The following is a 42,793-nucleotide window of genomic DNA, read 5'->3' as shown; positions in this document are numbered from 1 at the left end:
GTGACGGGCATTAATGATAAGCCTGTGGCATTGCCTGCCGACGAAATGACGGATGAAGATACGTCGATTTCACGTAGCGTGCCTGACGCGTCTGACGTGGATGGCGTGATCGCGTCTTACGCACTGCAAGACGATGTCCCAGCAGACAAAGGTAGCCTAACGTTTAACTCGGATGGCTCATACAGTTTCGATCCGGGTGAAGATTTCCAAGGGCTCAGCAATGGTGAATCGGAAAATGTCACCTTCACTTACATCGCCTTGGACGATGAAGGCTTAGCGAGCGCGCCTCAAACCATCACCATCACGGTGACCGGCATTAATGACAAGCCCGTCGCGTTGCCTGCCGATGAGGTAACTGATGAAGACACCTCGATTTCACGTAGCGTGCCTGACGCGTCTGATGTGGATGGGGTGATCGCCTCTTACGCATTGCAAGACGATGTCCCAGCAGACAAAGGCAGCCTAACGTTTAACTCGGATGGCTCATACAGTTTCGATCCGGGTGAAGATTTCCAAGGCTTAACTAGCGGTGAGTCAGAAGTTGTAGAATTTACTTACTATGCGGTTGATAACGAAGGGAGCCAAAGTGAGCCAAAAACGATATCTATAACTGTTCATGGCTTGAACGATGATCCAGAATCTGAAGATTTCGCCATTACTGTGACTAATGGTGCGGCAACCCCTGTTTATTTTGATACTGGGGAAGGTTCGATAGAAGGCGCTGGATCGGATCATATCTCTGATATCGAAGATGATCGCAGTACTGCGGATGACAAAACACTGTCGGTTGTGATCACCGAGCTTCCTGTCGGTGGTACTTTGCTCTACAACGATGGGGGTAGTGTACGGGAAATTGTCGAGGCTGATCTTCATATTGAGGGCTCAGTGGAAGGAACGGCCTTTGATCCAAACAATATTTCATACCTTCCTGATGAGAACGCTCAAGGATTTATTCTAGGGATCAAAACCCCTCAAGGGTTGGTGGAAGAAGAGAGTAGTCAAAGTGATTTCTTGAACTGGGGTGAACCTGGCAATTCTTCATCGGAACGCGTGCTGACTGTAGGTAATGACACCATTACGATCACTAGTTCTGGGGGGAATTTAACGCAATATCGAGGGGATCCTGATACGAATCATGTTGGCTTTGGATTGGGTGTTGGCGGTGGCAAAGGCATCAACCAAGGGGAAACTATCACCATAGATTTTTCAGATCGCCCTGCAAGCTCTATCGCTCTGGGGCTTGATGGTTTAGGTGGTTTCTTTGATGAGAACTTAAACAACAGCAATGAATCTTCCGCGCTCATTTCGGTTACTTTGAGTGATGGGTCCATTGTTGAACTTGACCCTTACCAGAAAAGCTCGTCAGGGAATGCGGATTTAGACGTTGATTTGAACATTTCTATTGCAGATATCCCAGGGGCTGAAGGCTTATTAATTGAAGCTGTTACCGTTGGTACTGAGGGGAATGGTAATTGGGAACTGCGCTATTTAGAAACAAATCTAGAAGATTCGTTTGATTATAAAGCGTTGGATTCTGATGGTGCTTACAGCCAAGAGTCGACGGTAACGATTACCGATCAAAACATGAATGCGAACCCTGATGCGGTTGATGATCCGGAAAGCTACACCCTAATTCAAGGGGATATGGGGGGCGGCGATCAAGGCTGGAGTGACGTTGAAAGTATTGTTGCTCAGTATGATGGTGAAACGGTTAGCTACAAGATTGATGGTTCTGATCGAATTGGTATTCCTGATGGGACCGTTAATGCGGGTCCTGAATCTCAAATTCAATATAATCGAGATGAAGGCGAGTCTGAACAGCTGGTTATTACGCTAAAAGAGCCAGCGGTTGATGGGGCTTTTTCTGTCACCAATCTTTTTGCTAACGAAGGAGGCTCTGGTAATCATGAACAAGGCAAATGGTCGGCATATTTAGGGAATACCCTTGTCGCAAGTGATCATTTTAATAATGACTCTGGTCATAAGGGCAGTTTCGAGATAGAAACCAATGGCGCAGCCTTTGATCGTCTTGTTTTTGAGTCGGTTGATTTTACCGACGGTCCCGCTCGAGGTAACGATTCTTCCGATTACTTTTTGCAAGGTATTCAAGTTGTTGGGGCGGGGGCTTATGTATTTGAACATGATGAGCCCGTCGTTATCCCATTATCTGAAATTCTAGCGAATGATAGTGACATCAATGGTGACGATGTACGTATTACGTATGTCTTTGGTGAGACGGAAGGGGACGCTCGAATTGAAGGTGGCAATGTTATCTTCGATCTCCCAGAAGACTTTTCTGGACGCACTGAATTCCAATATCAAATTACCGATGACAAAGGTGGCTTTGATAGCGCAACGGTCAACGTACTGGTTAACCCTGCGCCTGTGAATCTTAGCAGCGTTGCGTTTAGTCTTGGGGATGATAGCGCTTTGGAAGGCGAAAGTTTGTCGTATTTGGTTACTTTAGATGGAACCACTAACGTTAAAACGTTCTTTGACGTTGAGTTTGGTACTAATGGTGACACCGCTTCTGTAAACGATGTTGACCTTTCTACTATGACTTTCAGCGATGGAGTGAGTTATAACGCAATCTCGGGCGAGCTTGAAGTGCCAGAGGGAGTCAGTGAATTTAGTATTTCACTGCCTACGATTGACGATGATCGCTATGAAGGCGATGAAAGCTTTACTCTACTTATTGATGGTCAAGCCGCGACGGGCAGTATCATTGATAATGACCCAATTTCGTTGTCTTTATCTGGTGGTGGTGAAGTCAGTGAAGATGCGGGTAGTATCGGGTTCGAACTTGAATTGAGCCACGCTTCAGATGTGCCGTTAACGGTGGCGCTTACGCGTGTTGATACCGATACTGACAGCGATGACTTTAGTAGCACAACGGCCAGTTATAACAATGGTAGTACCGATGTACCCCTTACCATTGTTAACGGTGAAATCGACATCCCTGTAGGCGTAACAAACATTGATATTCATGTTGGTATTTTCGATGATGAACACTACGAGCAAGATGAAGACTTTACACTGAAAATCACCGAGCCAGCAGGGCTGACTACCAATGGTGTAATTGGCGTGACCGCTGATGCTACGATTTCTGATGATGGTGAAATTGATGGTGGGCCAAGTGGAGATAATGATAATAATGCACCAATCTTAGATTTAGATGGCAGCGAAAATGGCTCTGGGTATAGTGCTAGCTTTATCGAAGGAGATGCGCCAATTATGGTCGTTGATAGCGATATGGTTATCACTGACGATATTGATGTCATCAGCAAAGCTGAAATTAGACTTACAAACCCACAAACCAATGATTCGTTATCGTTAAATGGTGTGTTACCAGCAGGGCTTAGCCTAACAACCAGTACAGTTGGTGGGGCATTACTACTGACTATCACTGGTGAAGCGAGTGCGGATGTGTATGAGGCTGCGCTTAAACAGCTCGAATTTCAAAATGACAGTCAAGACCCAAATACAGAGTCTCGCGAGATTAAAGTGACAGTGTTTGATGATCAAGATTTAGCCTCTAATGTTGCGACCTCAACGATTGATGTTATCTCCGTCAACTCGCCTCCAGAATCGGAAGATTTTAGCTTTAGCATTTCTGGTAACGAGTCCGTAGCGGTGAGCTTTGATACAGGGACAGGCTCGATTGATGGAGAGGGTAGCGATCATATTTCAGATATTGAAGACGACATCAACGACGAGCAAGTTGCTGTCAAAATTACCGAACTTCCTATCGGTGGTACGCTTTTCCATGACGGGGTAGAGATCACTCAAGCCCAAGTAAACAACGGTGACACTTTTGATCCGACAAAGATTACTTACCAAGCAAGTGAAAATGCACAAGGGTTTGTTTTAGGTACTAAAGCTATTCCGACAGACAGTGATTTAGAGAGTACTCAAGAGGCGTTTTATAACTGGGGCGATGAGGTAGACGGCAAAAACCGCGCCCTCGAGTTAGAAAATGGTGATGCGGTTACTATTAGCAGCAATCGCGGTACCCTCACGCAATATCGAGGTGACGTGCAAGATAGTCATGTGGGTCACGGGATTGGTATCGGTGGTGGTCAGGGCATTAATGAGGGTGAGCAGCTTTCTATCGGCTTCGCTGACCGACCTGCGACTCATGTTGATCTTGGCTTGGATGGTATGGGCGGCTATTTTTATAGTGGTCTTGGCAATAGCAATGAATCAGCAGTAACGATCAAAGTGATGCTGAGTGATGGCTCTACCGTGGACTATACGCCTGATGTACAAAAAGACACATCAGGTAATAATGAGTTATTTCATGAGTTGAGTTTTTCTGTCGATAATTTGGACGTTGAAGATGGCGTGCTAATCACTGGTGTCAGTTTAGGGACGGATGGTCCAGGTAACTGGGAGCTAAGATATTTAGAAACCGCTTTGAACGACAGTTTCACTTATCAAGCGGTAGATTCTGATGGTGGGTTAAGCGAACAATCTGTTGTTACCATAGTCGATGAGCGTGTTAATAACGCAGCACCGACGCTAGATCTTGATGCCAGTGAAGCAGGAACGAGCTTTGCTTCTTTGTTTACTGAGGGAGACAGCGCTATTGGCGTGGTTGATAGCGATGTTGATGTTTTTGACGAAAATAACATCATATCCATGGCGGAGGTAACCCTAACTAACCCTCAGACAGCGGATAGCTTTAGTGTAGCAGCGCTAGGCAATCCATTGCTAAGCGGCATTGCTTATTCTAGCGAAACATTAAACTCTGGCGCGATTAAAATATCTTTGTATGGCAATGCAAGCGCTGATGATTATGAAGCTGCGCTAAAACTCATACAATTTGAGAATGACAGTCAAACCCCTGATCTAACGAGTAGAGTTATTGAGATCACGACGTTTGATGAACTCAGTCAACCGTCTAATACCGCTACTTCAACCATTGAAATGGCGAGTGTATTGGATCTGTTGGTCGAGCCTGCTAGTGGCGATGAAGACAATCAGATCCCGTTGACAATTGATCTACCTGCCGCCAGCGATGCAACTAAAGTAGAGATTAGTAGTATTCCGAATGGAGCGAAAATTTACGTTGGTGTAAATGAGGTCGCCGTTGTAGATAATGCGGTCACACTCAATGAACTTCAGCTAGCGCAGTTATCCATTCAACCGGAACCAAATAGTGATGTTGACTTTACCCTTCAGGTCAACGCGCTTGATTCTAGCGATCAGTTGATCGAACAAACGGCATTAGAAGTGACGGTGAGACCCGTCTCCGATACCCCAGTGTTGAGTGTATCCGGTGACGTGATGTTAGCCTCAATCGATTTTGAAAATGTCCATTTAGGCGGACAGTCGTGGCGTGGAAATGTCTCCGATGCTGAGCTAAACAATAATGGCTCAACTGGCATTTGGGGAACAGAGAATTCAAGCTCTGTAAGTGAGGTTGGACGAGAGGGGGTGTATCTAGGCAACCAGTCACAAGATAAAGACAATCAGATTTTTGAAATTGAAGGTCGACGAAATACAGATGACTCGCTGTTCACGGATTTTGAAGGCCAAGCCGGCGCATTTTATAACCTAACTTTTGATATTGCAGCAAGGCGAGTCAATGGTTCACCGGTGAAAGTTTTCTTGGTGGATGAGCAAAATGTCCGCAGTGAGTTGTACGAATTTGATGATAGCGTTGATAGAGCCTGGAATTCAGAAAGTATTGTGTTTCAGACACCAGAATCGGGTAGTTATCGCCTGTTATTTGAATCCGACCAGGTTGATAGTTACGGGGCATTATTAGACAACATCTCCCTTAGTACTCGAACCAACTATGGCTACGAAGATAGCTATATTGATCTCAGCGACATCACAGCTTTTTTGACTGACTTAGATGGTTCAGAGTCATTAAACTTGGTATTAAAAGGGCTACCAGAAGGCTCTATTGTGACCAACGGTATTCAAACACTAGAGGTGGGATCATCACTCGAAGCCGATGTTACCTTATGGCAAAACTTGGAGGCTCTGCAGGTCTTAGTTAATGATGCAGACGTGTATACGGTTACCATTGAAGCGACATCGTCAGAGAATGACAACACTCACCCCGCGACGGATTTCACGGTGTCAGAAGTCATTAACCTGACTGTTGTACCGAACCCGAATGCCGTTCCTAATACAGAGCCCACAGTGACAGACGTAGAGTTTTTCGCTGCAGATGACACGATCCCACTCAATTTTTCAGAGTTGGTGACAGACCTTGAAGATGATGCGAGCGACAACAAGCAAACCTTCGTTAAGATTGAAGGTGAACCGGAATTTGGACAGCTTTATTTCTTGAGTGGTTCTGGCGATCGTTTCGATTTAGATAACGGGGATTTGGTGGAAGACAGCATCGATGTGTACTACGACATTGATGTCGGTTTTGACGCGACGACAGCGCAATATGAATCAGATTTGAATGTGTTGCTTGAACAAGGTCTAGCGATTAGTGGTGGTACTTATGGGGGGGCACAACCTCATGTAAATAGTGAACTTGAAAGCATCGCATTTGATGGTGCTGGCGCTGCTAAGCAGCGAGGTTACTACACCAAGCGTGCTGACGAAAATGGTCAAGGAAAAGAAACGGAAGCGCAGGCTAAAGAGTACATGTCGATCAAGTTTACTGCAGGTTTAATGACTCGAACCTTGGTGGGTGTAGGTAGTCTCACGGGGCAATTTAGTGCCAGCGCGAATGGGGGAGGGCAATCGAATATATTTGTCTACCTTTATGCAGGAGGCGATTTAATCAGCAATACTCCTGTGCAGTTGAACAATGATACGATAGTCGATCATCAAGCTACGATTTCAGTGTCTTCAGAGCAAGGTTTTGATGAAATGCGAATTGTTGCCGTTGACGATAACGGTAAAAAAGCGGGGTTTGTATTGCAGTCTATTGACGTCGTGGATGCCGAAATTACCGACCAATTTGAATACAGTGCGGTTGATTCCCAAGGTTTAGCAAGCGTAGAAACCGCTACCGTTAATGTCAACATTGTTCCAAACGGTAATGCTTCCGATGCTGAAAGCGTCGATTATGCCGTACAAGGAGGCAGTGGGGTGACAGTGATTACTGGCACTGACGGTGATGATCTGATTATCGGAGGTCAGGGTTCAAATGTGCTAACAGGTGGTTTAGGTGATGATACTTTCAAATGGACGGAGTCTGATTTAGACGGCAGCCATGACGTGATTACTGACTTCTCGCAAGACGATGGAAATCGCGATGTCATTGACTTTATCGACTTGTTTGATGATGACGATACACTACAAAGTCTGCTTGATAATAACACCATCGCGGTGACGGAAGAGGACGGCAATACCTTGATTAATATTGATAAAGGTAATGGAAAAACCGTCACTATCGAGCTTGAAGGCGTGACGGGAGTAGATAACAGTATCTTGAGTAATATTGTGATTATCCACGACACTTAACGCAGACATTTTAGTCATGATAACGGTTTTATTTAGCTCGATATAAGCGCAAGTAAAAGCCGCAGTAAATAAAAAGCCCCCCAATAGTTGGACACCAATTATTGGGGGGCTTTTTATGTCCAAATCGGACCCGCTACTTAACTTGCTGCTTTGACCTTGCCCTGCCTCAAATCGTTGAGGACTTGTGCTTTTGGTCCATCAGCAATAATGGCGCCTTTTTCCATAACAATGACTCGATCAACGACATCAAGCATTGACGTTTTATGAGTAATCAGCACGAGAGTTTCTGTGGGTTTTAGCTGTTTTAGTTGCGTTTTAATATGCAGTTCAGAACGGTTATCCATCGCACTGGTAGGTTCATCCATAATCAAAATAGGAGGACGAGCAAGGAACGCGCGTGAAATGGCGACGGCTTGTCGTTGTCCTCCAGACAGCAATAGACCGCCTTCGCCAACTTGGCGTTCTAAGCCAGCAGGGTCTTGCTGAGTGAATACGGTGACACCCGCTCGGTTTGCGGCGTCCATCACGTCTCTGTCGTCCACCAGCGGACGCCCTAGAGTGATATTGTCACGAATAGAACCAAAGAATAAATTACAGTCTTGAGGGACACAGCCAATATTGCGCCTCACGTCCACATGGTGAAGCTGAGCGATGTCTGTATCATCAATTCGTACATGCCCCTCTGTTGGCTGATATAGCCCCATAATCAAGCGTTCAAGCGTTGTTTTACCTGAACCAATACGACCAATGATTGCCACTTTTTCGCCAGGCTCTATTGTGAGGCTTAAATCTCGAATAGACGCCATAGGTGAGTCAGGGTAGTGGAATGTCACTCTATCTAGCTCGATTTTTCCATGAATAATTGGGCGGTGGATATAGCGCTTGCCTTCTTCTTGTTCATCGGGCATTGCCATGACTTGCTCAATGATGGTCATTGAAGACTTCGCTTGATTGTAGCGAGTAGAAAGCAATGAAAGCTGAACCAAAGGACCGATGGCACGGCTACTCAGCATGGTGGCAGCGATTAGGCCCCCCATCGTGAGCTCGCCATCTGAAATAAGGTAGACACCAAGAATGACCATACCAACGTTGCTCGACTGCTGCACAAACCCTGCGGTATTTTGAATACCATCAGTGATACGTTTACTTTTAATATTCCAGTTGGCCATGTGCGCGACGGCTTCTTCCCAGCGGTATTGATACTGGCTTTGAGCGCCAAAAATTTTCACGGTTTCTAAGCCTGCTAAGCTTTCAATAAGGTTAGCGTATTTTTGCGAAGCAAGGCGTGAGCCTTCTTCAATCGCTCGTCGCAGAGGCGCTTGAATAAGCAAAGAGTAAATAATCAAAATGACGACGCCAATGATGGGAATGATCACCAAGTTGCCAGCCATTAACCAAATGAGGACTAAAAACAGCAGCGCAAAGGGCAGATCAATCAGAGATGCGATGGTTGCTGAGGTGAAGAACTCTCGGATGGATTCGAATTCTTGTAGATGACGAGCAAAAGCCCCAACAGATGGCGGTCGCGACTCCATTCGTATTCCCATCACCTTGCTAAAGAGCTTTGACGAAATAAGAATGTCGGATTTTTTCCCTGCGACATCAATAAAATAGCTGCGCATTAGTTTGAGTACAAGATCAAAACCAAAGACGATAAAAATCCCGGCTGCGAGTACCCACAAGGTTTCAAAAGCAAGGTTAGGCACAACTTTGTCATAAACTAGACGGGTAAAAAGAGGCGCGGCAACCGCAAATATGTTGATAACGAGTGATGCCAGTAAGACATCTCGATAGATATGTTTTGATTCCCAAATCGTGCCCCAGAACCAGTGTCCTTCGCGGGTTTTGAGTACTTCTGGCGAGCGTTCGTCGTAGCGAAACTGTTTTTTTACCAGAAAGTATCGACCGATAAATTGTTCAATAAGATCGTCCAAAGGGACAGATATTGGTACTAACCCTGATTCGAGCGTGATCACTTCTGCTTCGTTGTTCTCAGAATCGATGCTGTTTAAGACGCAGGCATCACCGCCTTTCAGTAATAGAATGACGGGAAAGACAATGGACGGAATACCGTCGAGTGTTGATCGATTTTCCTTCGCGACTAGCCCTGCTCGCTCGGCGGCTCTAGGAAGTAGGAATGGCGTTAATTTACCTTCTGACAGTGGTAAGCCATTCACCAGCGCTTCGGGAGAGTTGGCAAGCCCATAGTATCGGCTGATGTAGATCAGCGAATTCAGTATTGGGTCTTTCATGCTATCGGCACCTTGTTATTTATCGACGATAAAGCCTTGGAATACATCCACAAAATGCTCAGATAGGAAATCTAACTGAGTCTGTGTTTCCACTCGAGAGGCGATAGTTTTTATACCTAAATTGTGTGCGGTTCGAGAAATTGACGTGAGCGTGAATTTCTGTTTTTCGTCATCCAATTGATGTGTATAGAGGTAGTCTAGTTTGACGTAATCAGGTCTAAACTCACTGATATATTCTAATGAATGGAAATTTCGACCATAGTTATCGACACCAAATTTAGCCCCTTCATTACGTAGCGCATTACAGAATAACGCGGTGTGATGTGGGTTATTGATGAAACACGTTTCTGGGATTTCAAAATGCAGCTTTTCATTAATGTCACGATGCTTAGCAAGCGTTTGAGATATCCAACGTATAAAGCTAGGCTCGGCAATACTGGTTGGGGCGATGTTGATGGCGATAGGATCCGACATCTCTTGTTTCTCTAACTTCTCGATGACCGAAATAATGACATGTTCATCAAAAATGTAGCTGGCATTCAATTGTTCTAGAGCAAGTAGGTATTGATTTGCTGTATATCGCTCGCCATCTTTTTCAATCGCAGAAAAGACTTCTCTATGATAGGTCTCACCCCAGCTACTATTTGCAGCCTGAAAACGGAATGTGACCCAGTCGTTGCTGATGGCTTCTTCAACCATATTGCGCCATTGCTGCTTACCTAGAATCGTCCCCGTTGTTTCATTGGTGACATAGCCATAATCTAAAGCTGGGTCGGCTTTGGCTTTTGTTAACGCATTGTCTAATACGGACAGCAATTGTGTTGAATTTTTACGTTCTTCGTTAAAGACAACGCCCAGTGCTGATTTTGCTTTACTCAGCCCGGTAGGATCTGAGTTCAAGTCTTGAACGCAACTTATAATGTTACTGGCGACTAATTGGAGCTCACTCTCATCAATATTTGGGAAGACAAAACCAAATTCATCAGTAGATATCCGCGCGATCACGGCGTTGGGAATATTAATACTCAGAGATAATAAATCGGCAAGTTCTTTTACTTGGCCATCACCTGCTTCATAGCCTTCCGCTTTATAGGTTCGTTTAATAAACTCCGCGTGCAGAATCGCAACGCCACCGAGAGAAGATTCAGAGAGCCACTGGTTAAGCTGGCCCATATAAAAAGCTCGGTTGCCTAACTGTGATACCGGGTCCATATAGGCGCGCTCTCGGAGTTTTTGCGCTTCTTTGGCTTGCTGTTTAAATGATTCTTCTACGTGCGCTGACATACTGTTAATGCCATCGACTACAGCAATTAGGTCCTTGGTGCGAGGACGCTTCAAAGGGTCACCAAATTGTTTGTGGGCAACTTGCTCCATTTTTTGAATAATCGCCCTTAAAGGTGTTAGCGCTCGTCGCAAGATGAAGGCGATCGTCATAATACCTAAGACAAAAATAACAATGAAAGCAATGACGAGGTGTTTTAGCGCCCCCCAAAGTTCGGCGTAGGCGTTACCGGGATGACTGATTATTTCCACTTCTGCGAGTTGCAACCAGCCGCTTGTGACAACTCTAGAATCATCAATGGGCTTAAATATCCCTAAATTTGTAAACCATTCGGGGACATTGTTGGGTTTAACTGGGTAGCTGCGAACGATTTCTTGCTCATTTTCTAAGAAAACTAAACGAACGGTCGAGTAGGTACTGCCATCAAATAGGGCGTTGATTACGGACTCGACGGCAACAGTATCTTGCGATTTCAAATACGGAGCCAGTGCTAAGCCAACGGTATTGATAGTATTGTGTACTTCTGAACGTTGCTGCTGCTCAAGGAAGTTTTTTGTGGTGTTAAACTCGATGATAAACACCGACGTTAAGAGCAGAATAAATACCGCTATCATGCTAACCACTAGCTGTCTGTATAGTGTCATAATTGTTTACTCGTCGTAATTTACCTTGGGTTTCCTTAACTTCAATGAGCGCTCCCTAGAGCGCAAATCATTCCATAATTTCAGTCTCGACGACTTGCCAGCCAATTTCCCTTGTGTGGTTTTCATCACCCAAAGATTTCGACCGTTAAAGCTGTATATCGGAAGCAGATCATTTCGTTTTGAGGCGGGCTTAATCTCACCAATTAAATTGTCTAAAATTAATGGTTGAGAGCGCGGCGTTTCATAGTAGGCAAGAACCATATGGAACTGATTTAGCTCAATGGCTTTAACATAAACCAGTCGGAGCTTTTTGTCGGAAATACCGAGCTCCAATAATGAAAAATACTTTGCAATGGTAAAGTCTTCACAATCACCAGCATTGCTCCCTAAAAACTCCAAAGGTGTCGCCCAATAGTCCTTTTTTCCCCATAAATGAATGTCGTCAACAAAATTCAATTGATTGAAAAACTGATTAATTCCCGCCAACTGCTTTTGCTCGGATTGTCCTTGTAACTGAGCAAGGGTTTTTCGCCATGTTTCGACACGTTTGCCAGCTCTTTCGCCATAGATGCTTGACACCGTGTTGATCCAAGTTTGTTCTTGTTTGGTATAGGCATCGGAATGACCGGTAAGTAATAGCCCCGTTGCCACTGCGATACTGAGAAGGCAGTGCTTGATTTTGATTGGCAGACGTCCTGTCCGCTTATCCAATAACACCGTCCGCTTTACTCTTTAAGTGCGTTGTTCTGGGCACTGATTAACGGTTTTAATAAATAATCGAGAACCGTTCGTTTCCCTGTAATAATGTCAACAGATGCCGTCATCCCCGGAATAATAGGTAGCTCTTCACCTTGCCCAAAATTTGTGATTTCGGTTCTTACTCTAACAATATAGAAACTGTTCCCTTCTTCATCTTGTGTGGTGTCAGCACTAATGTGTTCAAGTACCCCATCGAGACCGCCATACTTGGTAAAGTCATAAGCGCTGAATTTTACAACGGCATGCAAATCGGGACGTAAAAATGCTATGTCCTGAGGCGCGATTTTCGCCTCAACCAATAGGGTGTCTTCGGTCGGGACGATTTCAACCAAATCCATACCGGGTTGAATGACTCCACCAACGGTATTGACATTAAGCGTCTTAACGGTGCCGTTGACCGGAGAAACAACATTGGTACGGTTTACTCTATCTTCTAGGCCAACCGCCGATTCGGTCATTGATGAGAGCTTATCTTGCGCTTGATTGAGCTTTTCTTGCTGTTCAGAACGAAACTGTTGAGCGATGTCGATTCGGCTGAGCATAGACTCTTGAATTGCGGATTTGAGGGCGGGTACTTTGAGTTCTGTCGAGGTCAGTTCTCGTCGCGTATCGTTCACTTGACGTTGTAATTTGAGTAACTCAATTTTAGGAACGACCCCTTCATCAGCTAAAGGTTTAGTAATGTTTAGTTCATCCCTTGCGAGATTGTAGCCTTGCCTGAGGTTACGAACTCGAGCTTGTATTTCGACCAAGTCTTGTTGTTTTTGGCGAACCTGGTAGTCAAGAACGGAAAGTTGGTTGCGCAATTCATTGAGATCTTGTCGGTATTCCGCTCGCTGACGACTGGCAAGTTGAGGGTAGTCGGCTTCGAAAGTCTGTGGGAACGCCAGTTTATCTGTTTCTAACGTGACAGATTGCTGCCAGTTTTTGTTATCGACGTCTTCGTTGATGACGACACTGGTTAATGAGGCGGATAGCTGAAGCACATTGGCGGTTAGATTCAAGACCTGCTGTTCGCGCTCTCTAAAGTCAGAGCGGAAGCGGGTATCATCAATCAGTAGAAGCTGTTGACCTTCTGTTACTGTATCCCCTTCTTTGACTAAGATTTGTTTAACCAATCCGCCTTCCAAATTTTGGATGACTTGAATCTGAGATGATGGGATCACTTTGCCTTGACCCACGGTTACTTTATCTATTTCAGCCCAAGATGCCCAAACACCAGCACAAATGAAAAACAGTACAACGACCCACAGCATGATCCGTGCGCTGGTGGGGGTATTGAGAAGTAGCGCGGCGGTTTTATCGTCTATGTAGTCGATTTCGGCGTCAGAAACTTTATTGTATTCGTTTTTGTTCATGTCCTATCCGCGATTGATATCAGATGACGTTATCCGATGGTTTAATACTATTACTACTGTTGTAAAATTGTAACTGGCGTACACTGAAGACTCGATCCACTTTGCAATAACGATGAGCGTTATTGAGTGTCATTTAATTAGCCTTCTAATTAAACTAGTCTACATACTAGAGTTTAGTACTACTTTTGTGAATGCAAAGTAATGATATATCGAAATATTGTCTGTTTCATCCCGTTCTAATGACGGATAAGGATAAACTAGAAGATATCCAGCAAAAATCGATGATGAGTTGTCGCATATAGGGTTGTTTTCTGCTGGTGATAAGCGCAAAATTCAAAAAAACGTTGAGGAATGGTTATGGAACTCGAAGATATCCGCCGTGAATATTCAAAGGGTGGGTTACGTCGTCAGGATTTACTCGCAGATCCTATCGAACAATTTAACGCATGGTTAGAGCAGGCTGTTGAAGCTAAGTTAACGGATCCGACGGCGATGACAGTGGCAACGGTTGATGAAACCGGCCAACCATTTCAGCGTATTGTATTGCTCAAAAATGTGGATAAAAATGGCTTTGTTTTTTATACCAACTTGGGTAGCCGCAAAGCACAGCAGATTACAGCTAATGCGAAAGTCAGTTTGCATTTTCCGTGGCATCCTTTAGAGCGTCAGGTGCACATAACTGGTGTAGCTGAAAAGCTGAGTACCCTAGAAAATATGAAATATTTTTCTTCGCGTCCTAAAGAGAGTCAACTTGCTGCCATTGCCAGCAAGCAAAGTAGCCGAATTTCTGCTCGTGGTGTCCTTGAAGGAAAATACCTCGAGTTAAAGAAAAAATTTGAAAAAGGTGAAATTCCGGTCCCATCATTCTGGGGAGGTTATCGAATTCGACCTGAATCGATAGAGTTCTGGCAGGGCGGAGAAAACCGCTTACATGATCGCTTTTTATTTACAGAAGATGGTGTGGGCCAGTGGGATATTGAGCGTCTAGCACCTTAATATTTGCTACTCAGTCTTAAGGCTCCAGTTAGCGCCGGTCTGCGTGGTTTTGGTACCCTATGTTCATACTTCTAACAAGTAACGATAGCGACTTTTGACCTAACGGAATTGATATCTAGCCGCAATTATTGCGGCTTTTTTATATCAAAATCGTGAAATAGTTCAAATTACAACCACCGTAACTTATTGCTTCATGATCATGGTTCCGGAAGCTTGATCAAGTGAGGATCTTTTGTTTTCTGCAATAACCGCTTGAATCTAGGGTATGCGGTGACCAATTTACTTATTCGATCATGAATACCTTTTCCAAAATCGAGTGAAATCGCTATACTCTCGTTTTCTTCCTCGCGATGAATAGCGCCTTGAACCATGCCCAATAAATCACACTTATCCCATGATCATGCTTCCCCAAAACCGGCTGAAATAGTCCGTTTGCCTTCTCATATGGACTCTCATGATCACCACTATTCACAAGTCGTGATTGGTTTAAAAGGTCAGGCAGAGTTTGAGGTTGGCGGTGTAGGTAACTTAGTCGGACCTGGTCAGGGGTGTGTTGTCACATCAGGCCTTGATCATGCTTTCGGTGGTGTCGTTGATCAACCCGATATTTTGGTGCTGAACTTACCTATTCCTAATGACAGCGATCCAGTATTACTACATCGTATCAATGAGTTATCAAAAGAAAAAACGTATTTCCAGCTCGATACACAGATCCAAAAACTGATACAGCTATTGGTCGCTGAAATGAAGAGTAGTCCTGATGATCTGCTATTGAGCCGTGCTTGCAATGATACGGTTGTTGCACTACTCCAACGTCATATCTCTGCATTTAAAACGTCGTTACGAGATTCTCGTTTTGATCTTGAACAGATAGACCGCTATATCGATCTGCATCTTTCCCACAAAATATCGGTATCGCAGTTAGCAAGTAGTGTCTTTTTGGGGGAAAGCCAATTCCACATGCTATTTAAAGAGCAGATTGGGATTACGCCCCATCAATATGTCTTGAATAAACGGGTTGATGCAGCCAAACGGCTCATTGAGCAAGGGCATTTGAATTTAGGTCAGGTTGCCGAGTTAACGGGGTTTTCTGGCCAAAGTACTTTCACTCATGCGTTCTCACGCTTACAAGGTATCTCTCCTTCTCAGTTTAAGAAGCGATTTCTGTGATTTGACGATCGCATTGCGTGTCTTGTCTTTCGTTTCTGTTTCTATCCCATGCTATAACATCAAGTTGTCATAATCGGTGCTTAGCATGATGCGAAATTTGACCGTAAATCGTTAATGCAAAATCGTTAACGATATCGTATTCGCTGGACGACAATGGAACCGCTAATGCTTCAAGACCTCTATGTTTTTGATATGGACGAAACGCTTTTTGACGCCGACTGTGCAGTATTATGGAATGAATTTCTGGTAGAGAAAGGGGTAGCGACAACACCAGGCTTTCTTGAAGAAGATGCGCGCTTAATGGCGTTATATGCTCAAGGCGACTTGGCAATGGAGGAGTATTTGACTTTCTCTATGTCGCCGCTTAAAGGAGTTCCAAAACAAGATATTGCATGTTGGGTCGAGCAATGTATCGATGAAAAGATTATGCCTCGCTTGTATCCACAGGCAAAGGCGTTACTGGTTAGCCTAAAACATGATGAGGTTGACACGGTAATGATCTCCGCATCGGTCAGTTTTCTTGTTAAAGCTATTGCCCAACGCATCGGGATTGATGTTGCTATGGGAATTGATTTAGTTGAAGACAACAGCACTTATACCGCTGAAATCGATGGTATTGCTACTTATCGTGAAGGTAAGGTGACTCGTTTACAGCAATGGCTAAAAAATGAAAATCGCGTTTATCACACCACGCATTTTTTTACCGATTCGATTAATGATCTGCCATTGTGTGAGCACGCTAATTACGTCTATCTGGTTAATCCTTGCCCCAAATTAAGAGCGTTAAGTAATCGAGAGCACTGGCAGGTGTTAGCATGGGCGTTATAAACAACCGATCAGAGTCTTGGCTCTGATCGGCTTATTCGTTGTTGTTACGCTCTGGAGCGCGATATGCAAACGGCTACTCGGATATTTTTTCGACTTCTTTAATTGAAAAGTCAGCAAACCAGACTTCATCTTCTTCTTCGTTAAGGGCGTCTTTATCCTTTAATGAACGGTAGATCCCCCATTTAGGGCGAACAAAATTGCCTTGGCTTGAGTTTGCACCCGAGCGCCACATTTCAAGGTTATCTTGGCTGATTGCAAATAGCGGACTTTGTTCGCCGACTGGTGTGACGGACAAATATAGTGCGCCTGTTTCGCTGTAGGTTGTGCGTACTAAAACCTCTAACCATTGGCCCTGTATCTGTGTTGCCCAATCAATATTTTGCTGGGAAGTATGCAGTAACATGGTTTTGTTATCTGCGGAATCTACATGTCGAACTTCTAATCCGCTCACGCCACTTTTGGTATTGGCGGTAATTGTAACCAGTGGCTGACTGACTGGATCACCATTGTCAGTCACCGCTTTTAATTGAAATAAATGGTTAAAGTGGTTGGTGACAGCCAGAGTCTCTCCTACTCGAAATTTCCAGCGATACTCAAATGTTTTATCTTTAAAGCCTTTTAGTGAATCCACTGACTTGTCATAGACTTTAATTTCGTTACGTTGCCTATCGGTATAGTCTTTATCACGGTCCTTGTCGTGGTCACGATGAATGACAAAACGAAAATAGTTGCCGACCATTGAATCATGGTCTTCGGTGATATGTTTTATCGTGTCATGATTGGCGTCACCATAGAGGTCGGGTGCTTCAATTGAACCCTGCCCCAGAATACTTTCAATGAGTTGGTAAGTTTCGACGCCACCTGCTCCGTCAGAATTGAGTGATGCACTGCTGATTACATAGTATTGACCAGAATCGTCAAGAGGAGGATGGTATGCATCAGATGGTGAGCTTCCACCACAGGCAGACAACAATAGGGAAGAATAGATAACAATGGCAGTTTGAATAATTAACGGTTTACGGCTCATAATCGTCACTCAAATCCAAATAAAAAAAGGCACCCTACAGTGCCCTAAAACAACAATGCTTACTTCTTATCGATAGCATAATCAAGGCTATAGAAGTGCACTTCTCCGGTACCATGTTTAAACTGGTTATAGATTCCGGCTTTGAAGTAACTCAGCATGTGTTTCCAATAAGTAATGTCATGATCGAGTTTGTTTTCACCGTCAACATTGATGACCAACTTCTGGTCGCCGACAATGATGTCAAAATGTGTAGGCATATTTTGTTTTATAGGGCCAAGATCAACACGAAGATAGGCATTCTTACATTCTGCGCTACCTTTATTGCCACTTTTTGAACCACAATCAACAGCGTTGTTTTTAATTACTGCCCAATAGTGGTCTTGTTTGCCTTGGCGGTCTGCGTCGTAAACGACTCGAAGCAGTGGGTGAGGAATGTAACCTGTGCCGTGATTTCCGTCGTCATACGTGCCTTTATTGTGTACTTGCAAGAACGTCATTTCGTCACGCTTTTTCTCGCTGTTTTTCACCGCTTCGCGAGGATGAATAGGCATGAGTTCAGCACTAAGGCGATAGAACGTATTAGAGTCGTTGGATTTGAAGTTTTGTAATACGCGCAACTCGTTGCGTTTTTTAAATCCACTCATTTTGAAAACAAAGGCTTCAGAACCTTTATCGACATAAAAGTTTTCGTTCACGATACCGGTAAAATCGCTATCCAGCGCGATGTCTTTTTTGTTACCAGCTTTGCCTGCGGGGTCAGATATTTGGAGTTTTGACTCGCTGAGAATGTGCTGAAACTGAGTGTAGTTTACTGGAGCGATTTGCTCGCCCGTGGCAGGCTTTATTTCGACCGCGGTGGTCAAGGATGGTGTGGTCAATGCCGCAGCGAGGAATGAAAATTTAATAGCTTTAAATACCATCGAGGGCGTCCTTACTTAAATAGAATGAAAAAGCTCGACCAAAAGGCCGAGCTTTATTTAGTCACCGGGGTGGAAATTAGAACAAGTCCGAATCGACATTGTCGAAGTAAGCGGTGTTCACAATACTTCCGTTGTCACCTGTGTATAGTGTTAGCTGTGAAGGTACGATAGATGAGTCTAGACCAGTAGATGACTGTGCTACATCTGTCGCAATTTGCTGACCATTCATTGTTACAGAGACTAGACCAGCATCTGTCCATGAAATGGTAAGCGAGTGCCACGTATCGAGTTCGATCCCCGATGCAATCGTCACATCGTTGTCGCCTGCTTCATACTTCAGATTGGTGCCCGACTGGTTTAGCTCGAAGTAACGGTCTGAGTTGTTTTTACCATCACCGATGTTTATGTATGTTGACTTGGTGTTAGTCGACGGGAAGTAAGCGTCAACAGAGACGGAACCTGCTGCTGCTGGAGCAGTAAATGCACGCATCGCAAATGGTTTAGTCGCTGAGTTTTTGTCTTCTAGGTACAGAGACTTCTCTGCGCTATCTGTTGGGTCAACTGCAACTTCAGCGGTTGTAGTGCCAGCATCATCATCTTTGATGTTGGCCGTTGTCCAAGCGCTGCTTGCATCACTTATCAAAGCACCCACAGTATAAGATTCGAAATCGTCAGTTACATCTCCAGGCTCTACCGGATCCGTTGTATCGCCACCAGAGCTGATGACCGTTGCTTCTGAGGTGTTGTTGTTGTAAGGACTACCGATTGGTCCAGGTGAATAACTCTCGAAATCATCTTCGAATATCAAAGTGTCGGCTGCGACATCATTTGAGTAGACTTTTAGGTTGTCAGCAACAACTTCATAGTTCGTGGTGTTGCCATTATCACCTAATCGTAAAGCGATCACTTGAACTGGTGTATTATCAGCTACTTCGCCAGTGAAGCTCTCGCCATTGACGGTAAAGGTAAACGTACCATTGTCCCACATTGCTTCGATGGCCAGCTTGTCTCCTGGCGTAAACGAGCTTCCTATACCAGATTCGTCGCCTATTGCCTCAGTGATATCGCCGTTTGCATTACGGTATTGAACTTTACCTTCACTTAAAATGATTTCGCCATGCAGGTTAGCCTTCGATGTGCCTGATGCGTAGAATGAGATGTAAGAGTTATCACCTTCGCCATTGGCACCCTGTTCAGTATCTTCATCAAGTTGGTAAATGAAATCGACAGTCAGTTTACCGGAAGTGATGGCTGTTTCTGCAGCGTTCACAGCGGAATCAGAAAGCTTCAGTCGTAATTCACCAGTATCCGTAGTTAGCGTATCTAAAATTTGAACTGAGTTGTTATCGCCGGCTAACGCATTCGCAGCTTTAATTGCATCGGCAACGGCGGTGTCTGCGGACTCGACAGCAGAAAGTTCATCAAAATTCGCCGTATCAATGACGAGATTACCATCAGTGACGGTAAACGTAGCTCCGGTGATGTCGTTTGCGCCATTTGCGTCGTAGTAGACGAAATCGATAGTTTGAGGATCGTTTTCAAACCCATCAACGTAGGTATCTGTATAAATAGTGTACGTGCCAGGTGTCGCGTCATCATCGTAGTATTTTTGGACATTATTACCATCAAAGACGTACACATTAGGTAAATCTGTACTAGTTGCCGTGGCGGCGACATTACTTGTATCGCCAAAGCTCCAATTGCTACCGACTAAAGGTGAAACTGGAGTGGTTTCACCTCCGCCTCCTGTTTCGGTCTCGTTAATAACTTCAGGTCCATTACAACCCATTAATAGACCCGTTGAAATGGCTACTGCCGCCGCTACTTTAGTTATTCGCATCATAAGTTCTCTTCACGTCCCTTGAAATTGTTATTCAATAGTATTGTATTATTTTATATTTTATTTCTAGTTGTAAGAATGTGTAGCTTGACTGCTGTCACGTGTAACGGGGTGTGTTGGTGAAAATTTGTGATCAACCTAGTAATAATTGATAGATTTGATAACTAAATACTGTTTAGGACCAGTTGGACGATATTTTAACGATATCAACTAAGCCGAAAGTGAATGTTGAAGCATAAAAAGGCGAAGGGTTTAGTTTAAAAAAATTGCCTAATGTTGATTAGGCAAGAGAATAGAAGTGATTATGGTGTTTTGTCGATATAAGTAATCATACATAAATGCGACCATTTCATTATTCAGCGCTTTACAGCAATGCGACGTAACATACATGAACGCAAAAAGGGAGGGGGGGTTGTATGCATATTACTATTGTCACCCCCCTCCTTGCGTCTGGAGTTTCATGAAAGGACGGTCTAGAGATTCAAATGTTCACTTTTTGATGTCATGTAACGATAGAAGAGTCCAATCACGGCTGCCATGACTAACATGAGGCTCATGATGACTAAACCCTTGGAAATGAGTTCTTGATAGTTGCTCAACCTAGGGTGAACCATTAGCCACTTCCCTGACAACATTAGCACTAGGCACCAAATCACAGAGCTGCTAATACTGATAATGATTGTCCGAAGGACATTCAATTTAGACAAGCCCATTAACATTGGAGTGAGGACTCTGACAAAAGGAATAAAACGCGAAATAAAAAGGGAGAGAAACCCATAGTGATGCAGAAGTTCTTTCGCTCTAGGTAATGCATCATGGGGGAGCACGCGATTTAGAAAGGGCACTAAGCGTGTTTTGTGGAGCACTCTACCTTGCAAATAGGCGTTAATACTACCAAGTGATGCCGCCAAACAGAGTGCGCCAGCGGCAGGGTAAAACTCCACAATACCCAGACCCACTAGTCCTCCAATGAATAACACTAGACTATCTCCGGGTAGAGGTAAGAAGACAAAACTGGATTCCAGTAACAGAATAAATGCCAGTAGAAGTAAAAAGCTGTTTAATGAGCTGACTTGCTGCAGCGTCTCGAAATCGTGGTGCCAAATAGCAATAAATATGTCTAACATTGGACGTCCCTCCGTAATAGGCAATACCTTGTGCTGAGGCAGCACAAGGTAGATGGGTGGTATTACTCAAACATCAAAATGATGTACGCAATAAACAAGACAAGGTGCGCAACCCCATTAAGGGAGTTGGTTCGTCCGCTACTAAAACTAACACTTGTCATCACGAGTGTGGTCGCGAGCAAGACCATTTCGGCCGGTGCGAGCCCTAATTGAACTGGCTGGTGGATAATTCCTGAAATAAGTAAAACCGCAGGCACCGTTAATGCGATGGTCGCAAGCACGGAACCGAAGAACAGATTCATAGCGCGCTGTAGCTGATTATTCAGTGCTGCTTTTGCCGCACCGACGGCTTCTGGCGCTAAGATCAAAATAGCAACGATTAATCCTCCTAGCGCTGGTGGAGCACCAAGTAAGCCGACCGTCCCATCAATAGGAATGGCTAAGCTCTTAGCAAGCAAAATCACCACTAGTAGGTAACCAATGAGCATGAGCGAGTGATAAAGATTGCTGCCTAGCGGTCCATGGAATTCATGCTCATCTTGATGATCTTCATCCATAAAAAAGTGCGTGTGGCTGCTGGTTTGTATGAATAAAAATACCGCATATAAAACGATGGAAACCAGCACCAACGTTACGGTGAGCGTAGTCGACATCGAACCCTGCTCATCAATGCTGGTGAAGTTTGGCAGCACAAGACACAACAGCGCTAGAGGAACAATGGCAACGAGGTACGACTTTATGCCATCGAGGTTATATTTCTGCGTGTGATATTTGAGCCCTCCGATTAACAGCGTTATCCCGACGAGCCCATTCAATACGGTCATGATCACCGCAAACATAGTGTCACGTGCTAATACTGGGTTAGCGTCTCCCGTGAGCATGACGGATGAAATCATCACCACTTCGAGCAAAATAACGGAGATGGTTAGAATTAGCGTGCCATAAGGGTCACCAAGCTTGATCGCTAGTGCATCTGAATGACGCACAACGGCAAATATCGCCGCCATGACCACCACAAACAGCCCCGCGGTGAGTAAAAGCCCCATTGACGATCGCATTTGTGTTTCAAGTATGCCCGCTCCGCCAAATTGGAACAGTACCACCGTGAGTAGGCCTAGCAAAAAAACAAATTCTTGTTTGATCAATCGTGTCATGGCAAAACCTCCTCAGGTGTGGGTTTTGCGACGCGATAGTGTGCAGGGCTAATACCAATCAGTTGTGGCAAAGTGACGCCGATAGAAATGGATGACCATGTTCCACTGGCAATCCCTAAGCACAGCGCTATAGCAAACCCTTCAAGTGCGGGACCACCCAATAACCATAGGCTGGAGACTGTGACCAGCGTGGTGCCTGAAGTGACGAGTGTTCTTGAAAACGTAGCGGTGACGGCTTGATTAATCAGGGTATTGGCGGACGCTTTAGGTTTGGCTTTAAAGAGTTCACGAGCTCGGTCTGCAATGATGATTGAGTCATTTAACGAGTATCCCAGTACTGCGAGCACGGCGGCGAGAATCGTTAGGTTGAACTCCATTTGAGTTATGGCGAAAAGCCCTAATACGAGAACGACGTCATAGGTCAACGCCACTAGCGCTCCCAACGCGAGTCGCCATTCAAATCGATAGCTCAGGTATAACATGGTTAAGACAAAGCACGCTAGGATCGCAATGCCGCCTTGCTCAACCATATCTTGTCCCACTTGCGGACCAACAATGCTGCTATTGAGCACTTCTACGTGTTGGCTGATGGATTCAAGAGTAGGGGATAACGCCAATGCTTGGTCACCCAGCTGGTTATAGCGAAGTATCCATCGTCCAGGCTCTGTGGAGCTGACAACTTGAACATCTTGCAATAAAACTTGTTCAAGATAGGATTTAATGTCGGTTAGTTTGAGCGCTTCATCAAGACGAACTTCTGCAACGATGCCGCCAGTAAAATCCAGCCCCCAGTTAAACCCTTGCAAGGTGATAAACAAGGTTGCAGTTATAAAGAGCAACGCTGACATTGCCGACATGCCGTAGCGAACACGGGTGAGTGAGTGTTGAAAGATGTTCATGGTTAAATCCTTACTTCACGGCGTTGATCACGCCCCCAAATGAGATTGATGACGGCGCGAGACAAAAATACCCCAGTAAACAAGCTCGTGAGTAATCCGAGTCCAAGCGTGATGGCGAATCCTTGAATCGGCCCATTACCAATGGTGTATAACGCAATCGCAACAATCATCGTGGTTAGGTTGGCGTCGAATATGGAGCTAAAGGCACTGTGAAAGCCTTTATCAATGCTTTGTGCAAAGGTTCTTCCTTCACGCATTTTGTCTTTGATTCTTTCAAAAATGAGGACGTTGGTATCGACCGCCATTCCAACCGTTAACACCATGCCGGCAATGCCTGGCAGAGTCAGTACCGCTCCGGGAAGTAAAGCGATGAGTCCGAACAAACACACCATATTGGCAAGTAGGGCTACATTGGCCACCCAGCCCATACGGCGATACCACAGCGCGATAAAGCTCAGTGTGAGAGCCAAGCCAAGAGCAAGCGCGGCAAAGCCATTTTGAACATTTTCAGCGCCTAGTGATGGTCCTATGGTTCTTTCTTCAATGATGGTTACCGGTGCAGTCAGCGATCCTGCTCTCAGCAGCAGAGCCAGTTCTTGCGCATCCTGCATGCTTCCTACCCCAGTGATCCTAAAGCGGCTGCCAAGCTGAGATTGAATCGTCGCGACACTAATTACTTCGCTGACTTGTTGGCTTTCACCTTTCGAATCACGGCTGTACTCGTTGTAGAGGGTCGCCATGGGTTGCCCGATGTTGGCTCGAGAGAATTGTGACATCTTTCGACCGCCTGCTGAATCGAGAGAAATATTGACCTCTGCGGTTCCCATGTCGCTGATGCCAGCTCTGGCGTCAATAATATGCTCGCCCGCTAAAATGGCGCGTGGATTTACATTCACAGGGTGACCTTCGCTGTCGAGTAATGAGAGCGTTTGTCTGGTCTGCGTGGCCGGAACTGAGTGAAAGGCCAGCGAAGCGGTAGCACCAATCACGTCTTTAGCCGCTGCTGGGTCTTGAACGCCAGGCAATTCGATTCGTATGCGGTTTTCACCTTGACGCTGCACTGAGGCTTCAGTAATGCCTAGCTCGGCAATACGCCCGCGCATAATTTGTAAGTTCTGTTGAACCGTAAGGGTTCGCAGCGACACCTTTTCGTCATCAGAGAGCGACAGCGTGACTGTGCTACCACTGATGCGGCTATCCCAATGGGCAAATTGGCTACGAAGTAATGTTCGTGCTGCGCTGACATCTTGATCGTTATAGAGATTGATTTGAACGGAGTCGTTAACTTCACGTCCACGGCTAGCACGAATCTCACTGGAAAATTCATCGATAACCATTTGACGATGAGCTTGATACACAGGCTCCATATCAACTTCTAGCAAAAACTGCACGCCACCGCGTAAGTCCAGACCAAGGGCAATGGGTGAAAACCCAGCATTAAGCAGCCATCGTGGTGCCGCAGGTTCCATCGCTAATGCGACGGTCGTCGATTCTGGAAGGAGCGCTTTTAGTAAGCTCTGAGCTTGAGCTTGCTGGGTCGCGTCATCAAAAATCATGACGGTGGTATCGCCGTTTTGCTCAATACTCATAGGAGTAATGTTGGATTGTGTAAGGGATTGGGATAACAACGTCGCATCCGTCGGCTGCCCACGATGATTAATATGCAAGGCAGCATTTTCACCAAATACTGATGGCAATGCACTAAATAGCATCACTAATAACGTCATAGCGAGCACGATGTATTTCCATTTCGCTAAGCGATTGATGGAACGATGGGTGTGTTTTTTCAAAAGACAACTCTCTCATTCATTTTTGGTATGAACACACAAGACCTAGCAAAGCTGCGACATAGGGCAATCCCTAGCATGTTGTCTTAAATAGGATTAAGCACACGATGCAAAGAGACAGGTGTCGATTGGACTTGGGTGTAAGTGGTGCGGCTCAGGTGGGACTGAGCATGAGAGAATTAGCTAAATCTGGCGTGTTGATGAGAATAGAGAGTGTTGGCGTCTTTCCAGCCCGACAAACGCGAAGGTGAAGCGCTCACGCGGCTTGTCCAGTGCATTTGAGTCGACAGGATCGTCGCGGGTTTGGTTGCCATCTCTAATAGAGGTGGTGGTAAAAAAGCGATGAGTAGTAAGTACTCTGGATCCGCCCTGTACTCTGAGCAATTGGTGTCACTGATTATTCGGCGAGAGACCGAAAGAAAAAAGGGACTGATGTTGTCATTTAATGCCGAACCATCGTCTTCAGTATCCAGTGAGTCTAACGTATCGCTGGCGAGTTGAGTCGAATTGAGTTGCACCAAATCTAGGGAGAGGGGTGTACTAGCCGTCGAGTGAGGGGATGTCTCAAATGATGCGTACTCAGTCGCGCTCACAGTGTAAGAGCACACTGTAATCATTATCGCGATAAAGAGGTGGTAGCAACGTTTAAGCAAAGTCAGTCGGTACTCATGTTATTGGCATCGATTTATTCGCTGGCAGTATACCGGATGGAGGTCTCAAAATGGGCCAAAGTCGCGGTATTAAGTGTTAATAGATATTACCTATGAGGCTAGGGTGTTGTCTTAGCAACATTATTTTTATTCGCTGCTTGCTATGTATGAACAAACCTTTTCAGTAAGCGTTAGTATTCGTAACGAAACAATATGTTAATTTGATTGCAGAATGTAATGGCTCATATTGTTTTTTAAGATGTGACATTGTATTAGTTTTGTTAATAAGCGTAGAAAATAGCAAAAAGCTCGGAGTTTTTGACAAGTAATCATCGTGCGCTCACAATACACTCCCTGCCATTGTAGTACGCCTGCCGCCTATTGCGGTTGGAGCGAGATTGAGGATGACGCATGTTTACAGCAACTGATGTGCTTAAAAAAGAGTTTGCCGAGCAGCCGCTTGAGCAGCTTTGGTCACTGATCTCTCCACTATACATGGTGGATGAATCACAATGGTTACAGCAACTTTTACCTTTGGCGACGCCTAGCGGTGATGAAGCCACACAAATTCCGCTGAAAACCACACAGTTAATCGAGGCGATTCGCGCCGACAAAAATGCCATTCAAATGATTGATGCGCTGCTATTGGAATACAGCCTTGATACCCAAGAAGGGATCTTGTTGATGTGTTTGGCAGAAGCGCTAATGCGTATTCCGGATTCTGCTACGGCTGATGCGCTGATCCGTGACAAACTCAGCGTAGCGGACTGGAAGTCGCATCTGAAAAGTTCAGACTCTGTGTTTGTCAATGCGTCCACGTGGGGCTTAATGCTCACGGGTAAAGTAGTAGGACTGGGCGATCAGGAAACACAAAGCCCTGCTAAAGCAATGAACAAACTGGTGAATAAATTCTCTGAGCCCGTGATTCGTAAAGCGATGTACCAAGCGATGAAAGTCATGGGACATCAGTTTGTGCTTGGGCGCAGTATCAGTGAAGCACAAAAGAACGGTAAGAAGATGCGTGATCGCGGCTTTACCTATTCTTATGACATGCTAGGTGAAGCGGCGCTAACAAAAGCCGATGCGGATAAATATTTTAAAGATTACCTAATGGCGATAGAGGCGGTTGGGGGCGATAAGTATGGACTTGATACGAGCCCTGCGCCGTCTGTCTCCATTAAGTTATCGGCGCTACACCCCCGCTATGAAGTGGCGAATGAAGCGCGCGTCTTAACTGAATTGTGTGACACGCTTACGCAATTGCTGACACGAGCACGTGAGCTTGATGTGGCGATTACTATCGACGCAGAAGAAGCCGATCGTCTTGAGTTGTCGTTGAAACTGTTTGAAAAAGTCTATCGAAGCGATGTCGCGAAAGGTTGGGGAAAATTTGGCCTAGTTATTCAGGCATACTCAAAACGTGCCCTGCCAGTGCTCGTATGGATCAACGCATTGGCGAAACAGCAAGGCGACCTTGTTCCTCTGCGCTTAGTTAAAGGCGCGTACTGGGACAGCGAAGTGAAGTGGTCTCAACAAGCGGGCTACGACGCTTACCCGGTTTTCACTCGCAAAGAAGCGACGGATGTCGCGTATCTTGCCTGTGCAAGATTTCTTTTAAGCGAAAATGTTCGCGGAAATATCTTCCCGCAATTTGCTAGCCACAATGCGCATACAGTGACGGCAATTGCCACGATGGCGCCGCACACTAACTATGAGTTCCAGCGTCTGCATGGTATGGGGGATTCTCTCTATGATCACGTCATGGATACGCATAAACAGCCTGTCCGTATTTATGCCCCGGTCGGCAGCCATAAAGATCTTTTACCTTATTTGGTTCGTCGTTTGCTAGAAAATGGCGCGAATAGCAGCTTTGTGCACCGTTTAGTGGATGCCCGTTGCCCGGTAGAGACATTAACGGTTCATCCTGTTGATGCGCTGAATGCTAATACCACTCTGCACAATGATCAGATTGATTTGCCACCGAATATTTTTGCCGATCGCAAGAACTCCGTGGGCGTCAATGTCGATATCGAATCAGAAGCGAAAGACTACGAGCACAAAGTCGAAGCCTTCTTGAGTAAGCACTGGAAAGGGGCACCGATCATTAATGGTGTGTCCTTATACGAAAGCATGATCAAGGAAGGAGCGACACTCGATACCGTTACCGCCCCTTATGATCGTCGTATAGTCGTGGGGCAAGTCGCGATGGCAAAGCATGATCATGTTTCCGAAGCTATCCGGATCGCTGATCAAGGCTATGCTTCATGGTCTAAAGTGAGCTATCAAGAACGCGGCGCGTGTTTGTTGAGGCTTGCTGATGCGTTGGAAGACAACTTGTACGAGCTTGTCGCACTTTGTCACCAAGAAGCGGGTAAGACCATTCACGATTCTATTGATGAAGTACGAGAAGCGGTGGATTTCTGTCGCTATTACGCCAAACAACCACACGTATTCGAGCCTCAATCCCAGCTTGGTTTCGACGGAGAATCGAAAACCTTTAACCGTCAAGGTCGTGGTGTTTTCGTTTGTATTAGTCCTTGGAACTTCCCATTGGCGATTTTCTTAGGTCAGATCTCCGCGGCACTAGTTGCAGGGAATACCGTCGTAGCGAAACCTGCAGAGCAAACGTCTTTGATTGCTGTTAAAGCCGTTGAGCTGATGCTTGAAGCGGGTTTCCCTGCCAATACGATTCAGCTTATTACTGGGTATGGCGCCGACGTTGGTCATGCATTGACCTCTCACGATGCGATTGCTGGTGTGGCATTTACGGGTTCAACACCGACGGCGCAGCGTATCAACAGTACGCTCGCTGCTCGTCAAGTTGCCCCGGTTCCTTTTATAGCGGAAACCGGCGGCCAAAATGCCATGATTGTTGATTCTACCGCGCTACCTGAACAAGTGGTACGCGATGTGGTGCGAAGTGCATTTGCATCGGCAGGGCAACGTTGTTCGGCACTGCGTGTGTTGTTTGTACAAGACGATATTGCCGACCGTGTTGTTAACTTGATTCAAGGGGCGATGGCGGAGCTTAATGTCGGACTGCCTTATTTACATGCTACCGATGTGGGGCCAGTTATTGATAAAAAAGCGAAGGAAAAACTGCTTAGCCATATTGAGTTGATGCAAATCCATGGCAAGAAAGTGGCGCAATTGTCGCTAGACAGTGAGTGTGGCGAAGGGGACTTCGTGGCACCAAGCGCTTTCGAAATTGATGATATTTCCATTTTGAAAGAAGAGCAATTTGGTCCAATTCTACACATTGTTCGCTTTAAAGCGGCCGAGTTACCAAGTGTTGTTGAGCGCATTAATGCGACTGGCTTTGGACTGACGCTGGGTATCCACAGTCGAAACGAATCCACTTACCGCTGGATAGAAAAACATACTCGTGTCGGGAACAGTTACATCAACCGAGACCAAGTAGGTGCGGTAGTGGGCGTACAACCATTTGGTGGTCAAGGTTTATCTGGAACCGGACCTAAAGCGGGTGGACCGCACTATTTGTATCGTTTTACTGATGCTATTCAAGTAGCGAAATAAGGAGAAAAATCATGGTCAATAACACAACAATTTTCTCTGATGTTTTTGGTGCCTGGGAGCAATGGAACATCACTGAGTTTACCGAGCAGCGAGAATGTGTACTGTCACTGCAGCGCAATATGAATGAACTGAATGGGACGTTAGCCAGTGTCATGGCGTATCACATTCAGCAGGCGAATGTTCTATTAGGCTCGCCTCACTTAATGCCGGGGCCCACGGGTGAAACCAATGAACTTTATGCGGCGGGTCGTGGCGTGGTGCTTATAGTCGTTGAAAGCGAAGACGCTCAAGCGAGCATTGCGGCCATTGCTCAGATCACAGCGGCGTTAATCGCAGGAAACGGTGTCATTGTTAGCTCAAACAATACCACTTTTAATCAACTTTTAGTTTCGGCGGTTGAGCGCTCTCAATTGCCATCACAGCTTGTTCATATCGTACCTTTGGAAGAAGCCAATGCCTTTATCGACTTAGATGTTCGAGTGGTAGGTTTGGTAGGCTCTGAAGAAACGTTATGGCAGGTCAATCATCAATTAGCGAATCGTACGAGTGCGATTGGTTTGTTGGTGTCTGAAACGGATCTGACGTCAATGCCAACGTCACACGATCCAAATCTAGTATTGAAGTTTATTACAGAAAGAACTCGAACTATCAATATTACAGCAGTGGGGGGGAACGCTACCTTGTTAGAACTTGGTAGTTAAACGGTATTTTTGCTAATGCCCCCTATCGGCCTTCACTTTGAATACTCAGGTGAAGGCTGAATTCTAGGATGAGGAAATAATAATGATTCAAAATAGCTTTGCTATTACGACAACTTTTATCGCGTATTTAGCGATGATGCTTGCCATTGGTGTGATTGCCTATAAGCGCACGTCAAACTCAAGTGACTACTTTTTGGGCGGACGTTCACTAGGACCATGGCCTGCGGCTTTGTCGGCGGGTGCGTCTGACATGAGTGGTTGGTTATTGCTAGGTCTACCCGGTTACGCTTATGCCGCTGGTATTGAAGCATTCTGGCTCGCTGGTGGCTTGTTATTAGGCACATGGCTGAACTGGCTACTGTGTGCTAAACGCCTTCGTACTTACAGTATTACTACCGACGCGCTAACCTTACCGGAATATTTTTCTCGTCGTTTTAATGACAACTCGAAAATGATTCAGGTAATTTCTGCGTTCTTTATTTTGCTTTTCTTCCTTTTCTATACCAGTTCTGGTTTAGTGGCGGGCGGTAAACTGTTTGAGACGGTCTTTGGTTTGGATTACACCACCGCGGTCATTATTGGCACCGTATGTGTTGTGTCTTATACGTTGTTTGGTGGCTTCCTTGCGGTATCTTGGACGGATTTAGTTCAAGGCTTGCTCATGGCAGCGGCATTGATGATTGTGCCAGTAGCGGCGATGCAAGGTGGGTTTGGACAGGTTGTTAGTGACCTTAGCGCAATCAACCCAGAACTACTTACGCTATGGAATGATACCAAGGGTCAGCCTTTATCTGCGATTGCAATTATTTCGCTTGTGGCTTGGGGTCTTGGCTACTTTGGTCAACCACACATTCTTGCGCGTTTTAAAGCGACACGCAGTAATAAAGATCTGACCACAGCACGTCGTATTGCCGTGGTTTGGTCTGCGCTGTCTATGGTCGGTGCAATGCTAGTCGGTGTGATTGGTTTGCTGTATGTGACGAACTCGGGCGGTGATGTGCTAGCCGATGGTGAAAAAATCTTCATGTTGCTAGTGAACGCGATGTTCCACCCGGTGATTGCCGGTATTCTGTTAGCAGCTATTCTGGCTGCCATCATGAGTACCGCAGATTCACAGTTATTGGTGTCATCTTCGGCGCTAGCGGAAGATTTTTACAAGCAAGTCATCAATAAAGAAGCAACCTCTGAACAAGTCGTTACGGTTGGTCGTGTTGGGGTTGTGGTTATTTCAATCATTGCATTGGTATTGGCAATGACGCCAGATAGTTCAGTGCTAGGGCTGGTCTCTTACGCTTGGGCAGGTTTTGGCGCTGCATTTGGACCTGCAGTGTTACTTAGCTTGTACTGGGCTGGTATGAACCGAAACGGTGCGATTGCTGGTATCTTAGTTGGTGGTATTACCATTGTGGTATGGAAGCAGCTAACGGGTGGAATTTTTGATGTTTATGAAATTGTCCCAGGATTCATACTATCAGCGCTTGCTATCATTGTCGTGAGTGTCGTTACCGGCGGTCCTTCAAAAGACGTGCAAGATCAACATGATGTATTTGAAAAGAACTTGGTTGAATTAGACTAACGGTGCTTTTTAAAGAAAAGGCTCCTACTCATCGAAAAATGAGAGGAGCCTTTTTTGATTGTATCTAATGATGAGGTTCGAATCCTGTACCAACCGTACGCCCCTAAATCTATAGTACTCTAAATCAATAATACTCTAAATAAACGGTACTCGAGGTTAATAGCGTTGCGAGACCCTAACGCTTAAAGTGGGGTTTCTTTCCAGCCACATTCTACTTTGTGTACGAGATCTTCCAATTTATTAGGTGTGAGACGATCGGCAGCGGCGATGCCAAATCGGCAAGCGACTTGATTTTCAAACATTGACCAGTGTTTCACCAGACACGTATCCAAATCTTGGGTTTCTTCCGCCCAGGTGGCTTTAAGCATGGGGAGCATACACGCAGCACCGTGGGCAAACATCATCATTTGCCATTTTAGTTCCACCATATTGAGCGGTGTGTCAGGTTGACTGGTGTTATAAGCATCGACCAACTTATTGACGATACATTCGATCTCGCCATTACTATCGATAAAATAGTCGAAGAACTCATTTTCTTGTCGCATGGCGTCCGCAATGAGCTGGATAGGTTGTCTGATGACAATGATATGGGCCAGCATTTCGACAGAAAATCGATACAGTTTTACGTTGGCTGCCGTCGTTTCTGGCAGTTCATCGAGTAGATGCAAGATGTACTTTTGCATGTAGGCGTGCAAATGGTCGCTGATGCAATACCAAATCTTTTCTTTGCTGCCAAAGTGGTGACGGATCAAGCTATGTGACACTCCCGCCTTTTCGCTGATATTGCGAATCGACACGCGTTCATATCCTAATTCACAGAACATTTCTGCTGCAACGGTCATGATGAGATTCTTTGTCTCTTCCGCCGCCATGGCACTACGACGCCCTTTTTTCTTCTCCACTCGATACCTTTTCTATTTTCGATGTGCGTATATAGGGTACTGCACTTTCCCGTTCACCGACAAGGTGTTCATCAATGAGCATTGCTGATTAATGAACGCCGGTGACGAGGCGTATATAACCAAAATGAATGATAGTTCGATAAAATATTATACTACACAGTTGTGCAGTAACTATTGATCTGAAGTAAATTATACATATACTGCACAGCTGTAAAGTATAATTACAATATCAGAGATAAATACTATGAACACTTATCGTCTATTCAAACGAAGTGCCTTGATTACTTTTCCTGCATTGGCAGCGATTATTCTGTCGGGGTGTAATCAAGCTCAATCCGAAATCCGTGAACCGGTCATTAAGCCAGTGAAGGTGCTTAAGGTTCCGGCGCTTAACTTTGCTCCGGTCAATAGCTACTTAGCGCAAGTTGATGCAACTGACCGTGCCCAGTTATCGTTTCAGGTAGGCGGTCAAGTGGCGTCAATCGATGTAAAAATGGGCGAATCGGTGAGGGCGGGGGAAATTCTAGCAACATTGGACCCTACCGATTATCAAGTCGCGTTAGACGCTCGCCAGGCTGAATTTGATTTAGCTAACTCTCAGCTTAAACGGGCACAGCAATTGGTTGAGAAAAAACTGATTAGTGCCGATAGATTTGATCAGCAAGAAACTCAATATAAAGCAGCTCAAGCTGCGCTTGAGCAAGCAAAGTCTGATTTGGGGTATACCCAGATTATTGCCCCATTTGATGGCGTTGTTTCAATGACTTATCACAAAGCGTATGAGGTGGTAGGAGAAAAACAGCCAATCCTTAATTTGATCAGTAGTGACGAATTAGATGTCACGTTTTCCATTCCCGTCCCGGTTGTGAAATCCATGACATTTGACGAACTGCAGCAGCAGCGATTCTTTGTAACGTTAGACAGTCATCGCAATCAACAAATTGAAGCCTCGTTTCGTGAAATTGCGATGCAGCCGGATTTAGATACCAACAGTTACACGGCGTCGGTTTCGATAAACAAACCATCCAATATCAATATTTTATCTGGAATGTCTGGACAGGTGCATATTCAAAGCGAAGCCACCAATCGCGCAATATCACTGCCTAAAAGTGCATGGATTACTCAACAAGAGGGTGAAGGCCAAGTTTGGATATTTGAACCTGCTACGCAAGAAGTCCATCAGACTAAATTGGTGCTCAATGAACAAGGTGAAATTACCGCAGGTCTTCAATATGGTGATCAGGTCGTGATCGCTGGCGCTGGAAACTTGATGGAAGGTCAGCAGGTTAAACTATGGACACGCGAGGGCGGCATCTAATGAAAAAGGTATTTTTCATCACGCTGAGTCTGGCAGTACTTGCTCTACAAGGCTGCAATTCCGATGTGGCGACGCGCAGTGCTGCGCAAACAACGGTGGCTTCTTTTCAAGTTTCTCAACCGGTATCGAAGCAGTTTCGAGAGTTTCGTGGTCAAGTTGTGACGGCAGAACAAACCAATCTAGCTTTTCGTATTCGTGGTGAAATATCCCACCTTCTCGTAAAGCCTGGTCAATCCGTTAAGAAAGGGCAGGTTGTCGCTAAACTAGATGACAAGAAATTGCAGCAACAGTATCGAGATGCCCAAGCTCAATTTGAACTGGCGACGAAGCAACTGCGTCGAGGGACTGAATTGTTTGCTAAAGATATGATTTCCAATTCTGAACTCGATGAGCTGACGTCAAGTAAGCAGTTAGCCAAAGCAAAGTATCAGAACATGCAACATCAACTCCAGTACACCAGTTTACGAGCGCCTTTTACTGGCGTTGTTGCGGATGTATTGAAAGAGCGCTTTGAAAATACCAGCCCGGGTGAAACTATTGTGTCAGTGTATCAGGCTGACAAAGTGTACGTAAAAATCAGCTTATCTGATTACATACTGGCGTCTATTACGCCGGACTCTCAACGCAATAAGTATCAACCCTTGGCTTTTTTCTCAGACCGAGAGCATGGCTTTACCATGCAGTATCTTGAACACTCGAGTGAACCTGATGCACAGTCTCGAGCTTACGAGCTTTGGCTGCAAATGCCGCAACCAAAACAAACCATATTGCCTGGCGCAAGTGTGAGCGTGCATGTGGACATGGTGGCTGCAGGTTTAAGTACAATTCAAGGGTATCAATTACCAATGACAGCGCTTGAACCGGGCACGTCTTCTTCTGAATTTTATGTTTGGAAGCACATTGATGGCAAGGCAATGCGTACCTTGGTTCACGTTGACCAGGTGAATAGTTTTGGTGTGATTGTCGATTCAGGCGTGACGGAAGGGGATGTATTGATTGTTTCGAGTTTGAGAAAGCTTCGCGATGGTGAGTTAGTGACGCTTAAAGGGAGCGAAGAGAAATGAGTCTTACGGAATATTCAATTAAGAACCGAGTGATCAGCTGGCTTTTCTTAGTCATCTTAACCGTGGGTGGTATTACATCGTTTATGGACCTGGGGCGTCTTGAAGACCCAGCATTTACTATCAAAGACGCCATGATAATCTCTACCTACCCGGGGGCTACCTCAACGGAAGTTGAAGAAGAGCTGACGTACCCGTTAGAGAAACAGATTCGACAGTTACCATACATTGACAATATTAAGTCAACGTCCTCGGATGGAATGTCGCAGATTATGGTTAGTATGCGGATGGATTATGGTCCAGATGAACTGCCACAAATTTGGGATGAAATGCGACGCAAGATTAACGATTTAAAACCGAGCTTACCAAGTGGTGTGAATTCGGTGCAAATCATTGATGATTTTGGCGATGTGTTCGGCGTGATGATCATGCTAACGGGCGATGGCTATGATTACGTGGAGCTTAAACGTTATGCGGATTATTTAAGCCGAGAGATCGAGCTTGTGGATGGGGTGGGGAAAGTTAACATTTCTGGCGATCAACAAGAAATGTTATTCGTCGAGCTTTCACTTAATCGCTTATCCGCGCTTAACCTAGATATGAACACCGTCTCGGGTTTGCTGAATCAACAAAACAGCGTCCAGTCTGCTGGGGAAATCATGATTAATGGTGACAACCTAGCGATTCGCCCGAATGGCAACCTTAACTCAGTCGAGTCGTTGGAAAATCTCATTATTCATGGTCGAGATACCGGCAACTTGATTCGATTAAAAGACGTCGCGAAGATATCAAAAGGCATCCAAGAAAAGCCATCAAACGTGATTACTTTTAACGGTAAACCCGCGATTAATTTAGCCATCTCGTTTACATCGGGTGTGAACGTTGTCGACGTTGGTCACGTGATTGATACGAAATTAACTGAGCTTGAGAATATAAAACCAGCGGGTATCAATTTAGATTATTTTTACAACCAATCGGCAGAAGTTGATAAATCGGTAAAAGACTTTGTCGTCAGTTTGGCGCAAGCGGTAGCGATTGTGATTGTTGTTCTCCTGTTTGCTATGGGTGTGCGCAGTGGTCTAATTATCGGGATTGTATTGCTCTTGACGGTATTTGGTACCTTCATTTTGATGAGTATTAATAATATCGAGTTGCATCGAATTTCCCTTGGCGCTTTGATTATTGCTTTGGGGATGCTGGTGGATAATGCCATCGTTGTGGTCGAAGGGATATTAGTTGGGCTAAAGCAGGGCAAGACGAAAACAGAAGCCGCGAAAGCGATCGCCAAGCAAACGCAGTGGCCACTACTCGGCGCGACCGTCATTGCTATCACAGCATTTGCACCGATTGGGCTTTCTCAAGATGCAACGGGTGAATTTATGGGCTCGCTGTTTTGGGTGCTCTGTTTTTCATTATTTTTAAGTTGGATTACGGCACTGACGTTAACGCCTTTTCTAGCAAACCTAATGCTCAAAGAGGAAGCGGCGGCGGTCGATTCAGAGCAGGTTGATCCGTACAAAGGTATTCTATTTACGGTATTTCGTTGGTCACTGGAGCTTGCGCTAAAGCTGCGTTGGTTGACTGTTATTGGTATGGTTGCGCTACTCATTTCTGCTGTCATGGCGTTTGGCATGGTGAAACAGTCGTTTTTCCCAGCCTCTAATACCCCCATGTTTTTTGTCGATATGTGGATGCCAGAAGGCACCGATATTCGACAGACACTGAAGCAAACGGAAAAAGTGGAAGCGTATATTCGCTCCCAAGAAGACGTGGACTTTGTGTCTACATCTGTTGGGCAAGGCTTGCAGCGATTCATGTTGACGTACCAGCCAGAAAAAAGCTATGAAGCGTATGCGCAGTTGCAGGTTCGAGCCACGACCCGCGAAGATATGTTTACTTTATTGGACAAGCTTGATCAAACACTGTCGAGTGAGTTTACCGCGCCGTCTTTTCAGCTGCGTTTAATGGAGTTTGGGCCTTCTCCTGCTTCCAAAATAGAAGCAAGAATCATCGGACCTGATCCACAAATATTGCGCGATGTTGCCGTTCAAGTTGAAGACATTCTGCTCGCTGACTCGGGGGCGCGTAATATTCGTCATGACTGGCGAGAACGCACTAAAGAGTTAGTGCCGCAATTTAACGAATCTAAAGCGCGTCGACTTGGTATTTCAAAAGAAGATCTCTCTACTACCTTACAGCTTGCGTTTGGTGGCAACACGATTGGCGTGTTTCGTGATGGTACGCAGCGTTTGCCGATTGTTACCCGTTTAACGGAAGAAGAACGAGTGGATTACTCGTCTCTTCAAAATATTTCCATCTGGAGCCCGATGCTTCAAACGTATGTTCCGGTCGAGCAAGTGGTGGATGATGTCACGCTAGATTGGGGAGAGCCTTTGATTCAGCGTCGAGATCGAAAACGCACACTCACGGTGCTTGCTGATCATGATGTGTTAGGGGACGAAACCGCAGCTACCCTATTTGCCCGGATTCAGCCACAAGTTGAAGCCATCGCTTTGCCAGAAGGTTATGCCTTGGAGTGGGGCGGCGAATATGAGTCATCAAAGGATGCGCAAGAGGGCATGTTTAAGTCACTGCCTATGGGTTACTTACTCATGTTCATCATCACGATGTTGCTATTTAACTCATTTAAGAAGCCACTGGTGATTTGGTTGACCGTGCCATTATCCATTATTGGTGTGGCATTTGGTTTACTGCTTTCTGGAATGCCATTTAGCTTTACTGCATTACTGGGTTTATTAAGTCTAAGTGGAATGATCCTGAAAAATGGTATTGTTTTGATGGATCAAATAAACTTGGAGTTAGAAACGGGTAAGGATCCGTATCTGGCGATCGTCGATAGTGCGGTAAGTCGTGTGCGACCTGTCAGTATGGCGGCCCTAACAACCATACTCGGTATGATCCCACTAGTCTTTGATGCATTTTTTGGTTCTATGGCAGTGACGATTATGGCTGGGCTGGGTTTTGCGACCGTATTGACGTTGATTGTTGTCCCTGTGCTTTTTGCTATTTTCTTTAGAATTAAACCGATTCAGAAGAATTGATAATGCATTAATAGATATGGATTCAAAGCCCGCATGTTGCGGGCTTTTTTATGTTCGAAGATCCTAAGCGGTGAGCGCTTAGTCAGCGAATGGCCGAGTCATTTAGCACATGTATGGATCGGTATTCAACGCTGTGGATTTGCGGTCGATCTCGAGATTGAAGTGTTGAGATCGGACAATCTGTAAGTAAGTTTCGACATCTTGATCAAAAATTCGCAAATAAATGACATGAATTTTGAATGTATGCCTCATTTTCTGCAATGATCGTTTTATATACACGCTGACCTTGAACACAATATGGTCAGCAAATGATCAGACTTCCAGGAGAACAGAAAAATGCCAACGAACTACTGTGCGGCGTGCAAAAAGAAAACGGCACATAAAGCGGTGATGAAACGTAGCCCAAATGAAAGTGCTTCTATGTTACAAAGTTTTCAGCAGTTGATGTCACAACTAGTCAATGGCAGTGGATATTATAAATTGGAACGTCGAATTATTTGTCGAGTATGCAACCAGGAAAATCAGGTTGAAGCAGAGCCAGTGTTAAATCAGCAAGCCAACCTTGCCTAGCATTTACTGATAGCGCATTTGTAGAACCAATCATACTTTTGCGACTAGCGACTTTTTTATTAAAAAGCGTCGTCAAATTAGATTAGTCGCAGAGTGTGATCCGTGGTGTTTTTAACTTGCCAGCATTTAATTTACAATCAAGTAACAAATATTCACTTGAGATGTCATTGTGGCTCAGCTAGCTTTAGATAAAATTGATTTAGAAATACTTAGAATATTAACCCTAAAGGGTCGAATGCCTATCGTGGAATTGGCCAAGCAAGTTAATCTTACGACCTCACCCTGCTCCGACCGTGTAAAGCGACTTGAAAAAGAAGGCTTTATTCGAGGTTATCATGCTGAATTGAACCCTGAAAAGCTAGGGTTAGATGTTCAGGTCTTTATACATATTCGTCTCGATCAAACCAGTTTCTCTATTTTCGATAAGTTTGCTAAAGCGGTTGATTTAATGCCTGAAATAGAGGAATGCTATTCCCTATCTGGTGACTTTGACACTATGATCAAAGTACGAACTAAAGATATGAAATCCTATCAGTCTTTTATGTCAACTAAGCTTGGTACATTGCCCGGTGTCATTCAAACACGTAGTGAAGTCGTGATTGAAGAGCATAAAACGGGCTTTGGCGTTAACCCAGAATTACTTGATACACTCAATACATAATTTATACATATCTAGACCTAACTGCACTTGCAACCGCTAGAAATCGTCTTTCTCCCCTCTTCTATCCCTGGACCGTATTTCGTTTTTGAGAATTGTTTAAAAAACCTCATTGTTGTGATTCATATTTGTAAACAAATCTGGTATTTAGAGTTATATATATTAGAAATAACATTCGACCTACCTATACTATTTGGCGTAGAGGTTGGAGTGGACAAATCATGGTGATACGACAAACCAGTCAATGATTTCTTGTCCGACAGTTTGGTGTAAAGGAGCGCGCTATGGGTTTTGCTGCATTTTTGGGGCTTGCAAGTGTTACAGGAACATTGGTGCTTGATAAAAAAGGTCAGCTAAAAGTATTAGCGGAGGGTGTCGAACCCAAAGCCGGGGAAGTGGTCCTCTCTGTTGTTGATGGTCAGGATTCAAGCGAGCTTGCTGGTATTGATGTGATTGGAGATAACGGGCAAGTTACCAATTCTGCTCGTTTAAGTCCGTCGGACACTCAAGATATAGCGGATATTATTGGTCAAATTGAAAGCGGACAAGATCCGACTCAAAATGAAGACCAAGCGACTGCGGCTGGTGAAAGTGTCAGTTCGAGTATTACTGAGGTCGCGACACTCGAAGCAACCCACGAGCAAGTCTTAGCAGCAACCTTCTTTGAAACAATTGGACTTGATCGCCAAAGTCTTAACCAACCTCAAACCGATACGTTAATTGATGTATTAGCAAACTCCGCTCCTGTCACTGTTTTTGACGCTCGTAACTTTGATGAAGAATCATTAGATAGTGATCTAAATCTCAGCTTTCCAGTTGATGCGAATAATGACACGTTAACCCTTACCATTACGGAGCTTCCTAAACTCGGAGTGCTCACTCTTGCCGACGGGACACCGGTGACAGTAGGTCAGGTCCTCACTGAAGCCGAGTTCGAATCTCTTCAATATGATGCACCCCAAGAATACACTTCCGGCGATGACGCGGGTCAAATTTTGTATACCGTAGACGATGGACGAGGCGCTGAAAACTCGGTCCAGACCGGTGGTGTTCTACTGACCATCAACCCAATTAACGATATTCCCGATATTATCGATGTCGGTGCTGCTGATGTTGTGGAGGCGGGGAGTTTAGATGGCGGTACTAACGTCGATGGCATCGCAACAGCCGAAGGTCAAATTACAGCAACCGACAACGATACCGATGCTGTACTGACTTACGGTGTTGAAAATACAAGTAATGAATACGGCACCTTAGCGGTTGATGAGTTGACAGGTGAATGGGTGTTTACCCTCGACAATAATGCTCCTGCGACACAAGCTCTCAAAGAAGGTGAATCAGTTGACACGACGTTCACCATTACTGTCACCGATGATAAGGGTGCGCAGGTTACTCAAACGCTGCCTATAACCATTGAAGGTACCAATGACGTTCCCACTTTTGGAGCGAGTGGAGATACCGCAGGTGCTGTGACTGAATCTTCTGATGGTGTAGCTAATGACTCAATTGCGACGGGAATTTTAGCGGCAACAGATGTAGATGCTGACGCAACGTTAGACTATCAAGTGATTGATGGTGTCACTGATTATGGGGCGCTAACCTTTGATGATGAGGGGAAATGGACGTTTACCCTCGATAATGAAGGGAATGCGACGCAAGCGTTAACGGAAGGTGAAACCAAGCAGCTGGATTTTGTCGTTACCGTTACGGATGAATTTGGCGCGGTGAGCCGTGAAGTCGTCTCTATTACGATTACAGGCACTAATGATACGCCGGTTATTGACGACTTAACAGGGACGACTGGCTTAGTGACTGAAGCTGGTCATAATGATGATGGTTCGTTGGTGACAGGGACTTCGATAGCCAGTGATACCATTAATGCATCAGACGTTGATGGTTCATTGACCTTTACCTCTCAAGGACAAAGTGATTTCGGCTCTTTTGAAGTTGATGATCAAACCGGAGTGTGGAGTTTCCAGCTCGATAATGATGCAGCGGTTACACAAGCGTTGCGTGAGGGGCAAGAAACGTCGGTGGTGTTTAACGTTATTGCCACGGATGACACAGGCGCGTCAGTGACTCAGCCTGTGACGATTACGATTGTTGGCACCAATGATAAGCCAACCATCTTATCAAGCAGTGATTTACAGGGATCAGTCATCGAGGCCGGGAATCTTGATAATGGTACGTTGGTTGATGGTGTTGCTACTGCGACAGGAACACTGGTTGGCTCGGATGTAGATGCCAGTGCAAATCTGACATTTTTTATTGAAGATGGGAGTAGTGATTTTGGTGCTATGACCGTTGATCCTGATGGGACATGGGAATTTACTCTAGACAACGAGACCTCTCAATCTCAAGCCCTCAAAGAGGGAGAAGTACACAACGAGACCTTTACGGTAACGGTGCGTGATGAATTTGGCGCGGTAAACACTGAAATAATCACGATTGCCATCACAGGTACCAACGACCAGCCAGTCTTCACCTCAAGTAGTACGTTTACTGGTGAAGTGATAGAGGCTGGTCATAATGATGACGGGACCGAAGTGGATGGAACCCCGACTGCGTCAGGGACTCTATTTGGCTCTGATGTTGATAGTGATGCATTGCTAACGTTTTCAATCGATGATGGCAGCAGTGATTACGGTGAACTCAGCGTAACTGCTGATGGTACGTGGATATTCACACTCGATAATAATTCAGATCAGACTCAAGCCTTAAAAGAAGGCCAGAAACAAGACGTCAACTTTTCTGTCAACGTCACCGATGAGTTTGGTGCCGTGAATACAGAAATCGTCACCATTACCATTACGGGAACCAATGATGTTCCCGTGATTGAAGACTCCAGTGTCGTCGCGGGATCTGTTATCGAAGCGGGTGATGATAACGTTCCTGGTGTTGATATCGCCACCGGTAATATTGTTGCAACTGATGTGGATGCGGATTCAGTAGCAAGTTTCTCATACAGCGGTGACAGCGACTTCGGGACCTTTGTGATTGACCCCGTATCCGGTAACTGGACATTTACGTTAGACAATGATGCTGATGCGACGCAAGCGTTGAAAGAAGGACAAGTTCAAGACGTTACGTACACGGTTAGTGTCACTGATGATAAAGGCGCTATCACAAGCCAAGATGTCGTAATTACGATTACAGGTAGCAATGATTCGGCAACCATCGTCAGTGGTGATACTTCGCAACTCACCGAAGATGACGGAGTGATGAGCGGTAATCTTATCGCCTCTGAGCAGCTGGTCATCAGCGACGAAGATGCC

General features: G+C 45.2%; 26 protein-coding genes. 13 read left to right on the top strand and 13 right to left on the bottom strand.

From position 1 onward, the window contains the following. Nucleotides 1-7,440 carry a tandem-95 repeat protein gene (locus M9196_RS21635; protein WP_319946378.1) on the top strand — a complete coding sequence of 2,480 codons (7,440 nt, stop codon included), beginning with the start codon at nt 1-3 and terminating at the stop codon, nt 7,438-7,440. A 137-nt stretch (nt 7,441-7,577) separates the two neighbouring features. Here the strand turns inward: M9196_RS21635 and M9196_RS21630 are convergent, their stop codons facing one another. From M9196_RS21630 to M9196_RS21615, 4 genes are all read right to left on the bottom strand, one after another. Continuing rightward, nucleotides 7,578-9,692 carry a type I secretion system permease/ATPase gene (locus M9196_RS21630; RefSeq protein ID WP_250619576.1) on the bottom strand — a complete coding sequence of 705 codons (2,115 nt, stop codon included), beginning with the start codon at nt 9,690-9,692 and terminating at the stop codon, nt 7,578-7,580. 15 nt (nt 9,693-9,707) lie between these two features. Further along, nucleotides 9,708-11,618, bottom strand: coding sequence for a bifunctional diguanylate cyclase/phosphodiesterase (locus M9196_RS21625; protein WP_250619575.1), 1,911 nt, complete (start codon nt 11,616-11,618; stop codon nt 9,708-9,710). A gap of 6 nt (nt 11,619-11,624) precedes the next feature. Next, nucleotides 11,625-12,275 (bottom strand): transglutaminase-like cysteine peptidase, encoded by a 651-nt coding sequence (locus tag M9196_RS21620; RefSeq protein WP_250619579.1) that lies wholly within the window; start codon nt 12,273-12,275, stop codon nt 11,625-11,627. Nucleotides 12,276-12,343: 68 nt separating this feature from the next. Next, nucleotides 12,344-13,735: an HlyD family type I secretion periplasmic adaptor subunit gene (locus M9196_RS21615; protein ID WP_250619574.1), complete on the bottom strand. Its 1,392-nt coding sequence runs from the start codon at nt 13,733-13,735 to the stop codon at nt 12,344-12,346. Nucleotides 13,736-14,092: 357 nt separating this feature from the next. On the opposite strand from M9196_RS21615, the gene pdxH reads away from it, so the two are divergent. From pdxH to M9196_RS21600, 3 genes are all read left to right on the top strand, one after another. Further along, nucleotides 14,093-14,731: a pyridoxamine 5'-phosphate oxidase gene (gene pdxH, locus M9196_RS21610; protein ID WP_250619573.1), complete on the top strand. Its 639-nt coding sequence runs from the start codon at nt 14,093-14,095 to the stop codon at nt 14,729-14,731. Nucleotides 14,732-15,100: 369 nt separating this feature from the next. Continuing rightward, nucleotides 15,101-15,901 (top strand): AraC family transcriptional regulator, encoded by an 801-nt coding sequence (locus M9196_RS21605; protein ID WP_250619572.1) that lies wholly within the window; start codon nt 15,101-15,103, stop codon nt 15,899-15,901. A gap of 165 nt (nt 15,902-16,066) precedes the next feature. Beyond that, nucleotides 16,067-16,729, top strand: coding sequence for an HAD family hydrolase (locus M9196_RS21600; RefSeq protein WP_250619571.1), 663 nt, complete (start codon nt 16,067-16,069; stop codon nt 16,727-16,729). A 73-nt stretch (nt 16,730-16,802) separates the two neighbouring features. Here the strand turns inward: M9196_RS21600 and M9196_RS21595 are convergent, their stop codons facing one another. From M9196_RS21595 to M9196_RS21560, 8 genes are all read right to left on the bottom strand, one after another. Further along, nucleotides 16,803-17,756, bottom strand: a complete 954-nt coding sequence (locus M9196_RS21595) for a hypothetical protein (protein WP_250619570.1) — start codon at nt 17,754-17,756, stop codon at nt 16,803-16,805. A gap of 59 nt (nt 17,757-17,815) precedes the next feature. Beyond that, nucleotides 17,816-18,676 carry a polysaccharide lyase family 7 protein gene (locus M9196_RS21590; RefSeq protein WP_250619569.1) on the bottom strand — a complete coding sequence of 287 codons (861 nt, stop codon included), beginning with the start codon at nt 18,674-18,676 and terminating at the stop codon, nt 17,816-17,818. A 76-nt stretch (nt 18,677-18,752) separates the two neighbouring features. Further along, nucleotides 18,753-20,519 (bottom strand): hypothetical protein, encoded by a 1,767-nt coding sequence (locus M9196_RS21585; protein ID WP_250619568.1) that lies wholly within the window; start codon nt 20,517-20,519, stop codon nt 18,753-18,755. A 470-nt stretch (nt 20,520-20,989) separates the two neighbouring features. Further along, nucleotides 20,990-21,643, bottom strand: coding sequence for a DedA family protein (locus M9196_RS21580; protein ID WP_250619567.1), 654 nt, complete (start codon nt 21,641-21,643; stop codon nt 20,990-20,992). Nucleotides 21,644-21,705: 62 nt separating this feature from the next. Then, entirely contained in the window at nt 21,706-22,797 is a 1,092-nt protein-coding gene (locus M9196_RS21575) for a calcium:proton antiporter (protein WP_250619566.1), read from the bottom strand. Beyond that, nucleotides 22,794-23,696 carry a protein translocase subunit SecF gene (gene secF / locus M9196_RS21570; RefSeq protein WP_250619565.1) on the bottom strand — a complete coding sequence of 301 codons (903 nt, stop codon included), beginning with the start codon at nt 23,694-23,696 and terminating at the stop codon, nt 22,794-22,796. Before secF ends, M9196_RS21575 begins: the two co-directional genes overlap by 4 nt. Nucleotides 23,697-23,698: 2 nt before the next feature. Then, nucleotides 23,699-25,486, bottom strand: a complete 1,788-nt coding sequence (gene secD / locus M9196_RS21565; RefSeq protein ID WP_250619564.1) for a protein translocase subunit SecD — start codon at nt 25,484-25,486, stop codon at nt 23,699-23,701. A 176-nt stretch (nt 25,487-25,662) separates the two neighbouring features. Beyond that, nucleotides 25,663-26,076, bottom strand: coding sequence for a hypothetical protein (locus M9196_RS21560; protein ID WP_250619563.1), 414 nt, complete (start codon nt 26,074-26,076; stop codon nt 25,663-25,665). 468 nt (nt 26,077-26,544) lie between these two features. Between M9196_RS21560 and putA the strand changes: the two genes are divergently transcribed. From putA to putP, 3 genes are all read left to right on the top strand, one after another. Next, nucleotides 26,545-29,670 (top strand): bifunctional proline dehydrogenase/L-glutamate gamma-semialdehyde dehydrogenase PutA, encoded by a 3,126-nt coding sequence (gene putA, locus M9196_RS21555; protein ID WP_250619562.1) that lies wholly within the window; start codon nt 26,545-26,547, stop codon nt 29,668-29,670. An 11-nt stretch (nt 29,671-29,681) separates the two neighbouring features. Next, entirely contained in the window at nt 29,682-30,371 is a 690-nt protein-coding gene (locus tag M9196_RS21550) for a 1-pyrroline-5-carboxylate dehydrogenase (RefSeq protein WP_250619561.1), read from the top strand. Between the two features lie 82 nt (nt 30,372-30,453). Then, a complete protein-coding gene (putP, locus tag M9196_RS21545) occupies nt 30,454-31,947 on the top strand; it encodes a sodium/proline symporter PutP (RefSeq protein ID WP_250619560.1) in 1,494 nt (497 codons plus the stop codon). Nucleotides 31,948-32,129: 182 nt separating this feature from the next. Here putP and M9196_RS21540 read toward each other — a convergent pair whose 3' ends face one another. Continuing rightward, the gene (locus tag M9196_RS21540; protein ID WP_319946377.1) at nt 32,130-32,849 is read right to left on the bottom strand and encodes a TetR/AcrR family transcriptional regulator; all 720 of its coding nucleotides are present in this window, start codon (nt 32,847-32,849) and stop codon (nt 32,130-32,132) included. A gap of 244 nt (nt 32,850-33,093) precedes the next feature. Here M9196_RS21540 and M9196_RS21535 point away from each other — a divergent pair, with 244 nt between their 5' ends. From M9196_RS21535 to M9196_RS21510, 6 genes are all read left to right on the top strand, one after another. After that, complete coding sequence (locus tag M9196_RS21535) at nt 33,094-34,167, top strand: efflux RND transporter periplasmic adaptor subunit (protein WP_250619559.1); 1,074 nt, start codon at nt 33,094-33,096, stop codon at nt 34,165-34,167. Beyond that, complete coding sequence (locus tag M9196_RS21530) at nt 34,167-35,231, top strand: efflux RND transporter periplasmic adaptor subunit (protein WP_250619558.1); 1,065 nt, start codon at nt 34,167-34,169, stop codon at nt 35,229-35,231. Before M9196_RS21535 ends, M9196_RS21530 begins: the two co-directional genes overlap by 1 nt. Further along, nucleotides 35,228-38,290, top strand: coding sequence for an efflux RND transporter permease subunit (locus tag M9196_RS21525; protein ID WP_250619557.1), 3,063 nt, complete (start codon nt 35,228-35,230; stop codon nt 38,288-38,290). The genes M9196_RS21530 and M9196_RS21525 overlap by 4 nt, the downstream gene beginning before the upstream one ends. 336 nt (nt 38,291-38,626) lie before the next feature. Further along, nucleotides 38,627-38,860 carry a hypothetical protein gene (locus M9196_RS21520; protein ID WP_250619556.1) on the top strand — a complete coding sequence of 78 codons (234 nt, stop codon included), beginning with the start codon at nt 38,627-38,629 and terminating at the stop codon, nt 38,858-38,860. 169 nt (nt 38,861-39,029) lie between these two features. Then, nucleotides 39,030-39,521, top strand: a complete 492-nt coding sequence (locus tag M9196_RS21515; protein WP_250619555.1) for an Lrp/AsnC family transcriptional regulator — start codon at nt 39,030-39,032, stop codon at nt 39,519-39,521. 281 nt (nt 39,522-39,802) lie between these two features. Continuing rightward, the coding region (locus M9196_RS21510; protein WP_250619554.1) for a VCBS domain-containing protein at nt 39,803-42,793 on the top strand (2,991 nt) is incomplete at its 3' end.

Source organism: Vibrio methylphosphonaticus (assembly GCF_023634655.1).
In the GTDB taxonomy this organism is placed as follows: Bacteria; Pseudomonadota; Gammaproteobacteria; order Enterobacterales; family Vibrionaceae; genus Vibrio; species Vibrio methylphosphonaticus.
Note: the sequence above shows the minus strand (reverse complement) of the source record. Positions and strands in the feature narration are given on the sequence as shown.

Coding starts and splice junctions, on each gene's coding strand:
- M9196_RS21630 (WP_250619576.1), bottom strand. CDS start 9,692: ATGAAAGACCCAATACTGAATTCGCTGATCTACATCAGCCGATACTAT.
- M9196_RS21625 (WP_250619575.1), bottom strand. CDS start 11,618: ATGACACTATACAGACAGCTAGTGGTTAGCATGATAGCGGTATTTATT.
- M9196_RS21615 (WP_250619574.1), bottom strand. CDS start 13,735: ATGAACAAAAACGAATACAATAAAGTTTCTGACGCCGAAATCGACTAC.
- pdxH (WP_250619573.1), top strand. CDS start 14,093: ATGGAACTCGAAGATATCCGCCGTGAATATTCAAAGGGTGGGTTACGT.
- M9196_RS21605 (WP_250619572.1), top strand. CDS start 15,101: ATGCCCAATAAATCACACTTATCCCATGATCATGCTTCCCCAAAACCG.
- M9196_RS21600 (WP_250619571.1), top strand. CDS start 16,067: ATGCTTCAAGACCTCTATGTTTTTGATATGGACGAAACGCTTTTTGAC.
- M9196_RS21595 (WP_250619570.1), bottom strand. CDS start 17,756: ATGAGCCGTAAACCGTTAATTATTCAAACTGCCATTGTTATCTATTCT.
- M9196_RS21590 (WP_250619569.1), bottom strand. CDS start 18,676: ATGGTATTTAAAGCTATTAAATTTTCATTCCTCGCTGCGGCATTGACC.
- M9196_RS21585 (WP_250619568.1), bottom strand. CDS start 20,519: ATGATGCGAATAACTAAAGTAGCGGCGGCAGTAGCCATTTCAACGGGT.
- M9196_RS21580 (WP_250619567.1), bottom strand. CDS start 21,643: ATGTTAGACATATTTATTGCTATTTGGCACCACGATTTCGAGACGCTG.
- M9196_RS21575 (WP_250619566.1), bottom strand. CDS start 22,797: ATGACACGATTGATCAAACAAGAATTTGTTTTTTTGCTAGGCCTACTC.
- secF (WP_250619565.1), bottom strand. CDS start 23,696: ATGAACATCTTTCAACACTCACTCACCCGTGTTCGCTACGGCATGTCG.
- putA (WP_250619562.1), top strand. CDS start 26,545: ATGTTTACAGCAACTGATGTGCTTAAAAAAGAGTTTGCCGAGCAGCCG.
- M9196_RS21550 (WP_250619561.1), top strand. CDS start 29,682: ATGGTCAATAACACAACAATTTTCTCTGATGTTTTTGGTGCCTGGGAG.
- putP (WP_250619560.1), top strand. CDS start 30,454: ATGATTCAAAATAGCTTTGCTATTACGACAACTTTTATCGCGTATTTA.
- M9196_RS21535 (WP_250619559.1), top strand. CDS start 33,094: ATGAACACTTATCGTCTATTCAAACGAAGTGCCTTGATTACTTTTCCT.
- M9196_RS21530 (WP_250619558.1), top strand. CDS start 34,167: ATGAAAAAGGTATTTTTCATCACGCTGAGTCTGGCAGTACTTGCTCTA.
- M9196_RS21525 (WP_250619557.1), top strand. CDS start 35,228: ATGAGTCTTACGGAATATTCAATTAAGAACCGAGTGATCAGCTGGCTT.
- M9196_RS21520 (WP_250619556.1), top strand. CDS start 38,627: ATGCCAACGAACTACTGTGCGGCGTGCAAAAAGAAAACGGCACATAAA.